At 47.7% G+C, this 57,671-nt stretch carries 40 protein-coding genes and 1 tRNA gene (2 of these 41 cut by a window edge); 19 read left to right on the top strand and 22 right to left on the bottom strand.

The features are described 5' to 3' along the window. The 4 genes from ACO08K_RS09885 to ACO08K_RS09870 form a co-directional block, all read right to left on the bottom strand. A protein-coding gene (locus tag ACO08K_RS09885) for a 3-hydroxyacyl-CoA dehydrogenase NAD-binding domain-containing protein (RefSeq protein WP_421796233.1) crosses the window boundary here: on the bottom strand, window positions 1–310 show its beginning. Its footprint begins 1,844 nt before the window's first position; the window shows 310 of its 2,154 coding nt (coding positions 1–310); its start codon is at window positions 308–310; the stop codon falls past the left edge of the window. Between the two features lie 74 nt (window positions 311–384). Continuing rightward, window positions 385–1,590, bottom strand: coding sequence for an acetyl-CoA C-acetyltransferase (locus ACO08K_RS09880; RefSeq protein ID WP_421796232.1), 1,206 nt, complete (start codon window positions 1,588–1,590; stop codon window positions 385–387). A 211-nt stretch (window positions 1,591–1,801) separates the two neighbouring features. Beyond that, window positions 1,802–3,295 (bottom strand): TolB family protein, encoded by a 1,494-nt coding sequence (locus tag ACO08K_RS09875; RefSeq protein ID WP_421796231.1) that lies wholly within the window; start codon window positions 3,293–3,295, stop codon window positions 1,802–1,804. 10 nt (window positions 3,296–3,305) lie between these two features. Beyond that, window positions 3,306–5,921 (bottom strand): glycoside hydrolase family 3 C-terminal domain-containing protein, encoded by a 2,616-nt coding sequence (locus ACO08K_RS09870; protein WP_421796230.1) that lies wholly within the window; start codon window positions 5,919–5,921, stop codon window positions 3,306–3,308. A gap of 312 nt (window positions 5,922–6,233) precedes the next feature. On the opposite strand from ACO08K_RS09870, the gene ACO08K_RS09865 reads away from it, so the two are divergent. The 6 genes from ACO08K_RS09865 to ACO08K_RS09840 all read left to right on the top strand — a co-directional run bounded on the left by ACO08K_RS09865 (window position 6,234) and on the right by ACO08K_RS09840 (window position 10,946). Beyond that, window positions 6,234–6,395 carry a hypothetical protein gene (locus ACO08K_RS09865; protein WP_421796229.1) on the top strand — a complete coding sequence of 54 codons (162 nt, stop codon included), beginning with the start codon at window positions 6,234–6,236 and terminating at the stop codon, window positions 6,393–6,395. Window positions 6,396–6,579: 184 nt separating this feature from the next. After that, window positions 6,580–8,043 (top strand): hypothetical protein, encoded by a 1,464-nt coding sequence (locus ACO08K_RS09860; protein ID WP_421796228.1) that lies wholly within the window; start codon window positions 6,580–6,582, stop codon window positions 8,041–8,043. Then, window positions 8,040–9,020: a succinylglutamate desuccinylase/aspartoacylase family protein gene (locus ACO08K_RS09855; RefSeq protein WP_421796227.1), complete on the top strand. Its 981-nt coding sequence runs from the start codon at window positions 8,040–8,042 to the stop codon at window positions 9,018–9,020. Before ACO08K_RS09860 ends, ACO08K_RS09855 begins: the two co-directional genes overlap by 4 nt. 10 nt (window positions 9,021–9,030) lie before the next feature. Then, window positions 9,031–9,447, top strand: coding sequence for a molybdenum cofactor biosynthesis protein MoaE (locus ACO08K_RS09850; protein ID WP_421796226.1), 417 nt, complete (start codon window positions 9,031–9,033; stop codon window positions 9,445–9,447). A 129-nt stretch (window positions 9,448–9,576) separates the two neighbouring features. Then, window positions 9,577–10,803, top strand: coding sequence for a TPM domain-containing protein (locus ACO08K_RS09845; protein ID WP_421796225.1), 1,227 nt, complete (start codon window positions 9,577–9,579; stop codon window positions 10,801–10,803). Between the two features lie 70 nt (window positions 10,804–10,873). Continuing rightward, window positions 10,874–10,946: transfer RNA gene (locus ACO08K_RS09840), tRNA-Thr, on the top strand. A gap of 60 nt (window positions 10,947–11,006) precedes the next feature. On the opposite strand, the gene ACO08K_RS09835 is transcribed toward ACO08K_RS09840, so the two are convergent. The 6 genes from ACO08K_RS09835 to ACO08K_RS09810 all read right to left on the bottom strand — a co-directional run bounded on the left by ACO08K_RS09835 (window position 11,007) and on the right by ACO08K_RS09810 (window position 30,368). Then, window positions 11,007–12,923: a PA14 domain-containing protein gene (locus ACO08K_RS09835; protein WP_421796224.1), complete on the bottom strand. Its 1,917-nt coding sequence runs from the start codon at window positions 12,921–12,923 to the stop codon at window positions 11,007–11,009. A gap of 210 nt (window positions 12,924–13,133) precedes the next feature. Then, complete coding sequence (locus ACO08K_RS09830) at window positions 13,134–20,306, bottom strand: ice-binding family protein (protein WP_421796223.1); 7,173 nt, start codon at window positions 20,304–20,306, stop codon at window positions 13,134–13,136. Between the two features lie 295 nt (window positions 20,307–20,601). Further along, window positions 20,602–21,402, bottom strand: coding sequence for a hypothetical protein (locus tag ACO08K_RS09825; protein WP_421796222.1), 801 nt, complete (start codon window positions 21,400–21,402; stop codon window positions 20,602–20,604). Between the two features lie 95 nt (window positions 21,403–21,497). Next, window positions 21,498–22,541: a PorV/PorQ family protein gene (locus ACO08K_RS09820; protein ID WP_421796221.1), complete on the bottom strand. Its 1,044-nt coding sequence runs from the start codon at window positions 22,539–22,541 to the stop codon at window positions 21,498–21,500. A 99-nt stretch (window positions 22,542–22,640) separates the two neighbouring features. Further along, entirely contained in the window at window positions 22,641–26,651 is a 4,011-nt protein-coding gene (locus ACO08K_RS09815; RefSeq protein ID WP_421796220.1) for a hypothetical protein, read from the bottom strand. 60 nt (window positions 26,652–26,711) lie between these two features. Then, entirely contained in the window at window positions 26,712–30,368 is a 3,657-nt protein-coding gene (locus ACO08K_RS09810; RefSeq protein WP_421796219.1) for a carboxypeptidase regulatory-like domain-containing protein, read from the bottom strand. Between the two features lie 631 nt (window positions 30,369–30,999). Here ACO08K_RS09810 and ACO08K_RS09805 point away from each other — a divergent pair. Both ACO08K_RS09805 and ACO08K_RS09800 read left to right on the top strand, forming a co-directional pair. After that, a complete protein-coding gene (locus ACO08K_RS09805; RefSeq protein ID WP_421796218.1) occupies window positions 31,000–31,350 on the top strand; it encodes a VanZ family protein in 351 nt (116 codons plus the stop codon). Window positions 31,351–31,490: 140 nt separating this feature from the next. Next, window positions 31,491–33,305, top strand: coding sequence for a tetratricopeptide repeat protein (locus tag ACO08K_RS09800; protein WP_421796217.1), 1,815 nt, complete (start codon window positions 31,491–31,493; stop codon window positions 33,303–33,305). A gap of 91 nt (window positions 33,306–33,396) precedes the next feature. Here the strand turns inward: ACO08K_RS09800 and rpmH are convergent, their stop codons facing one another. The 4 genes from rpmH to serS form a co-directional block, all read right to left on the bottom strand. Continuing rightward, a complete protein-coding gene (gene rpmH, locus ACO08K_RS09795; protein ID WP_320031200.1) occupies window positions 33,397–33,552 on the bottom strand; it encodes a 50S ribosomal protein L34 in 156 nt (51 codons plus the stop codon). A 134-nt stretch (window positions 33,553–33,686) separates the two neighbouring features. Then, entirely contained in the window at window positions 33,687–34,253 is a 567-nt protein-coding gene (gene frr, locus ACO08K_RS09790; protein ID WP_421796216.1) for a ribosome recycling factor, read from the bottom strand. Between the two features lie 117 nt (window positions 34,254–34,370). Then, on the bottom strand, window positions 34,371–35,066 hold the full coding sequence (locus tag ACO08K_RS09785; RefSeq protein ID WP_421796215.1) for a zinc metallopeptidase: 696 nt from the start codon (window positions 35,064–35,066) through the stop codon (window positions 34,371–34,373). 51 nt (window positions 35,067–35,117) lie between these two features. Further along, window positions 35,118–36,395, bottom strand: a complete 1,278-nt coding sequence (serS, locus tag ACO08K_RS09780) for a serine--tRNA ligase (RefSeq protein WP_421796214.1) — start codon at window positions 36,393–36,395, stop codon at window positions 35,118–35,120. A gap of 499 nt (window positions 36,396–36,894) precedes the next feature. Here serS and rho point away from each other — a divergent pair, with 499 nt between their 5' ends. The 3 genes from rho (at window position 36,895) to ACO08K_RS09765 (ending at window position 43,118) form a co-directional block, all read left to right on the top strand. Continuing rightward, a complete protein-coding gene (gene rho / locus ACO08K_RS09775; protein ID WP_421796213.1) occupies window positions 36,895–38,964 on the top strand; it encodes a transcription termination factor Rho in 2,070 nt (689 codons plus the stop codon). A gap of 194 nt (window positions 38,965–39,158) precedes the next feature. Next, complete coding sequence (locus tag ACO08K_RS09770) at window positions 39,159–40,223, top strand: DNA polymerase beta superfamily protein (protein ID WP_421796212.1); 1,065 nt, start codon at window positions 39,159–39,161, stop codon at window positions 40,221–40,223. 6 nt (window positions 40,224–40,229) lie between these two features. Then, window positions 40,230–43,118: a DEAD/DEAH box helicase family protein gene (locus tag ACO08K_RS09765; RefSeq protein ID WP_421796211.1), complete on the top strand. Its 2,889-nt coding sequence runs from the start codon at window positions 40,230–40,232 to the stop codon at window positions 43,116–43,118. Between the two features lie 15 nt (window positions 43,119–43,133). On the opposite strand, the gene ACO08K_RS09760 is transcribed toward ACO08K_RS09765, so the two are convergent. The 3 genes from ACO08K_RS09760 to greA form a co-directional block, all read right to left on the bottom strand. Continuing rightward, window positions 43,134–43,895 (bottom strand): hypothetical protein, encoded by a 762-nt coding sequence (locus ACO08K_RS09760; RefSeq protein WP_421796210.1) that lies wholly within the window; start codon window positions 43,893–43,895, stop codon window positions 43,134–43,136. A gap of 91 nt (window positions 43,896–43,986) precedes the next feature. Then, window positions 43,987–44,394 carry an HIT family protein gene (locus tag ACO08K_RS09755; RefSeq protein ID WP_421796209.1) on the bottom strand — a complete coding sequence of 136 codons (408 nt, stop codon included), beginning with the start codon at window positions 44,392–44,394 and terminating at the stop codon, window positions 43,987–43,989. A 111-nt stretch (window positions 44,395–44,505) separates the two neighbouring features. Beyond that, entirely contained in the window at window positions 44,506–44,976 is a 471-nt protein-coding gene (greA, locus tag ACO08K_RS09750; protein WP_421796208.1) for a transcription elongation factor GreA, read from the bottom strand. Window positions 44,977–45,513: 537 nt separating this feature from the next. On the opposite strand from greA, the gene ACO08K_RS09745 reads away from it, so the two are divergent. Beyond that, window positions 45,514–46,635, top strand: a complete 1,122-nt coding sequence (locus ACO08K_RS09745) for a hypothetical protein (RefSeq protein WP_421796207.1) — start codon at window positions 45,514–45,516, stop codon at window positions 46,633–46,635. 211 nt (window positions 46,636–46,846) lie between these two features. On the opposite strand, the gene murI is transcribed toward ACO08K_RS09745, so the two are convergent. The 4 genes from murI to ACO08K_RS09725 all read right to left on the bottom strand — a co-directional run bounded on the left by murI (window position 46,847) and on the right by ACO08K_RS09725 (window position 50,303). Next, the gene (gene murI / locus ACO08K_RS09740) at window positions 46,847–47,650 is read right to left on the bottom strand and encodes a glutamate racemase (protein ID WP_421796206.1); all 804 of its coding nucleotides are present in this window, start codon (window positions 47,648–47,650) and stop codon (window positions 46,847–46,849) included. Between the two features lie 137 nt (window positions 47,651–47,787). After that, window positions 47,788–48,282 carry an OmpH family outer membrane protein gene (locus ACO08K_RS09735; RefSeq protein WP_421796205.1) on the bottom strand — a complete coding sequence of 165 codons (495 nt, stop codon included), beginning with the start codon at window positions 48,280–48,282 and terminating at the stop codon, window positions 47,788–47,790. An 81-nt stretch (window positions 48,283–48,363) separates the two neighbouring features. Continuing rightward, window positions 48,364–48,894 carry an OmpH family outer membrane protein gene (locus ACO08K_RS09730; RefSeq protein ID WP_421796204.1) on the bottom strand — a complete coding sequence of 177 codons (531 nt, stop codon included), beginning with the start codon at window positions 48,892–48,894 and terminating at the stop codon, window positions 48,364–48,366. Window positions 48,895–49,040: 146 nt separating this feature from the next. After that, the gene (locus ACO08K_RS09725) at window positions 49,041–50,303 is read right to left on the bottom strand and encodes a mechanosensitive ion channel family protein (protein ID WP_421796203.1); all 1,263 of its coding nucleotides are present in this window, start codon (window positions 50,301–50,303) and stop codon (window positions 49,041–49,043) included. Between the two features lie 133 nt (window positions 50,304–50,436). On the opposite strand from ACO08K_RS09725, the gene ade reads away from it, so the two are divergent. The 7 genes from ade to ACO08K_RS09690 all read left to right on the top strand — a co-directional run bounded on the left by ade (window position 50,437) and on the right by ACO08K_RS09690 (window position 57,286). Next, complete coding sequence (ade, locus tag ACO08K_RS09720) at window positions 50,437–52,062, top strand: adenine deaminase (protein WP_421796202.1); 1,626 nt, start codon at window positions 50,437–50,439, stop codon at window positions 52,060–52,062. A gap of 40 nt (window positions 52,063–52,102) precedes the next feature. Continuing rightward, entirely contained in the window at window positions 52,103–52,771 is a 669-nt protein-coding gene (locus tag ACO08K_RS09715; protein WP_421796201.1) for a hypothetical protein, read from the top strand. 234 nt (window positions 52,772–53,005) lie between these two features. After that, the gene (locus tag ACO08K_RS09710) at window positions 53,006–53,437 is read left to right on the top strand and encodes an OmpA family protein (protein WP_421796200.1); all 432 of its coding nucleotides are present in this window, start codon (window positions 53,006–53,008) and stop codon (window positions 53,435–53,437) included. A gap of 143 nt (window positions 53,438–53,580) precedes the next feature. Next, entirely contained in the window at window positions 53,581–54,330 is a 750-nt protein-coding gene (locus ACO08K_RS09705) for a sulfite exporter TauE/SafE family protein (RefSeq protein WP_421796199.1), read from the top strand. 161 nt (window positions 54,331–54,491) lie between these two features. Further along, complete coding sequence (locus ACO08K_RS09700) at window positions 54,492–55,061, top strand: RNA polymerase sigma factor (RefSeq protein ID WP_421796198.1); 570 nt, start codon at window positions 54,492–54,494, stop codon at window positions 55,059–55,061. After that, window positions 55,051–55,887, top strand: a complete 837-nt coding sequence (locus tag ACO08K_RS09695; RefSeq protein WP_421796197.1) for a hypothetical protein — start codon at window positions 55,051–55,053, stop codon at window positions 55,885–55,887. Before ACO08K_RS09700 ends, ACO08K_RS09695 begins: the two co-directional genes overlap by 11 nt. 4 nt (window positions 55,888–55,891) lie before the next feature. Next, complete coding sequence (locus tag ACO08K_RS09690) at window positions 55,892–57,286, top strand: hypothetical protein (protein ID WP_421796196.1); 1,395 nt, start codon at window positions 55,892–55,894, stop codon at window positions 57,284–57,286. Between the two features lie 215 nt (window positions 57,287–57,501). Here ACO08K_RS09690 and ACO08K_RS09685 read toward each other — a convergent pair whose 3' ends face one another. Continuing rightward, on the bottom strand, window positions 57,502–57,671 hold the 3' end of the coding sequence (locus ACO08K_RS09685) for an alpha-ketoglutarate-dependent dioxygenase AlkB family protein (RefSeq protein WP_421796195.1). Its footprint extends 445 nt past the window's final position; only the last 170 of its 615 coding nucleotides appear in the window; its start codon lies beyond the right edge, outside the window; the stop codon is at window positions 57,502–57,504.

Below are 57,671 nucleotides of genomic sequence, written 5' to 3'. Positions count from 1 at the left end.
CTGCAACGACAGCAACTCCCGGACTTTCAAGGTCGCGCAGGAATTTTTTCATTTTTTCACAAAAAGCAAATACCTCGGCTGGATCATTGGTTTGGTACAAATAATCCAGGTCACCACCGGCCAGGAAGGTCTTTTTCCCAGAAGTCAAAATCACTCCCTTGAGTGCACCCCGTTTTTTATCCGCCTTCAATTGTTCCAAAACGGGAACAAAGGCCTCGAAGATCTCGTGGTTGATCACGTTGCGGGGCCGCCCTTTCATGTCGAGGGTGAGGGTGACAATGTTATCGGTATCCTTTTTGTAATAGATCATATCGTAAAATTTCGTAGAGGCAGCCCTATGTGGCTGCCTAGACAAGGGCAGCCACATAGGGCTGCCCCAACGAATTAAACCCGTTCAATAATCGTCGCCACGCCCATGCCACCGCCGACACAGAGCGTAACCAAACCAGTTTGTACATTCCGGCGCTCCATTTCATCCAATAAAGTGCCCAGCAAAATTGCACCGGTAGCGCCTAAGGGGTGGCCCATCGCAATCGCCCCACCATTGACATTCAAACGTTCATGGGGAATATCCAGTTCGCGTTGAAATTTCAGAACCACCGCTGCAAAAGCCTCGTTGCATTCCCAGAGATCAATGTCTTTGGCCTGCATTTTGGCGCGTTGCAGGGCCTGTTTGGCGGCAGGGGCCGGGCCGGTGAGCATCAAAGTGGGTTCCACACTGGCATTGCCGATGGAAAGGATGCGGGCGCGTGGTTTCAGCCCCAACGCCTCGCCTTTTTCTTGGCTGCCCATCAGCACTACTGCTGCTGCGTCTACAATACCGGAAGAATTACCTGCCGTATGTACATGGTTGATTTTTTCTATCAGAGGGTATTTGTGCAAGGCCATATCGTCAAATCCCAGGGCGCCTATGGCAGCAAAAGAAGGCCGAAGGCGTTGCAAAATATGCTCGTCGGTATCTGGCCGGGCATACTCATCGTGATCCAGAATGAGCAGACCACTGCGGTCGTAAATGGGAACCAGAGATTTGGAAAAATATCCGGCTTGCATGGCTGCGGCAGCGCGTTGATGGCTGCTCAAGGCAAAGGAATCTACGTCTTCCCGGGAAAAACCTTCCATGGTAGCGATCAGGTCGGCAGAGATGCCTTGAGGAATATAATCGGCACGATTGATCAGTTCAGGGTCGTACATCAAGGGGCCAGCGTCGCTGCCCATGGGCACCCGGCTCATACTTTCGAGTCCACCTGCTACCATCAGGTCACTCCAACCAATTTTGATTTTTGCGGCAGCCAAATTGATGGCTTCGAGGCCAGAGGCACAAAAACGATTGATGGTCAGCCCGCCAACATTCTGGTGCCAACCGGCATGAATGAGTGCTGCCTTGGCGATGTTGAAGCCTTGGTCATCGGTCGGAGTAACGCAGCCAATGATGGCATCATCTACTTCTTTTGTATCCAGTTGATTGCGCAGTCGGAGCTTTTCCAGGGCGGTGCCCAGCAAGTCCAGTGGTTTGACTTCGTATAATGATCCGTTGGTTTTTCCACGACCACGCGGGGTACGCAGGGCGTCGAAAATGAAGGCATCGGACATGAGATGGTATGGTTTTGGGATAAAGTTAGTGCTTTTGCCCAAAACCATACGATTTTCCAGGGAGAAGATACAGGCTGATATCGCAATATATCTAAGGTGCCCCTTAAGTGTCTTCGGTTTCTTAGGTGGTGAAAAAAGAAAATAGTCTTGCTCTGCAAGACGTTTTTTCAGCACCTAAGAAACCGAAGGCACTATAGAAACACCTTAGATTTTACTTCAACTGCGTGTTGCTCACAAAAGCAATCCGTTTGCTATCCGGCGACCAGGAAGGCACATTAATGGTGCCCTGCCCACCATACACGTAAGCAATATTCCGGGGAATACCACCACTGGCTGGCATCAAACGCAGGTAGATTTTTTGGTACCAGGGATGGTCAGTGGGGTTGATTTCCTTGGGGTAGGAGAGGTACACAATCCACTTCCCATCGGGCGAGATGTGTGGGAACCAGTCGTTGTACTCATCAAAAGTCACCTGTTCCTGTTGGCTGCCATCGGGCTTCATGCGCCAGAGTTTCATGGTTCCGGTGCGCACGGAGTTGAAATAAATCCACTTGCCATCGGGGGTGTATTCTGGGCTATCGTCCAGCGTGAGCGTGTTGGTCAGTTGGGTTTCTTTTTTGGTCGCAATGTCGATCGACCATATGTCGTACTGTTTGTTTCTTTGCCCCGTAAAGAGTAAACTTTTGCCATTGGGCGACCAACCGTGCAGGTACGAATGCCCCGATTCCGGCGAGGTGATGGCCACTGGATTGTCCGAACCTGTTACGGGCAAAGTGAAAAGGGTCGAAATTCTGTTCGTCCCCATGTGGTTACTGAGGGCGATGTTTTTGCCATTAAAGGACAGGACGTGGTCATTGTTGTTATTGGTTGCGGGACCAGTGTTGAGTTTGCTGATTTGCCCAGTAGCCAGGTCATAATTGTACATCAAACCTTCGGAATTGTAAATCAAAGTTTTGCCATCTTTGGTCCAGTTGGGTGCTTGCAGGGAGTTAGGGGCAGAGTGCAGGATTTTGCGCAAGCCGGTTTGTACCTCCATCACTTCGATGTGGCTGCCGAGGTAATCCCGGTATGGCCGAAAGTCTTTCGCAGCTGGAATGATGATGCGCACATTGCTAAAAACGGCTTTTTCAACCACCTTGTCTTCGTGTGAGCAAATAAAAAGCCCGGCGAATACTTCTTCTCCAAGCTCAATCTCCTTGCTGACCGATTTGTAATTTTCCCCAAAAACAGCTGCTGAAAAGATGAACTTGTTGCCAATGCGTTGAAATTCAATGTCCGTAGGATGAAAAACCGAGAGCTCCACCTGTTCCGTAATGGCCCCATCGCTAGAGCGGTATTGGAGAGAAGTGAGGTCGTCACCGTGGATACAGGCATCCGCGTAACGGGAATCAGTGCTGAGTTTGTCGCGGGCAATGATGCCAATTTTGCGGTGCGGATTGGTGCCTTTTCCGATGAACTGGACACTGGCCGTTATGATAAAATCGCCCTTGATTTTTTTCCACAAAAAGTGAAATTGATCCGCTTTGTCCCACATGTTGATGCCCGCGCTTTCCATGGTGTATTGCTGGGTTTCGGGATTGTAAGTCGCGTAGCCTTTCATGGAAGGATTACCCACATCTTCATGGTGGTCAAATACGCCCAGTTTGTCTTGAGCGATCAGCTTGAACGAAAAAATGCAGAGTGCGAAAAAGAATACTGCTTTCATGTTGTGTTGTTTATAGTACCTGTACGGTTTTTAAGAGCACATTACTCGTGGTACTTTGTTTTTGCTTTGGTTGTCCGCCGCCCAGGCTGATTTCCAGCTTGCCCTTGGGTTGATAACTTTGGCCTTTTTCATCGAGTAAGGCGCATTGTTCTGGGGAAAGGCTAAAGGAGACGGTTTGGCTTTCACCCGCCTTTAGGGAAATGCGTTTGAAGCCCTTCAATGCCCGGATGGGGGCTCTGCCCTTGGCATCAGGGTAGGCCAGATACAATTGAACAACCTCTTCACCATCTCTTTTGCCCGTGTTTTTGACCGTTGCACTAATTGTGATCGGTTGCCCAGACTTTATGGAGGTAGGCGCTTTGATGTTGCTGTATAAAAAGGTGCTAAAGCTCAAACCGTAACCAAATGGATACAAAGTTTCCCCTTTAAAATAGCGGTAAGTCCGATTGCTCATGTCGTAACTTTTAAAATCGGGCAAGTCGCTATCACTTTTGTAAAAGGTTACCGGCAAACGCCCGGCGGGGTTGTAATCGCCAAAAAGTACATCGGCAATGGCAGTACCTGCGCTTTGGCCCCCGTACCAGGCGTTGAGAATCACCGGGATGTTTTGTTGCTCGTAGGGCAGGGCAACGGCGCTTCCCGTCATCATTACAAAAACGACGGGTTTACCGCTGGTTTTAAGTTTTTTCAAAAATTCACTTTGCACGGCTGGCAACAAAATGGAGGTACGGTCGCCACCATTAAAACCAGGAAAATTTACCTGCATTTCTTCCCCTTCCAACTGGGGCGAAATGCCGCCGACATAAACGATCACATCGGCGTCTTTTACTTTGTTAACAATGGCATCGAGGTTCGATTTGGCAAAAAGCCCGGCGCGCAGGTGCACATTGGCCTTGCCTTCACCTTGCCAGTATTCCAGGGTGAGTTTGTACACTTCGTCTTTGCGGGTATCCAGGCGATAGGTACGGGCACCCCAGCGGTTGCGCACCCAGGCATTGAGCACTTCTTTGTCGTTGACCAAAAAACGGTAGCCATCATCGGCTTCTACTTCGAAGGTGATGTAGCCGTCTTTGTCTGCTTTAAATTGAGTGGTATAGCGGGCTGAAAAATTGTAGGCTCGGATGGTACCCTCCACCGCCTGACCTTCCTGCCACAAGTGGTCAACTTCAGCTTCCATTTTGGAGGTTTCGGGATTTCCTTGCAGCGTGACATTGTTGAAATACTCAGCCTTAAAACCCGCTTTGCCTTCCCAACTGTACTGCTTGCTCACATCGGTATACGTTAATAAGGTGTCGTTGGTGAAGTTGATGGCCTTTTCATAAATGACCTCTACGTCTTTACCCACCTTGTTTTTGATGCCCTGCAAGGCGGTCACGATCTCGGTAGGTATGCCATTGTAATTGCCCAATACTGCAATTCGGTTGTCGGCATTTGGACCCAATACGGCAATTTTTTTGATGTTTTTACTCAAAGGCAGGGTATTTCCTTCATTTTTTAGCAAAACCATCGATTGGCGCGCCATTTTCAGGGAATGGGCTTTGTGCTCGGGTGCCTCCATCACAGATTGAGGCGTTTGGGCGTATTTCACCATGGAGACGGGGTCAAACATCCCCAAACGATACCGAGTCATGAACAAGCGGGTCAGCGACACATCCAACTGACTTTCCTTGATCATGCCATTTTTTACCCCATCCAACAAGGACTTGTACACTGCCGTGCCACATTCCACATCGGTGCCGTGCAGAACGGCGTCCACTGCGGAGGTGGTAGCGTCCGGATGGGTTTTGTGGTACTTGAAAAAATCGTCGATTGCCCAACAATCGCTGGTCACATAGCCTTTGAATTTCCACTGGTTGCGCAAAATATCGGTCATCAGCACATCGCTCCCACAACAGGGTTGTCCATAAAAGGCATTGTAGGCGCACATCACGCCCTCGACATTGGCTTTGGTCACCAACTCTTTAAATGCGGGTAAATAAGTATCCCAGAGGTCGTAATCACTGGGGTTGAAATTGTCCGAATGCCGCGAAGGTTCGGGGCCACTGTGCACCGCAAAATGTTTGGCACAAGCCGCAGCCTTGAGGTATTTGGGGTCATTGCCCTGCAAACTTCGTACAAAAGCCCGGCCCATCATGGCGGTCAAAAACGGATCTTCGCCATAGGTTTCTTGCCCCCGCCCCCAGCGTGGATCCCGGAAAATGTTGATGTTTGGCGTCCAATAAGTCAATCCCAGGTAGCGCTCGTTGTTGCGGCCTAAGGCAGTCGCTTTGTTGAACACGGCACGGCCTTCCAGGGCTGAATAATGGGCCATTTGGGCCAGAGAACTGGTGTCCCAGGTGGCGGCCATACCAATGGCTTGGGGATACACGGTGACCCGGAAAGGGGTGCGGGCTACTCCATGCAGCACTTCATTCCACCAATCGTAAGCAGGAATCCCCAGGCGGGGTATGGCCGGTGCGGCATTGAGCATCTGGCCCACTTTTTCATCCAGGCTCAGGCGAGCAACCAGATCTTTTACCCTTTGCTCAAAAGGCAGGGCAGGATCCCACATGGGATAATCTTTGTAACTCTGGGCATGGCACAAGTTGAGTGCACATACCGCTATGAGTACGAATAGTTTTTGCATGTTTATAGTTTAAAAAAATAAAATGAAAATAAACAAAGATAATAAAATCAAAAACTTAGAACTGAACTTCTCAGCAATTTCTACTCATTTATCTCAAATCTGAGCGTGATTTTAAACAAGGGAAAGATGCTGGACGCTACAGCTTAATAATTTTTATATGCTCAACACTTGCAAAAATTAATTTTGGACTTTATCTTTTCAGGGACATTTGGAAGTGACTTAACATTGTTTCACCAAAATCTGTGCTCGCATCAAGTTGCAGGCAAAAAAACACCAACTGCTTTGCGCTTTTTGCTGTAAACACGCAGAGTCATGAAAAAGAAAGAACCAAAAAAGAAGACCGGCGGTCGTCAGTACGATGACACTGAATTTGTCAAGGACAAAAACAAGAAAAACATGGGCCCCTCCAAGGAAAAGCCCAAATACAATAACCCTAAAAAATGGCTATTGGACGCTGACGACGACGACAACTAAAAACTAAAAACTCAAGGGTCATTCAATTCATTTTTCATCCCTCCCATACATGACCTATGAATGAATGACCCTTGACTTCGCGATTCCGACGGATTCTTTCTGCGGGAAAAAGTAACCCACCTGTACGTACGCTTCTGGTTTTTTCTGCGTACTTTTCACCCCAGTTAACCATAATCCATTACCAATGATCCTTTCTGAAGTACTGCCACCTAAAGCAGCTAAGCTTGTTCACCCTGGTGAGTTTGAGGCACATCGGCATTGGTACCCCAAAGCACTGAATGCGACCATCCATCCCATGGTTCTTTTTTTCCTCAACCTCAGTCGGGAAAGAATGATCAATCGGTATTGCCACTTACATCCAGTAGTAAAAGCGGAAGCCCTGGCAGAACTCCTCAATTATAAATGCAAACATTTTCTTTGGGCTGGCGCCGATTTGCTCAATGTAACCTCCGCTAGTGCGCGCCGCCAAATGGTCATCATAGAAAACAATTCCTGCCCCTCCGGCCAAAAATCGATGCCACTTACTGACGACCATAAAGAACAGGGTGGCTACCGCATGCTCATTGAGCGCACCTTTAAACCCTTTTTGCAAAAAAAACGCACGGGTGTACAAGGGGCTCTAGCGGTTTTGTACGATAAAAACTACATGGAAGCTTCGGGATATGCAGCAGTGATCGCCGATGTGATGAAAGAAGATGTATTTTTTGTGCCCTTTTACAACGAAGATACCAACCCCCCAGTGCGCTACAATGCGGATGCCCAAATGGAGGTTTTGGACGAAAAGGGCGAATGGCACCTGATCCGCGCCGCTTTTCGCTACGTGACCCAGCGACCCTGGAATCGCCTGCATTTGCATACCAAAACCCGGATCTTTAATCCGATAGTGGCCTGTTTGGCAGGTGGGCGCAACAAGATGGTAGCTGCCAAAGCGTACGAGCAGTTCAACGCGGAATGGGAAGACAAGGGAATACGCATCAACATTCCCCAAACCATTTGGGACGTGAGCAAAGAGGCCATTCCCCAAAAAGTAGCGGAAATGGGTGGCCAGGCGGTAGTGAAAGTCCCTTATAGCAACGCTGGACAAGGCGTTTATACCATCGTGAATCAAGGAGAATTGGACGCATTTATGGCGGAGGATTTTCCTTATGATCGCTTCATTGTTCAAAGCCTGATAGGCAATTACAACTGGAGTTCAACAACTTCTTCCGGGAAATTGTACCACGTAGGGACCATCCCCACCGCCAATGGCAAAACGTATGTAGCAGACCTGCGCATGATGGTTAGCTCTACCGAAGAGGGCATTTTACCCCTTTGTGTATACGCCCGTCGGGCACGCAAACCCCTGGAAGATACCCTGGAAGATGGCTGTGAATCCTGGGACATGCTGGGGACCAACCTCTCCATCAAAAACCCTGATGGTACTTTTGATAGTGATACCAATCGATTGGTCTTGATGGATCGACGAGATTTTAATAAACTGGGAATCGGACTGGATGATCTGATTGAAGCCTACATTCAAACCGTGTTTTCCACGGTCGCCATCGATAAAATGGCACAAAACCTGGTCAATGCCCAGGGGCGTTTCCGAATGAAGTACTTTAAATCGATCAACAATGATCCATCTTTGATTGAAGAAATCGCGCTATGAACCCATTTGCCCATACCGATACGCATACTGAAGTTATCCGTCGCCTCGACTTAAGCAAAGTGCCCCAAGGCAGCATTCGTCGATTTTGGTTACACCTCATTTCTGACGGGATGGGGCTACCGGTGTACATCCCGGTCATTGTAGCGCGTGGGCGCAAAGATGGCCCGGTGCTCGGCATTACTGCGGCAATCCGGGGAAATGAAATCAATGGCATCCCCCTGATTCAGCGTTTTTTTCAGGAGGTTTCACTGGACAAGCTGGCTGGAACCGTGATTGGGGTACCTGTAATCAATATCCCTTCCTTGCTCATCAAGGAAAGGAACTTCATCGATGGTACCGACCTCAACCGGGTGATGCCAGGTCGGGCCGATGGCAGCAACAGCCAGGTCTATGCTTTTCGGCTGGTAGATCGCATCATTCGTTATTTTGATTACCTGCTGGATTTACATACAGCCAGTTTTGGCCGGGTCAATGCCCATTATATCCGGGCTGATCTGGATGATCCCATTTGCCGGGAAATGGCCATTTTACAAAATGCCCAGGTCATTGTGCACAACCTCCCTTCGGATGGCTCACTGCGCGGGGCCGCAGATTCACTGGGGATTTATGCCATTACGCTGGAAGTAGGCAGCCCGCATACTTTTCACAAAGGTTTCCTGCGTTCGGGTTTGACGGGAATTTACAACCTGCTTTGTCAACTACAGATGACCGAGGGCGCGATTGAACTGCCCGAATCCCGACCTTATATTTGTAAAAACTCCTACTGGATTTATTCAGATTCAGGGGGGATTTTAACGGTTTCCCCCAATGTGGGAGAATTGGTGTACGCTGGCGAAACCATTGCTACACTGCGCAACATTTTTGGCGATGTGATCAAAGAATACACGGCACCGGAGAATGGCATCGTCATTGGCAAAAGTGTAGACCCCATCAACCAAACGGGTGGACGAATTATTCATTTAGGGGTTTTAGAATAAATTAATGGCCATGCTCAACATCCAAATCAAAGAAATTCCCCTCTCCGCTCAGGAATGCATCGACCTTGCTGCCGACCCGGCATCGGGTGGGGCAACGGTGTTTATCGGTACTGTGCGTAATCAAACCAAAGGCCGCCCGGTGCTGCGCCTGGAGTTTGAAGCCTATGCGCCGATGGCCATTTCGGAGATGACCAAAATCGCTGCAGAGGTGGAACAACGCTGGCAGGCCCACCATGTGGTCATTCACCATCGGGTGGGGAGTTTGGCGATTGGTGAAATTGCCGTGGTCATTGCTGTTTCTACTCCACATCGCAAGGCTGCTTTTGAAGCTTGCCAATACGCGATTGATACATTAAAAGAAACCGTGCCGATCTGGAAAAAAGAAATTTTTGAGGATGGGGAGGTTTGGGTGGCGGCGCATCCTTGAAATTTGGAGCAACCAAAATCATCCATCGATCTAAAAATGCCATTGTGTCGAATAAGCATGCGGATTTGACTGAAAATCCCGATCTTGAAGCAGATTTATATCGCCCTTACGGAAAACCTTTGCCATTCCATGCGCTACTTACTTTTCACCTTTGCCCTTTTATTTTCTACTGGCTTCCTGACTGCACAGAAGTCTGGGAAGACCTACACTGTTGATCAAGTTCCTGACCCTAAGAACCGCAACAGCAGTGTCAGCGATCCCGACGACTACCTCAGTGCCTCCGACGAAGCGGTGCTGGATAAGTTGATCAATGCGATGGAAGACTCCACCACGGCGCAAGTCGCGGTTGTGGTACTGTATTCGATAGGGGAGGAGGTTCCCAAGGATTTTGCCACCAAACTCTTCAACAAATGGAGCATTGGCCAGGCCGAAAAAGACAATGGCTTGCTCATTCTTACGGTGATGGACCAGCGGCGTACCGAATTTGAAACGGGCCTGGGAACCGAGAGTATTCTCACTGATGCGGTTTGTTACCGGATAGGTACAGATGAAGTGGTACCCCATTTCAAAAACGGAGATTATGGCATTGGTTTGATTGCGGCGGTCAACAAATGCAAGTACTTCCTTGAAAACCCCAACAACATCGCCGAGATTGAAGACCAGACTTACCAGGGTTCAGACAACAAGGGTGGCTGGTTGCAAATCCTCTTTGGGCATTCTATTTTTAACGGGATTTTCAACCTGCTGGCCCTGGTTTTTGTCTACAATGGCCTCAACAGCAAGCAGGATGCTTATGATAAATACATGGCCCTGCGCAAATCGCGCATGTGGTTTTTCCTGATTCTGTTCCCGATCCCCTACGTTTTTATCTGGTGGTTTGTGGGCCGCAAAATGAAGGAATTGCGCTACGGCAAACGCTTCAGCAAAAAAACGGGTGCCGAACTGCGTTTGATTCCCGACAACGAAGAAGATGTTTACCTCGAAAAAGGCCAAATCACCGAAGAGGAAATTGGCGTAGCGGACTACGACGTTTGGGCCAACGACAACGATGCCGACGATATCCTCATCCTGCGCTACAGCAAAGGCAACAAGCAGTACCGCCGTTGCCCCAAGTGCAGTTTCATCACCTATTACAATTCTCATAGCCAAACCATCACGGCGGCAACTTACTCCTCCACCGGACTCAAAGAAGTCGTCAACGATTGTAAAAGTTGCCACTACCACGAGGTAAAACGGGTATCGATCCCCATGCTGACACGGAGCTCGTCTTCGGGCGGCGGCAGTAGCGGCGGCGGTGGTGGTGGTAGCTGGGGCGGTGGCTCTTCTGGCGGCGGTGGTGCTGGCGTAAGCTGGTAAAAAAAGCAGGGATTCGCTTGACAGACGATGCTCTTTTGTATTATATTTGCAACCCATTAGAAATTGTTTAGCCGCTCTAGCTCAGTTGGTAGAGCAACGCATTCGTAATGCGTAGGTCGAGGGTTCGAGTCCCTTGGGCGGCTCCCAACCAACATTCGCCATCCCAAATCCCCCTCAACCGCTGCTGCGATTCTAAACTCACCCTACTTACTCATCAGCGGCAGTCCAATAAATGGCTTTCTCTTCCCATCTCCTCCGCTATACCCCACAAACAAACTCTGTCCCTCAAAACCCTCAAAATACTCTACCCGGAAAGGATGTAGCCCTTTTTTCAAAGCAATATCGCCACCCCGGGCGCGCTCTTCATGCGAACCATCATTGTCGACCACCAATTGGTCATGAATATAAAGCTTGGAACCTTCATCAGAGCGGGTATAAAAATAATACAGATCATCAGCCGGAATGTCTACAAAACCCTCGTACACAATTGCGTAGTGATTAATCCGTGAACCAGCCAGCAGTTCCACATTAAAGTCTTGCACCGTACCCGTTCTCAGCGGGGTCAAGGTTTTAAAATTGGGTAAAGTCTGGAACTTGCCCTCGTAAAAGCGATAAGCCATACCCGGTTTTGCAGTTGGCATGGTAACTGGCTCCAGCAGGGTGACCTTGCGGTAAACCTGTTGCCAGGTATTGCTGGCCGCGCCGTTCTTGGTGTTGAAATAGCGGACCTTCAAGGTTGTCGTGTTGCTGATCGTGATGGGTGCCTGGTAAGTTTTGGAGTTAAGGCTAGGTTCGGTACCATCGAGGGTGTAGCGCATGCTCAGGCCAGTCTGGGGCTGCTTGAGTTCGATGGTTTTGGTCGTTAAAAAAATGCTGCGTTCCTCCACCGCAGGGCTTGGTGGGGTAAAATCCACAATGATCGGCAAAGTACCTTCCAAATGGTAAGGTGCCTCCATAAAAGGGGAAGGCAAGGACATTTGCCAGTCTAACTCCAGCGGTGCCGCTTTGTCAAAAGTAGCATTGCCAATGGTACTTACTTCAAAATTCAGCTGATGATTGCTTTGTGGCGCAATTTTCAGCTTGAACTTACCCTGATTGGAGCTGAGTTGGTGATGGTGGTACAAATGGCCTTCAAAATACAAGGTATCGAGGCCACTATTTTGGATGTTGACGAGCACTTGGGCACGGCGGGCATCTATTTTGAGCAGTTGGGGTTTGAAATTAACGGCGTCCAGCATGGCTTTGGCTTTGGCCAGGCCAGCATCGTCCACAATGTCGTCGTTGTGGATGCCGCTTAGGGCCAGGTTGACCAGTTCGGGCCCCTCATCAGTAAAAGTAACCCAGGTGACGTGATCAAATTCCTGAAAGCGGGGCCCGCGCAACTGACTTCCACCGCCCGTCGAAGCCAGGATGTAATAATTGCGGTTGTTGCGCTGGGTTTTGAGATACTGGTGGTTGTGCCCGGCCAATACCGTGTACGGGCGGGATTGTAGTGCCGCTTCAATTTCGTTAAAGCCATTAAAATCCTTGTAATTCCACACCGGGTGGTGCATGTACAACATCGTCCAGCGCACTTGCGGATTGTCGGCGATGGCTTTTTTGACGTAGTCAATCTGGCTGCGGCTGATGCTCAAACCATCGCCATCGTTAGAATCCATTGCAATGAACAGTACTCCTTTGTACACAAAATGGTACCAGGCTTTGCCATAACGTTCCAGCCACACCTTGCGCATCACTTCGTTAGAGATATCGTGGTTGCCTGGCAGGGCAAAGAAGCGCATTTTTAATTTCCCCAAAATATCGTCCCATTCCGCCCACTGGCGATCAATTTCCTTTTGGTCTTTGGAGTAACCCTCGATCAAGTCGCCTACACACATCACAAACTCCGGGTGCAACTTATTGAGTTTTTCTACTGCTTTTTCAAAAACCCCATTGCGGTGCCCGCCCGTGCGGTCGGTGACGATGGCAAACTGGAAATTTTCAGGATTGTTTTCGAAAGGGCGTTTGGTCCAGGGGTTGATGGCCGTCGAGTCAACAATAAAAATTGGTTTCTGGGAAAACCCAAATTCAAGGTTGAAAACGGTACAAATGAGGGCCAAAAAGAAAGGGAGACGTTGCATTTTGTTGTAGTTTATTGGAAATGCGCTTGCTTTCCTTGCAAAGAAACACCTTCAATATAAGCTGAACGTTAAGATTGAAGTAGTAAAAGGTTAAAAATAATGCCCATAGTCAAAACACAAAGGACTCGGCATCTGTCTAGAACCAATGAAAAGAGCCGTTTTCCAGGTTATTGGAAACGGCTCTTTTTATTCATCTTTTCTGCTCAAATCTTACTTCAAAAGCACCATCTTCCGCGTAGCTGTAAAATCGTCCACTTCCAGCGTGTAGTACAACACCCCTGTGGCATTTAAATCCGCAGCTTTGAGGATAACCTGGTTAAACCCTTTTGCGTAATCCGCCCGAATGCTCTTGAGCACGCGGCCAGTTACATCACTGATGGTCAAAGTAGCAGCACTTGCTTTTGGCAAATTGAAGCTGATCAGCGTTTCACCATTGAATGGGTTAGGTGTATTCTGCTTCAATTCAAAACCATTGGCCAGGGCTTCGGCTTTGCCAAACTGCAGGGCAACACCCAGTTGCTCGTTGTTTTGGCTGTAAGCTTCAGCAGAAACCACCCGGTTCAGGCTCAAAGTGTTGCTCAATTGAGCATCAGCTTTAGCACGCAATACCAAAGTGAACAAGGCACCTTGTTTAAAGTCTCCATTCCAGGAAGTAGTGATCACCCCTTCGTTTTGGAACACCCCAAAGTTTTCGGCTTTAGCCACACCATAAACGATGTCCAGCAGCTCAACTTTGCTCTTGTCCAGGCTTAGGGCGAACTGATAACCTTGTACACTCTTCAGGTCAGCGGCATTGAATTCAACGCTGTATTCCTGACCAGCTTTCAGCGCAGCCTCAGCAGCCTGAATGTTCAAGGTGCCATTGGTACGTACTTCAGCAGTAGCAGCAGCACTTACGCTTGCACTGGCGTTGACGTCACCCATTTTGATGGCCACAAAGTTGGCCGTTGCATTGGCAGGAATGTCGTTGATGCTCACTACTTCAGGGAAGCTAGCAGACCATGGGTTACTGGCTTGGGGGAAGTTGTAAGCGGCATCGATGAATCTCCAGGAAGTGTTGTTCGCAAAGTGGGTATCAATGTTCAGGATCAACTTGCGCAGGGCAATCAAATCCAGGGTCGAAATCGACTTGGAGTTGTTGACGTCGGCAGCGATCATTTTGTACGGGCTGTTCAAAGCCGTTACACCCAGGATGTGCTTTTGGATCAACACCAGGTCAAAAGTAGATACCCCGTTTAGGTGGTTTTTGTCCAATTGTGGAGCAATGGTAAAGTCACCACCTTTGATCAGGTTGATGAAGGAGTAAGCACCATTGGCAGCAGTCGTTGTATTCTGAGAAGTGGAACCACTCAAGGTAATGCTCGCTCCCTGGAGATTGGCATTGCCTTCGGTAGAGATGGTACCAGCAATGCTTACCGTACCCGTTGCGGAACCAGGACAAACGCTGCGGTTGTCTTGCACTTCCACATAAGTTACACAGAAGTCATCCTTTCCAGCTTCATCCCATGCGTGCAATTCAACGAGGATTACTTTGCCTTTGTCAGCACAAGTCAGGTTGATACCCGTTTGAGTAGAAACTACTGGGCTACCTACGCGGTTGATCGAGTACTTGGTAACCAGTTTCAAACCATCCTTGGTTTCTGGGCCTTGGCCGTTGCAATCGTAAATCTTAGAAGCAACGAAGTCAGAAGCCCATACTGCCATCATACCACCACCAGCACCATCAGGCATCAGTTCAGTGCTCAAGCCGTTGATACAGATTGGTGCTGGACCTTTGCAGTCTTCAACAGTGAATGGAATGCGGGTTGCCACACTCAGGTTACCACACTCATCACGTACCACTACGATTAGGTCGTGCTTGCCTTGTGGCAAGTTAGCAACGTTGATCTCGAACTGGCCGTTGCCCAAATCTTTGGTGCTCCAGCGTGGAGTAGCGTACAGGATCATCTTGCTGGCATCCAAAGTCTGACCAGGAGCAATCATCAGGTACTGCGTTTCCAGGGTCACTTTGTCAGAACAGTTGTCCTTACCAGTGATCACCATTTTCAGGTTGGCCAAACAATCGCCACCCTCGCGGATGCAGAATTTGCCTGGGTCAGCAGTTACAACTGGACGAGTGTCATCGTATACCTTGATGATTTGGGTATAAATGAAGCTATGGTAGAATTCACCTGCTACTGTGCAATATGGTGGAGTGAAGCGGATGTCATCAGCATTGGCATGGATCAAGTCCTTTGAAATGTAGAACTCTTCAACACCATCACGAACGCCACGCTCGCGGTCGCGAACCAAAACATAGATTGGAGCTTTTCCATAGTTGCCAAACACGTCACGAGGAATGATCGAGATGTTGGTTTGGAGCAGTGGGTCACCACAACGGTCGTCGTAAGTACACCAGTTGATTACTGAATAAGTACGGAAGATTTTGTAGCATTCATCGTCGGAAGCGTCGTAACGCTTGTCGCTTACGTTTACAGCCAAGATATCACAAGCCAATTCGTCGGTAATAACGGTATCAATGATTGGCGTTTTGCAATCAGTAGACACATCCTTAGGGAAGCAGATGTTGTACTCATGTACTGGTTTGATGGTGATGCGCTGAGTACAAGAGATCGCGATTGGGCCTTTAACTGTTTGTTTGGTCAAAGTCCAGGTCCGATCGATGTAGCCTGCGCCACATTTCAAGTTCTTTACCGTGGTGTAGGTCGTATCGAGCGATCCACAATCGTTGCCAGTAGTGATTGTTACATCCCCAAAGGCCGCAGCAGCTGCTTTTTTATCATCGATCAAAGCCAGGTTTTTGTCATCACAATCTATGGTGATGGCCCAGGGAGCGATACAAGTTGGCGCTACTTTATCCTCGATCAACAGGTCCATCCAGCAATAATTCGTATTTCCGTAGATGTCGCCTCCCCACAATTCAACAGTTACTCTTTCAGACAAATCACAACAGAAGAACTCCACATAATCCAACAGCGGCGTCATCAATTTTCCACCTTTGAGGATGAATGTTTCGCCAAAATCAGCAATGTCGCCATCGCCATTCAGGTCAAAACCATCAGCTTTGCTTACATCGCCATCCGCGGGCAGCGCATCCAATTTGCCGTTGCCGTTTGTGTCATAACCTTTGGCAATGAAGCTGGCGGCACAAGCGTCAGGAACATTGCGGCGCACTGCTATCCAGGCCAGTTTGCAGTTGTCCCAACTGCCTTCGTCGATGTCCTCAGCGCTCACTTGTGCGTAACCGTTGGTGTAGCCATTGGCGTTGCTTAGGCTTACATGCAAGTCATCGTCACACTTCATGACGGGTGCAATCTTGTCCTTCACTTCAAAAATGAAACAAGTGATAGAGGCATTGTAGCAAGCATCAAAAGCATCGATCACCATCAGGTGTTTGCCCACTGGAAGGCCAATCATCATGCCGTTCATTACAGCATATTCAACTTTATCCCAGCAGATATCGGTTATGTCGCAAGTACCTAGGCGGTAAGCATCATTGTCACCGCGCAGTTCGGCACTTTTTCGCGCATTGTCGCAGAATGGATCTTCCGGCCCTTCGTAAACGAGGATACCTTTTACATAACGATCTTTGGTGTACACACTCACACTGATGTTGCCTAAGGTACAGTTGTCTTTGATGGTTACCCCAAAGGCAGACTTGATGCCCGCAACAGTTACTGGAATGGCTGCAGTACAATCCATTGGGCCAGTAGAAATATCGTAAGGTGCACCATGAGCATATTCAACCGTAGGTGCCGTGAAATCTCCAATTTTGATCAGCACATGGAAAGTATCAACAATACCACCTGCACACCAATCAAACACATAAATCTCCCGATCAATTTTTACACCTTTGCCGCCACAGATGGGGAACTCGGTATCTTTGATTGAGATAGAATAGTTGCACTCAACCTGGTCGATGAACAAACAACGTGGGTTGGCAGAAGTATTGAAGTAGCTGCATATATAAGGTGTTACATCTTCCTTCTTGATCAAACTCTTATCCGGAGTACACGAGTTGTAAGTTACTACCCGATTGTATTTGCCTTCGCCGGGACCATTGAACACAAAATCATCAAGGTCTGGGCGAGTGAAGTGGATTTTTTGCACGTAGGAAGAACTCATGCCGTTGCAATCGGTGGCTACCCACTCGCGAGAGATGGTGGCATAAATGCCTCGGTCTCTAAGCTCTGGATCAGTACAGGCATAGAATACTACTTTGTCACTCCACTTCAGGGTAATGCGGCAGCCACAGTTGTAGCAATTGTCTTTGAAGTAGGCGTAACCTAGGTTTTTGATGTTGTCCGAAACCAAAGCTGGAGGGATCAAACCCAAATTGCAAGCATCACCAGTTCCAGCAACACCTTCAGCGTTGTTGATGGTTTGGCTGCTCGTAGCTGCAGGACGTGGGGAACTGGTAGCACCTACATTACCAATCGTCAGGCGATTGTTCAACACGTAGTTAACATCGTAACAATCCAAAGTAACATCTGCAGGAGCACAGATCAGCGCGGGTGCGGTTTTGTCTTCGGCAGTAATTTTACCCCAACAAGGTTCAAAGCTGAAACATTCGGCGTACTCCGCTTTTAAACGAACCACGTAAGTATAGGTACCCGCACAGTTGATGTAACTGTCGTTGTTGCCGTCGCTGATGAGTACTTCCAATGCCGATAGCAACACCTGGCCATTTTCACATTGTGCAAAGCCATCTAAAACGACATTTGGCGTAACCAGGAACCTACAATTGGCATCCAGACTCACATTGACCTGGCTTACGCAGGCCAAACAAGTCACGAGTACCCTTGGGCGAACAGTAATGGAGATGTAGAAGGGCTCACCAACACAAGCACCCACTACACTGGTAGGTACCACGCGGTAAATGATCGTTTGATTGACGTTGCTGGTATTGGACAAAAAATCAGTGATCACACTGCCCGTCCCAACTGGATTGATGGTTTCTCCACTAACATTTGGGTTATTGTAAGCCACATTTGAGCCGATTGAGGCTACGCTATACCAGGTAAAGGTACTGGCTTGCTGGCAGGCAATGATGTTTTGTAGATTGGTGTTTACCGAGGTACAGTTGTTGATCGTACGTGAACTGTCCTTCCCCACGGGTTTTGCCGCAATGGTAAAAGTTACACTTCGGCGCGTGGTATCCTCACAACCATTGGCATCTACCACTCGATCTAAAGTAATGGTGTAGGTGCCCGGATTGGCCCCCGTATAGGTTAATACGACTGTACTGTCTGCTTCGTTCAAAGTAACGAAGGTACCACCTACCGCTCTGGGAAGACAATCTGGGCCAAGGCTGGTGATGATATCACTGTAATAGAAATCGTAAGGTGCTGCAAGGCCGGAAGCGCTCAACACCACCTGGATCACCGAACCATCATCCTCGCAGGACAGGGCAGGACCTTGTAGTGCGATGGCACCAAGGGGTGGAGCTGTAACCAGAATACAAAGGGGTTCACTGATGTCATAACATTGCCCTTCTAGGCAGGCGGCAATGACTTCCGCAAGACTCAAGCCAGCAACATTGCCACAGCCACCGTTTAATCCGGCATAGGCTATGGTATAAACGCAGTACTCACCGGGAGCAGCAGTGCTCAAGTAATCCTCTAATTGCGACAAAGTACTAAATGAGGCGGTTACCAGGCCATTCGTGAAAACAAAATAAGTTAGGGTTCCCGTAGTTCCAATGGAATCAATGGCTACACTTCCCCCCGCGCAGATGGAGTCTACATCCGAAATGAGTGATCCGGCATCTACGTCATTTGCGGTGATTACCACACAATTGCTGGTGTCGCTACAAACAAATGCTCCGCCATCTCCATCATCAATGCTCGAAGAAACAATCACACGGTAGTACGTTGTAACACTGACTGTTCCGCCAGGATTAAAAGAAGGGGAATTGGAATTAGCTACGCTGTTCCAAGGGCCTGAGCAACCTATGGTATTAAACTGCCAAACATAGCTCAATAAACCGCTGCCGCTTGCTGCAGTAGTTGCTGTCAAGGTTGGAGAAGGAGCACCTACACAAAGGTTCTGGCTGGTACCAATCTCTCCGGCATCAACATTATTCACGCTGACGATAATGTGATTGGAAACCACATTGCCACAGCCATTGGAATTGGTGACAAAATAGTCGCCACTGGTTTTGACCGTAATGGATGACGTAGTTGCACCTGTACTCCAGGTTCCACCCACATTTCCGGAGAGCACCACACTATCACCTGCGCAAAGTAAATTTGGCCCACTTATGGTAATGATGGATGCAATAGGCTGGCTTTGGTCAATGCTTACCAGGATGTGATTGGAAACCGTGTCCCCACAAGCATTGACATTGGTCACAAAATAATCGCCAGCGGTAGTTACAATAATCGATGGCGTGATGGCACCCGTACTCCAGGTTCCGCCAACATTGCCGCTGAGTACTACATTACCTCCTTCACAAAATGACGTGGGGCCATTTGCGGAAATAAGCGAAGGTATGGGCAGTGGATTGACCGTTACAATGATGTGATTAGAGCTTACCGTATCACAAGGGGCTTCATTGGTGACAAAATAGTCGCCACTTGTTTTTACGATGATGCTAGGCGTGGTTGCACCCGTACTCCAGGTTCCACCCACGTTACCGGAAAGTGTTACACTATCACCTTCACAAAATGAGGTAGGCCCACTTGCCACAATAGTTGAGGCAATAGGTAAGGCTCCAGTTACGGTATTCGCCGATAAATTGATCGCACCAGAACGAGAAAGTCCCCGGCCGATCAGGGTTGCATTATTCAACAAATGAATGGCGCCATTCGCCAATATGGTGCCCTGGAAAAGAGAATTTTCACCTAAAGTTACCTGGCCATTTACCTGGAAATAGACATTGCACAAAGAGGCTGAATTCGTTAAAATGATTCGGGAACCAATTGAAGTAGCCAAAGCGCCATCTATTTTAAATATAAACAAGGAATTGGGATCGCCTTGTCCATCCAGAATTAGGTCGCCACTGATGGTTGAAGCGGCGCCAATGCAATAAACATTTGGAGGGAGAATTTGTCCTCCTCCCATGGTTGTTCCAATGACGCTGTCACAAGTTATCGGGCTGATGCTGCCGTAAGCAAGATCCACATCCATTGCTGCTTGTGCTGAAACGGCGTCTGCAACATGGCTGCTTCCGATGAGTACTGCCGCTCCCAAATTGAAAGCACCTACATTGGTACCGATGTCTCCCGTGATCGCGGATACTCCGCTGTTGTTGAATGCCCCGACGGCGGTAAACAGGGTAAAGCTGGAGGTTGAGCCTAGATTGGGAGCTTGACTGTACCCTAGAAGGGGTATTAAAAGCAAAACGATGGCTTTTAATCCATTGTGTAGTAGTGTTTTCAAGTTATGATCGATTACAGCGTGAGTAAATACCTCCAAAGGTGAGTACTCCGGCACAAAAAAAGTTACACAATTCCGGCGAGAAATTACATAATTCCGCTTTTTTCCAAATTATCCCAGCTGGCAGGCAATAAAAAGTACATTGAGTACAAATCAGGCAAAATCTGGGGCAGGCTTTTGGTGAATGACTAGGATGAAGTGAAATTGGACTTTTTGAACAAAAAAAGGAGCTCATTGCGGTGTTTCCACAATGAGCTCCCTTTTTTATAGGCAAATTGACCTGTTTGAACAAATCGGACTACTGCGGTTGAAAAACCTTCTGCTTAAACCCAAAAGAAAATACGCTTTGCTCCACAGGCAGCATCAATAAAAAGTCCTTCAAAGTATCTTGCCTGCGAAACAGCACTTTACCTCTCGCTTTCTCACCCGGAGCCAGAGTAGTTTTGCGCAGGGTATAATCCATCCAAAAGCCACGATCCCCGGTGGTGGGCCGATTGGGCTCGAAGTTGTCGATGTTTTGCTGAGCAATGGATTGATCCGCTGAAGCAGAGTTGATAACCAGGGGAACCGAAAGGAGAAAATTGGTATTGTCCTGATTGTTGTTGCGGTTCTCGTTGTTGTTGTTATTGTTATTCGAGTTGTTGTCCTTGGCGTCTTTGATTTCGGAAACGACCACCGCGGTTACTGCTGCTGCCGCTACAACTCCGGCGAATACCGCCGCATTTTTCGCATTGGCCTCTCGCACATTCTCCTGCACTTCCATCGAAAACAACTGCTTTTCCGGATCAAGGGCAAAATAGCGGGCGCCAGTGGCTGTGGTGATGTAAAACTGCTCGGGTGCAACCAATTGATCCCTTTGACTCAGGTTGGTTACATCCACATTGAAAACCAAAAATTCTTTTTCAGCGTGGTCAAAAGCCGCGCGGCCAAAGAGGCTATCCACACTTTTTTCCACAATGGCCTGCCCGTAATCCCAGCGGATTTTTTGATCGGCGGCTGGCTCCATACGGACAACGGCCTGCGGCACGGCGCAAGAGCTAAAGCTGATGGCCAAAACGAACAAGTAAAAAAGGCCGGAGAGGTAATTTTTCAAGTACATAAGGTCGGGTTTTTATACCTGAAAGTTACAGTAGTCCGGGCTAAACGTCAAATCTGCCTGCGTTAAACTGGTGTTAAAAGCTGGGCTTCAATACACTAAATCCCGATGCGTACCGAAATATTATGTGTTCCACTCCATACTTTAGAAGCACGGTAAGCGTAATCCACGCTGATTTTGGTGTTTTTTTCCACCTTACTCAGTGGGAAAGTCACTGAACCACCAGCACTCAAGCCAGTATAAATTTGCGCCTGAATCGGGTCATTTGAACCCAAATCAGTTTTGTAGCCTCCCCGCAAAACAAAACGTTCGTCGAAGGCATATTCTGCACCAGCACCCAGGTTATCTCTGGAAAAGGAATTGGAAGTAAAGTTGCCCAAAACTGTAAAGCGGTGTTTTTCCAAAAAGCGGAAATCGTAAGAAGCACCAATGTTCAAGAGCGAAGGCAATTCAAAACGAGCGCCGCGCTGATCCACGGTTACATCATAGGAACCTCCATTGGGGCTGGGCCGCTGGATCGATAGGGCTTCGCCGCGATAGGTCATTGGCGAGCCAACATTGCGGAGGCTGATGCCAAATTTAAAATTATCTTGCTCACCTGTCACGTATTGTACTCCGGCGTCGATGCCAAAGCCAAAAGCGGATACATTGGCCAGGGACTCGGATACAACCCGGAGCAATAAACCTACCGAAACCTTGTTTTCAAACTCGTGGGCGTAAGCAAAACCCAGGTTGAAAAAACTGGGTGAATAGGTTCCACCAGTGCCCTCAGGCTGATTGGCAGTCGTCACTTCAATGTCTCCAAAATCCACGGCCATCAAACTGAGGCCCATCACGCTGCTTTTACCAATCTTGGCGCTTACCGCTGCCGAACTCAGGTTGATGCCTGTTCCTTGCAGGTATTGGGTACTGCCAAAACCAAAATCCAGTTTGTTGATGCGCACCAGACCGGCCACATTGAGGTTCATTGACTCCACCCCGCGCACCAACGAGGTGCTCATGCTGTGCAATCCTGCCGTACGTGCCCAGGGGTCCATCAACAACTCGTAGGCACCCGCTTCGCCCTGGCGATCGGGGTTGCCTGCCTGGATAGCGCCTAAGCTTAACAATAGGAAGAGGAGGGAAAAGTATATTTTTTGCATAAAAAGCCTTTTTTTGGAGTGATGAGTTAGGAGTGATAAGTGATGAATTCGATTGTGCAAACCGCAATTCATCACTCATCACTTATCATTCATCGTTAATTAAAGTCCTGAAGGATCAAATTTCCGATTGACCCCGAACCACTTAATCGTTCGTTGCCCCAGTTCACCTGCGTCCACATGGATCAGGTACACCCCGCTAGATACTGGGATACCCTTGTTGTTCTTTAGGTCCCATTCCAAATCGGGCGTAATCTGTTTCTGCAAGATGGCCCGGTTGTTGCCTCGCGGCGTTTGGCCGATCTCATCGCGGCGGTATTGTCGGATGAATTTGCCATCCAGCGAGTAAATCGTAATGATACACTTGGCTGGCAAATTGGTGACCTTCACTGTAGTCGTAAACTGTGACACCTCATAATCAGAGAATCCGTAGTAGGGGTTGGGCGACACCTTGATCAGGGCCATGGCACTATCCACCCCACGGGTACTGAGCGTTTCGGCCTGTTTGCCATCCAAACGGAAACGGTAAACCGGATAACCACTTTCTTTTAGCCCACTTACACCCGTGCGACGGTCTACCTGGTAAGGATTGGTTACCCGCAGTTTTACCACCACATCATCCGGGATCAAGCCATCTTTGTAGGATTTGAAGGTGGCACCAGGACGAGGCAAAATCAGACCACTCCAGGTAATATCCTTCAATACCCGTCCTTTGTTGACCGGGCTGTTGTTTGGCCGCAATTGACGGCTCAAGACTTTACAGCTGTCGTAAACGGTCTTGGTGACATAAACAAAGTGTTGACCACCAGCAAAGTATGGCCCCAGGTTGCCATTGGCTGAATTACCCAGGGTAATCAAACTATTGGGGTTGAACATCATGTCGCGGCCAACATTGAGCAAAGGATCATTCGTGCCCCCATAAACGGAGTTTTCACCAAAGAAAACGTTGAGGCGTTGACCGGTTTCCACATCAATGGCGTAGCCAGGGAACCAGCCAAAGCCTATCCTGGACAGGGTAGGATCAGGGTTGGTTTCTACATCGGGCAAACCATCGTTGTTGCTATCTTCCTTCGTCACGTTGGCCGATCCACGCAAGTCGAAATGGCGGCGGATGGCCGTTTCTCCCGGAGCGGTTTGGGTCGCATATCCTTGTAGCGGATAAAAGCGGTTGGCCGATTCAACGACGATACAACGGCTCCATAAAGCCTTATTCGAAGTAAAGACAATATCGACGTTATTGACATCAGCCAGCTTGGCCTGGGTACGCAGGAAGGCAGCACCCGACAAGTCCGTCCAGGCGGGAGTGATGTACGGCGTATTTTGTTCATCCTTGTTGCGGAAATCAGCCAGGATGAAAGGTACAAAGTAACCGGGACCGATTTGGCTCAAGGCTTTTTTAGGATCCTGGATTTGGTCGGGTTCGGCGTCGCCAGTGGCCATAAAGTTGAAGACCTTGGTGTCAAAATCCGTTTGCCCGGCAACGTATTCATCCTTGATGCCGAATACCCAGGGGATTGCCCCGCTACGCAGGTATTCTTCTTCGTAGCCAATGCGGCCGTTTCGATCATCTTTATCGACTCCGGGATCGTTGACTTGACCCACTGAAATGGAGAAGCCAAACTCCTTGATGATTTGTTCGTTGAGGTCATCGATCGATTTTTCGGAACGAATTACCGGGCTGTTGGTATTGCTCAAATTGCGCAACTCCCAACGAACAGGTGGGTCAAAACGATCGTTGCTCATGTTGGCATCAACGATGCGCAACTCAAACTCGCCATCCTGTACATCCAGTGGGTTGAAAATTTTGACCCCAATTGGTCCCCGCCCCGCCCGATAGGTGATTTCCGGCTTTTGAGCGAAAGTACCCTGGATGATGGAGTTACGCGTTTCGGTATTCATGTCCAGGAAATTGTCCCCGGTACCTGCTCCGGCCAAACGAGTGATGACCGCACCATCGCCGTATTTGGCATTGAGGCTGCGATCAGTAATTGGCCGCGGAATGACGGTATAAAATGGATTGAAGCCATCGCCGATGTTTCTGCGACCTTCAAGATATGGCCGTCTTTGTCCCAAAACTGCTTTAGGGTCAAAGGGTCGGTAGTTATTGTACGCGTAGGCTATGGCTACGAAGTAGTATTTTTTATGATTGACCAAACGCCGGTCTCCCGAAGCAAACTGATCCTCCGAAATGCGGAAAGTATGTTGAATGCCATTGTTGGCACCTTCCACGCGCAATTCGGGGATGTAATAATCAGCACCAGTAGGATTGTCCACCGATCGCCAGTTGAACACTCGCCCTACTGCATTTTTCACGTCAACCTGATAAATCAAACGTGCTTTGTCAGGATTGTCGAGGTCGGCTACCGTTACACTGGAATTTGACAATTGGAAGAGTTTGTAACCTTCGAACTTGAACAAACTATCCGCTACACCAGCAGGAATTTGCAAACCGCGTTGGGCGTAGGCTTCTCTGGCGTTATTGGAGGTAATGGTGTCATTCGTGAAAACCGCGATGATTTCTTTGTCCATTTCGAGGAAGTCCACATCGGGAGCATCCGGGCCATCTGTCAATTCAAAACAGTTGTCAAACAAGGCCTGGGCTATATCGTCGGCTTCCAGCAATTTGGAAATGTCAGGACAAGGATATTGCTGATCAGCTACCCATACTGCACCGATGATCAACTCGTTCAGGGCACCTGGATCCAGGCGGAAAGGCCCGGAAGCCTGAATGGTACGCCGGTCACCAAATGGCAGGTCTGCAGAACACATGGTCCAACCGCGGGTATTGTTGGGCGTATCGGTAAAGGCATAACGGATGGCGGCACCATCCTGATAGGCATCGTCGCCAAAGGTAAAGGGAGTGCCATCTCGCCAGGAACCAGACAAATAATTGTAGTATTCCTGCGCATTCGCTGGGTCGGTGGTTCCTGGGATCGGGCTACCTACCTGTCGGTTGTTGTAGTAGGTGAAAGAGGACATCCCAATTTCTTCCCCGTTTTCGTCCAGCGGCCCACGGAAGTAATCGATACCTAAAAGTGGGATTTCATCACAATAGGTATTCACTGCCCCGTCGCAAGTACATCCAGTAGTTCCATCCAGTGCGTCTTCGTTGTAAATGAAAGCCAAACTGCGGCTGGTATCACACCCTACATAGTCGTCGGTAAAACAACCCAGGTCGGGGTCTACCCACATGGCAAAATAAGTTGAATCGATGCTTTCCACTGCGCGGTTGATCAATTTGTAACGTTGGAAAGTCATGTCGTTGATCTCGTCGTTGGTGGCATAGGAGAAAGCTTGTACCTGCACCTCCATCTGGATCGGATCACCCTGTGATTCAGCGTGAATGTTACCCGCATCGTTGTAAATCCAGAAGATCATTTCATCGGGAAACTGCGGTTTGTCCAAACAGCCCCGCACTTCTATCACTGGAAAGTCACCCAGCTCCGGGTTATAGTTGCCATCGCCATCCTGATCCCAAAAACCAGCCAAACCCTGGCGGGTAGAAGGCAGCGAAAAGCCATGGATTTCTTCAAAATAATCATTGCCTGAAGCGGGCCAACCCTTGATGTCTCGGGGAATTTTGTTCGGATCATAGGATTTTCCGGCCCGGACGGCTGCATTCCAGTTGCGCAAGTGCTCTCGAATACTTTCTCCTTTGACCACAAAAAACTTATCCCAACGGGAACAAGTTTCTTTATCTGTTTTACCTGTTGAATTCAGCGGACCAGGGAAAAAATCGAATTGGCGTTCGGCGCGTCCGTAAGTCTGGGCGGCCAGTTTGAGGTTACCCGCTGGGTCAACTCCACCCAACCATACCGCACCTGCAAAAATGGAAGACACTTCCGGCAAGCCGGGGGCTACTTTGGGCACTACATAACGCCCGTCAGTACTGTTCCACCATACGTCACCGCCAGTTGTGAGTCGGGCCCGAACGTTGTTAATGGCCTGGTCAATCTGGGCAACGGCATTGTTGCAATCCTCCAGGTAGCGCAGTTCCGGTTTATTCGGAGCAGGCCGTTTGGGATTGTTTTTCCCGGTATGATAGGCCAGCGCCGAAGTATGGAGCAAGGCTAACCCACCTAGAAGCAACAGCCAGGATTTCAAATATCGCATATATAATAAGTGTTTACTAGTCAAAATGTTGAGTTTGATTTTTACAAATGGGGCTATTTTTTAAAAATTGTAAATGGCACCAATGTAAATTCGCCGTGGCAAAGAATAAAGCGCAGGATTGATAAGGGCCCACTGATAAGAAGCCAAATAGGCTTCCACTTCACGTACGGAGTTCTGGATATTGCGCAATTTGTCCTGACCATTGGCCGAAGCGAGGAAGCCATCGTCTGTTGGAGAACCCGTTGCGGAATAGACATTGAGTACGTTTTGGCGATTCAGCAAGTTGGATACCCGGCAATAGATATTCAAACCAGCACCTTTGCTGAAGTTGATGGTTTTGTCAATACGGGCATTTATCGTGAAAGTCCAGGGTTTGCGTGCACCATTGATCGAACCAATGGTTTGGGTGCCCCCTAATTCCAAAGGCGTCCGGTCTGCGGTATATGGGCGGCCAGAAACGGAAACGGCCTGTACATTCAAACCAGCATCTTCCAAAAACTTGGGAATGGCCTGTCCTTTGAAAAAGCGATAGTCAAAATTGAGGTTGATGCGGTGGCGTTCGTCGTAATTGAGGGGGAACAAGGTCCGCAGGTTACCCCGGCTGGTCAAACCACGTTGCGAGTTGGCGTCAGAACCCGTACCATCCGCAAATTGCAGGGTGTAGTTGGCATTAAGGGTGGCATTGCCTGTACGGCGCAGTTCGTATTCGAAGCTAAAACCTTTGACAGTACCAAAATCCAGGTTGTCGTAGGTGGTGTATTGAGTGATGATAGGTACCGGGAAGAAGGTACGCAATTGAATCCAGTTACGGATTTCCTTGTAGTAAGCCGAAACTTTCAATTTGGACGTTTCAGTCAAACGTTGTTGAAAGCCCACCTCGTAATCGATGGTTTGTTCAGGTTTGAGGTTGGGGTTGTTTTTGGTCGCTCCCGGATTGTCGGTAAAGTAGAAATAATCCACGGCAGTAGCCAAGGTATTGGTCGCAGGCCGTTGCACCAGAATGTCGTAGTGGGCGAAGAAGTTGGCATCTTCCGAAATGGGGAAAGAGAACGCCAAACGCGGCATGATGTTGATCTGTACCTTATAGTCTTCGAACGAGGCATCCGGATTGAAGTCCCGGGACTTGATGTAGTTGGAAACCTTAGAGGCATTTTCATCCCTGTACTTGGGGAAAACCAAACCACCCGAGAAAATTTCAATTGGACTGTTCACTGGTGAACCATTGGGGCGGTACCACTGGTCGCCATCCCGATAAGCCTCTACATTGGTACCCGCATCATTGAGGTACACTTTATAATCGTCACCAATATTGCCAGGGCGGGTACCACCAAACTGATCGTGATAGTCACTTGCCCCCATGATTTCATACAAGGAGTAAGGGTCTTTCAAAACCTTGGTATTGGCGTCATAACGATCCACCCGCAAACCCAGGCGGAAGATGATGTCGCGGAAGGTAAATTTGTCCTGGATGTAAAAAGCTGAATAAATGGGGCGGTTGGGAGCCACCGGGAAGGTGCGCACGCCATCGGCATCCGTAGCGGTGAAAAAATCGTTGAAAGTCCCATCAAAAGGTTTGCCTAAATAGTCATAGCCATAATACCGAATGATGCCCTGATCATTCAATTCTTTGGCCGAAAACATGCTTAGGCTCAACTCGCTGGGGTCCATACCATCTACATTGACATACTCCGTCAGCGGGATGTTGTTTTTGGCGCGGATGGAACGGTAAAACTTGTTGTCCTCGTTTTGGGCAATCGACAATTGGCGCAGATTTAGTGTAACGGGTTGACCATTAACGGTATCGGTAATGGTGCCAATGTTTTCTGCGCCTTCCACGATCCCGAGAATGTGGTTGTTTGCTTGCTGACGGGCAATGTTCCACAGGGTTTGTGGGGCTACCACATAGCCCCGGTCGGTCCGTTGCTCGTAAATGAACCCGATTTGAATGTTGTGGCGACCCTGATCAGAGTTGCCAGGCACGAGGTCAAAGTTGGTACGTCCGTGGAAGGTATACAAATCACCATCGCTAAAGCTGGCCTGGTTGTACACCGAACCAACATTGCTGTGGAAACCCCAGGAGCCAGTGTACACGTCAGAAATCAAACCATTGGGGGCCACAAAATTGCCGAGTGCAAGTACGGAACCTGCATCCTGAACTCCCGGGATAAAGATCCGGCCAATCTGGGCATTGATGGTTTCATTCGGATTCAGGCCCATCACGTTGTTGTAATTGGCCAAAACTGGATTGGAAGTTCCCGGAGTGTAATTGCGCAATACCTGGCGGTAGTCCGTGTGTTGCAATACGTTGGTCTGGGTGACCCGATCGAATACAAAATTAAAGGTAGGCACCCACTCGATGTCGAACTTGCCTACATGGCCGTATTCGAAATAATTTTGGCCATGGCGTGCATCCGCTACGTCACCTTTGGTCTTTTCATACCCAAACTGCAAAGTATAGGACGCATTTTGGATTAAAGATTTATTGCTGCCACTGTTTTGCCCGGGTGTGTTTGCGGTTGCACCCAGTCGATGCCGAAAACGCATTACACCCCGGTAGGTTGTGGTATTGTTGAAAGGGTTATTGTGGCTATTGAGCAAACGCCAGCCCCCTGGTGTAAACTGGTCTTCTTCATCCGCATACGAACCACTGAAAGAAACATCAATGGCTTTGTTCAATCGAAAATCGAGTTTTCCGGTTATGTCCGCTCTCTTATACCGTTCATTCGGACGGGTTTGCAAGGCATTCACATCGTTGGACTTCAAAAAGTCGGCATTAACCAGTTGTGAGCCCTGGATATTGATGATGGGGTTGGCTTCCAGTTCCAGCAATTTCTCAGGTTTAACTTGAAATAGCGAAACGGCGGAAGGGTTATCGTCCAACTGGTCGGTATAACGCCCCGAAATACGGTAGCCCAGAACTGAATGGCCCTGTTTGTTTTTGAGGATTGGACCACTCAGGTTGATGCCAGCCAGCGTGTTGCTGAAGTTGTCCAAAAACTTGGAACTCTCTATCTCGGCACCACCCGTAAATTCGCTGGCCGGCCCCTTGGTCGTGATGGAGATGATCCCCCCCGTCACGTCGCCATATTGGGCTTCCATCCCCCCGGTGATCACCTGCAATTGTTCAATTTCCGTTTCTGGAATGAGGTTGCCACGCACCCGGATGCCGTCAATAATGTAATCCGTATTGGTAGGGCGAGAGCCCCTTACCGTAATCGCTCTACCTTCATCTGAAGACGCTAAACCCGCAGTAGTAGCAGCGATGGCATTGATATTGCGAATAGGCAGGTTACGAATTTGGTCACTGGTAATAACCCCACCGGAAGTGGTATTGTCCTGCTCGATGAGTGGGACGCGGTATTGGGTGATATTGACCACATCCAATACAATTCCACCCTGGGATTCCAGTTCAATTTCTACCTTATTGGCTTTACCGGCCAATACCTTAATATTGGTGACCCGGCTTTGTTTGTAGCCTAGATAGGAAACTTCTACATCATAAGTGCCAGGATCAATATCGGGAAAGTTAAAGTTCCCTTTGTCATCGGTATCTGCTCCGGTAAGTTGCACCCCATTCTTATATAGCGCAACGGAGCCAAAGATGATCGGTTCTTTGTTTTCTTTATCTAAAACTTTACCATTTAAGGAAGTTTGGGCGAAAGAAAACGCCAGGATACCGAAAAACAATAAACAACACAGGAGTAATCTTTGCATCATATGCCGGATGTTTTCTAAATCAATTTAGACTGGCGATAAAGTTAAGACTTTATTAAAAAGTACAGGTGTTAATCAACGACAAATCCGGATTTTCCATGCCTGCTTTTAGCGTTTATAGCAACAATTCTGCATTTTGTCGATAATTGCGGTTTTGAAGAAAAAAAAAATTCAACTTGCATGCAACTTTTATGATGCTTTATCGTCTTTAACAATACAATCATCCGGCTGACTTGCCTGAGAGTTTATCTACACCAAACGAATTAAACGTACCAAAGTATTCTAACTTGGGCGTTATTGGTTGAGGTAAACTTTAAAACCGACCAAATAATTTCCAAACGTTTACCACCGTAAACACTGCCTTTTAGTGTGTGTTCGAGTCAGCAAAAAAAAAGAATGGATTGTCAAGAGCAATCTCAACAACCCATTCTTGGACATTACAAACAAGAATTTAAGAAAGTTTTTTCATACTAATCCGTATTGGCATGCCACGCACACTTTGCGTGGCATCTTTTTTTGTTAATCAAATGTAAAAAAAGTTTCGGTTCCTGAAATTTTTCAGCCAAAAAAAAAAGGTTTTGTGATCTTCAACCCGTGGATAAGTTCTACTTTGAAGGGATAAAAATTGTGATAAATGCTTAAATATTTGCTACCTGCGCTTTTTTGGGCGCTGATTATCCTATTCCTTTCTGCTCATCCCCAAATGGGGATTTCTAAGCCCTCATGGTTCCTTCAACCCGATAAATTTGCCCATGCCGGAGCCTATGCCCTGTTAAGTTTCTTGTTACAATATGGGTTCAAACAAGCTTATGTTCCGGTCATTTTAGGTACAATTTATGGCATCAGTATTGAATTTTTGCAACAAGCCTTTTTTTATGGCAGGCAATTGGATGTGTTTGATATGTTGGCCAATTTGGTTGGGTGTTTGATCGGGGTCTGTGTTTTTCCCTTGGTTTCACATCTTTTGCCTTTTTTGCGCAAATAATTTGGTCGCTTTTCAACACATCGACATTCGCTACTGTTTTTAATCAATCAAACGTTTATCTTTAGTGCAGGTTTAATGTTTTTGTTCAAAAACTAAAACCAGCCCTTAGTGCTTTACTCAACCAATTTCAAGTGGTACCCATGAGAAGAATGTGCTTATTTGTAGCAGCACTGCTGCTGAGTGCAGTATGGTCCTTTGCCCAGGATGCCAAATTGGCGCAGCAATACCTGGCCGATGGAGAATTTGAAAAAGCGGTGATTCTTTTTGAAAAATTGTACGCCCAGGACAATGACAATGAGTATTATTTTGACCGCTACGTCGAATGTTTGATGGAATTGCAACGCTACGAAGAACTCGAACGTAGCTTGCTCAAACAGATTCGTAAACGCCCCAACGACAGCCGCTTGTACGTCAACTATGGGCGGATGTACGAACAACAGGGCAAAGAAGAAGAAGCCAAGAAACAATACCGCAAAGCCATTGACCAGTTGCCTAAAGATCGTTACGCGGTGAGCAAACTAGCCAATGCCTTTAGTTCGGCCAATAAATACGACCTGGCCGTCGAAACCTACGAGAAAGGGGCGACGATGCTCAACGACCGGCAGTTTTTTTCCTACAACCTGGCCGACCTGTACCGCCGCAAAGGAGATGTAGGTAAAATGATTGAGCAATACCTCAACAGTCTGGATGCTTTTCCAGAGCGGGTCGACAACATCAAGAGCATCTTTCAGCGCTACCTCTCCGCGGATGACATGAATGTGTTGCAGCAACAACTCTACGACCGCATTCAAAACGCCAGCAACGCAGGCTCAGTGCAATACATCGACATGTTGGCCTGGGCCTTTTTGCAGAAAAAGGATTACAAAAATGCGCTCCGTCAAGTGCGGGCGCTAGACAAACAGCAAAAAGGTGATGGCTTGCGGGTATATCAATTGGCCCAAATCGCAGCCAATGACAAAGACTACGACGTAGCCATTGAAGCTTACCAATATGTGATTGATAAAGGAGCGGGAACCCCGTTTTTTGTGGATTCCAAACAGGAATTCCTGCGTTGCCGCCGCAATAAACTGGTGGAAGGTTACAATTACAGCCGGGAAGAATTGCTGGAGCTGGAAAAACAATACGAAACTTTTATCAGTGACTATGGTAAGTCCAGAGGTACTGCCGCGCTGATCACTGAGTTAGCCGACCTGGAGGCCCTTTACCTGAATAACCTGGATAAATCCATCAGCCTTTTATCTGAGCTGATCACCCTGCCGGGTATTTCTGCTGGGATGTTGGGCCAGGCTAAACTCAACCTGGGGGATTATTACCTGATGAAAACGGAAGTTTGGGAATCCACCTTATTGTATTCCCAGGTAGACAAAGCATATAAAGATGACGTTTTGGGTCACGAAGCCCGTTTCCGCAATGCCCGTCTGGCCTATTACTCCGGTGATTTTGAATGGGCGCAGGCTCAGTTTGAAATCCTGAAAGCATCTACGGCCAAACTCATTGCCAATGACGCGCTGGACATGTCGGTCTTCATTGCGGACAACCTCAACCTGGATACCACGGCCAAAGCCTTACAGTTTTACGCCGAAGCGGACATGTTGATTTTCCAAAACCGCTTCACCGAAGCATTTGGAAAGCTGGATTCCCTGCTTAAAGAATATCCCAACCATTCTTTGGAGGATGATGTATGGTACCTTAAAGCCAAAGTATACACTAAAAAGCGGGATTACGTGCAGGCTGGCAAGATGTACGAATTGATTATCCAAAATTACCCTGATGAAATCCGGGCGGATAATGCGTTGTTTGCCTTGGCGGAATTGTATGAAAATGCGAATCAACTGAACAACAAAGACCGAGCGTCCATTTTGTACGAGCAACTGTTCATTGATTATTCTGGAAGCACCTTTGCGGTGGAAGCTAGAAAGCGGTATCGCTTGCTGAGAGGAGATAAAATACAATAAGAGAGGAGAGATGAAAGATGAGAGATGAGAGAGAATCACGCGTTAACGCTGGTCTCTCTTCTTTCATCTTTTATCTATCATCTTTCATCTCTTACTTCAGACGCTTTTCGTCAGAAACCGTCAGCTTGTGACGACCTTTGGCACGGCGTGCTGCCAATACCCTGCGGCCGTTCTTTGAGCTCATGCGAGCACGGAAGCCGTGCTTGTTGGCACGCTTGCGACGGGATGGTTGATAAGTCCTTTTCATTGTATATTGCTTTTATTGCGCACAGGCTCTTTTAAAAAGTGGGGCAAATGTAAGGGTATCTTCGGAAACCACCAAATCTTTGGTGTAAATAAATCCAGGTGGGCAACCACGCAGGGTTGCCCCTCCGAATCCCCTTATATCGTCATAATGTCCTTCTCCTTGTGCTTGACCATTTCATCTACATTGGCAATGAATTTTTTGGAGAGATTGTCTACATCATCTTCCAGTTTCTTACCGATGTCTTCTGAAAAGCCATTTTTTACCGCTTTTTTGATTTCTTCAATCGCATCGCGGCGGCCACCACGGATACCCACTTTGGATTCTTCACCCAGGTGTGCACAACGTTTGACCAAATCCCGGCGGCGCTCTTCGGTGAGTGGTGGAATAGACAAGCGTACCACGACCCCATCGTTCATGGGGGTTACGCCCAAATTGGCTTCAAAAATGGATTTTTCAATTTGGGCCAACATGGATTTCTCCCAGGGCTGGATCACAATGGTGCGTGAATCCGAAGTAGCTACGTTGGCTACTTGATTCATCGGGGTAGGTGAACCATAATAGTTGACCATCAAACCCGAGAGCATCGCCGGATTGGCTTTGCCCGTGGTGATTTTTGACAATTCGATTCTAAGGTGCTCCAGAGCTTTGTCCATTTGCTCCTCTGCATCCTCCATAATTAGGTCTATTTCCTCCTGCGTCATACGAGTATTTTTATTGCGCCTGCAAAAATCAGGAAAATTTGGGAAAAAGTAAAGCCAGAAAAAGAAATGAAAATTCATTCCTTTTCTGGCTTCTATAAACGTTGAAATGATATTTGATTAATTCCTGGACGCCCCTGCATACCGCAGCAACAAATAAACCACCATGACCAGCGCCGAAATTGCAGCTACTACATAAGTCATGGCCGCCCACCACAAGGCATCTTTGGCACCATTGTATTCTTCACCACGGGCCATCCCCGATTCATTCAGCCATACCAGCGCTCTGCGACTGGCATCGAACTCTACTGGCAGGGTAATGAAACTGAACAAAGCGGTGACCCCAAATACAATTGCGGTAATCAGCAAAAGTTGTGGCACAGTATTGATCAGCATGAACGACCCGATCAACAACCATTGCTGGGTCATTGCTGAAAAGTTGACAATGGGCACCAGGGTTGAACGTAACTTCAACATGCTGTAAGCCGTAGCGTGTTGTACCGCGTGCCCGCACTCGTGTGCCGCAACGGCAGCCGCAGCGATGCTATTGGTGGCATATACCGCCTCACTCAGGGCTACCGTTTTGGTGGCTGGATTGTAGTGGTCGGTCAACATACCTTGGGTAGGAATCACTTGTACATCGTTGATGCCGTAATGGCGCAACATTGCTTCAGCAATTTCTTTACCCGTGAGGCCAGAACGAATCCGAATCTGGCTGTAGTGATTGAATTTTGATTTTAAACGAGCGCTAACGATGAAGCCAATGACGGAAAAGACTCCACCAATCAGCATAAAGACCATATAATCTGCGTTCATCTTTGGTTTTTTATTGTTTAGACTTGTCAGTATTACTTCAAGTCACTTTGCTCAATTGAGTAAATCAAAGCCAGTGTACTTGCGCAATACTTCAGGTATAATAACACCTTCCTGGCTCTGGTTGTTCTCTAAAATCGAAGCAACAATGCGCGCCAGGGCCAGAGCACTACCATTGAGGGTGTGGACCAATTGGATGTCCTTACCGTCGCGGAAACGCATTTTCATACGGTTGGATTGGTAGGTTTCAAAATTTGACACCGAGCTCACTTCCAACCAACGTTTTTGAGCAGCGCTCCATACTTCAAAGTCAAAAGTAAGCGCAGAAGTGAAGCCCATGTCACCACCACAAAGACGGAGGATGCGGAAGGGCAAGCCCAGCTTGTTCAACAAAGCAGCAACGTGCTCCAACATTTGCATCAGGATCTCGTAGGATTTGTCGGGGTGCGCAATTTGCACAATTTCAATTTTGTCAAACTGGTGCACCCGGTTCAAGCCCCGCACATGCGCGCCATACGAACCCGCTTCCCGACGGAAACAAGGGGTGTAAGCCGTCATTTTGATGGGCAATTCGCTGACATCGAGAATTTGATCGCGGTAAATATTGGTGACGGGCACCTCCGCTGTAGGAATCAGGTAGAGGTTGTCCAACCCAACATAGTACATTTGAGACTCCTTGTCGGGCAACTGACCCGTACCCCGGGCGGTATCTTCGTTGACCATCAAAGGAGGGATGATTTCTTCATACCCGGCTGCCGCAGCTTCATCGAGGAAAAAATTGATCAGGGCGCGTTCCAGTTTGGCGCCTTTGCCCCGATACACTGGAAAACCTGCGCCAGTCAATTTTACCCCCAATTCCAGGTCAAACACCTTATACTTGGCCGCAATTTCCCAGTGGGGTAGGGCAGCGTCACCCAGGTCGGGCAATTGCTCGGGGCCTGGGCGGTAAATTTCGTTGTCCTCCGGGGTGATGCCCACAGGAACCGATTCATGAGGAATATTCGGAATGAGGTAAAGTTGTTCAGTGAGTTGCTCTTCCGTGGACTTTAACTCTTCTTCAATCGTGGCAATGCGCTCTTTCAAACTGGCTACCTGGCTACGGGATTGTTCGGCCTCCTCTTTTTTGCCTTGTTTCATCAAAGCACCGATTTCTGCAGAAAAGCGGTTGCGCTCCGCATTGGCTTCGTCCGATTCGGTCTTTAATCGTTTGCGGTCATCGTCGAGTTTGAGGATCGATTCAAGCGTTTGGAACAGATCATCCTTGGCGTTTCTTTTCTTCAATCCGGCCAAGACGCGCTCTTTATTGGCCCGGATAAAATTGACTTGTAACATAGTGGCGTGATGTATACAGTAAAGTTGAGGGGTTGAGGAGTTGAGAGGTTGAGGGGTCGAGATCTGCACTTCGGATTCGCGTAATAACTGATCTCAACTCCTTAACTTCTCAACTCTTCAACTTTTTTTACAAAGATAGTGCTTGGAATTAAAAATAAATGTATTTTTGTGGCATTACAGCACACCTCTTTCTTTCTATAGCACATAAGCAAGGTGGTATCCTACTTCGCAAAGAGCTGCACAATCCTCTTTTATTCCTCCTTAAACGTACAATAAATCATCGTATTTAAGGGTTTTGAGAGGAGAACAACTGTTGGTTTTGCTATAACAAGATTCGATTCGGTGTCTTACAGCGAGTACGCGTCAAAAATTAAATTTGATTCAGCTATCTCCACCCACATCTGCCACGATTGTTTTACTTTTCAAATAACATTCATTTACCAAGTCCCGAAGCAAGCTTAGGCTACCGCTTCAAGTTCAAAAAGAAGCCTTTACAATTATGTTCGATATTTTGCAATTGAACGACATGCTGGTGCCAGAACTGAGAGAGCTCGCCGAACGATTGGGCATCCAGGGCTACCGAAAACTCAACAAAAAAGAACTCGTCTACAAAATTCTGGATACCCAGGCCCTTGCTGAAGGTTCGGAGCGCCCTGCTTTCGAGCCTGGAGAAGATCTTGATATCCCCGCCAGCATCACCAGCCGGGAACAGTTTCAAAACGAATTGTACCGCCCAGACGACGATGAAGATGACTCTTTTGTGCCCACTACGGCCAAAAAAGAAGCCAATACTTCTGATCAACCCGAGAATGATCCGGTTGATGAAGACCCCAATGACCGAAACAAAAGAACCCGCCGCCGCGTGACCCGTGAAGAGCTTGAGCAACAACAAGCCCTTACTCGCCGCGACCGCAATATGCCACGTTTGGAACGTACCCGTGATCGCAACGAACGGACCGAACGCGAACGTGAGCAAGAACGTGAAGAAAGAACCCGTCCTGAACGCCCGGTCACACCCGCCCGTGAAGAAAGGCCTATTCGTGATGAACGCCCTTCCCGTGAAGAAAGGCCTAGTCGCGATGAACGTCCCGAGCGCGAGCGCGACCAAGAGCGTGAGGAAAGAGGCAGCCGGATGGAACGCCCTACTCGTGACGACCGCGGAGAACGTGACCGTCCTGAGCGCAATACCCGCTTTGAACGCAGCGATCGCCCCGATCGCAACGACCGCGACCGCTATGACCGTGGGGATAGAGATCGGGATCGTGACCGCGATAATAGAGGTGGCGACCGCGACCGGGAACGTGATGGACGCGACCGCGATGATCGCGACAGAGACCGTGATCGTGACCGCGATGGCGGCCGTTTCGAAGATGCTCCTGAGCGCCGCCAACCTGCGGCAGAAGAATACGAAGATTACGCAGCCGAAGAAGAACGTTTTGACATCGAACTCGATGGGATCATCGAAGGAGAGGGCATTCTGGAAATGATGCCTGATGGCTATGGCTTCCTGCGCTCTGCGGACTACAACTACCTGACTTCACCCGATGACATCTATGTATCGCCTTCCCAGATCAAGTTGTTCGGTTTGCGTACTGGGGATACCGTTTGTGGTGCCATTCGTCCACCTAAAGAAGGTGAAAAATATTTTGCCCTTTTAAAAGTGTCTAAAATCAATGGCCGCGACCCGGCGGAAATTCGCGATCGGGTGCCTTTCGATTACCTGACGCCACTGTTTCCTACCGAAAAAATGCGTTTGGTGAGTGCTCCAGGTTCCAAAAACATGGGCAACCGGATGATCGATCTCTTTACCCCCATCGGTAAAGGCCAGCGTGGTTTGATCGTGGCACAGCCAAAAACGGGTAAAACCTTCTTGTTGAAAGATTTGGCGAACGCCATCGCTAAAAACCACCCCGAGTGTTACATCATCGTTTTGTTGGTGGATGAACGCCCGGAGGAAGTTACTGACTTCAAACGTAGTGTAAACGCGGAAGTGGTTGCATCTACATTTGACGAACCCGCTGAAAACCACGTACGCGTAGCTGGCATTGTGCTTGAAAAAGCCAAACGCCTTGTAGAATGTGGTCACGATGTGGTGATCATGCTCGACTCCATCACCCGTTTGGCGCGTGCCTACAACACTGTAGCACCTGCTTCTGGTAAGGTACTTTCCGGTGGTGTGGAAGCCAACGCGCTACACAAACCTAAAAAATTCTTTGGTGCTGCCCGTAACATCGAAGGTGGTGGTTCACTCACCATCCTGGCAACAGCACTGATCGACACCGGTTCCAAAATGGACGGCGTGATCTTTGAAGAATTTAAAGGTACGGGTAACATGGAATTGCAGCTTGACCGTGGTTTGGCCAACAAGCGCCTCTTCCCGGCGATCGACCTTACCAAGTCGAGTACCCGCCGCGACGACCTGCTTTTGGACAAAGATACCCTCCAACGTATGTTTATCCTGCGCAACCACCTTTCGGATATGAAACCCGAAGAGGCCATGGAATTCCTGCGCAAACACATGAATATGACCAGTAGCAATGACGAGTTCCTGCTGTCGATGAATGGATAATTTCCTTTGGAACGATAAAAAGGGCTTTGTGGTTAGGAATAATCATGAAGCCCTTTTTTAGTTTAGAAGGTTGAGAAGTTGAGAAGTTTAGGCTACCGCAGCGACATGCACACTTTCACACGCACACATCACACTCAAACCCATTCTTGCGGTAGCCTCAACTTCTCAACTCCTCAACTCCTCAACTTTTCACCGTGAATCTTAACGAACTCCGCCAATCCAGACAACTTTTACTCGAAAGCATCAGCGGCAGCCAGGCTTATGGGCTAGCCTTGCCTAGTTCCGATACCGATTACAAGGGGGTATTTGTTTTGCCCAAAAAGCAATTTTATGGCCTGCATCAACTCGATCAGGTCAATAGCCCCGGCAATGATGAGGTTTTTTATGAATTGCGGCGCTTTGCCGAATTGTTGGCAAAAAACAATCCCAACATCCTGGAGATGCTGAATGCGCCAACCGATTGTATCGTGTACCGGCATCCATTGTTTGAGTTGTTCAAACCGAGCGATTTTTTGTCTAAACTCTGCCGGGATACCTTTGCGGGCTACGCAATTACCCAAATCAAAAAGGCCAGGGGGCTCAACAAAAAAATCCACAACCCGCAGGAGCCGGAGCGCAAAACACCCCTGCACTTTTGTTTTGTGGTTAAAAACCAGGGCTCAATCGCCTTGCTTAAATGGCTGGAAGCAAATAATTTGCAACAAGAACGCTGTGGCCTGGTCAACATTCCCAACATGCGGGACATGTACGCCCTGTTTTATGACCATAGTGGCGAATTATCCTTCAGTGGAGTCATTCAAAAAGAGAGCGCCAACGAAGTCGCCTTAAGCAGCGTACCCAAAGGAACCGAACCTTTGGCCATCATGTCCTTCAACAAAGATGGCTACTCGGCCTATTGCAAAAGTTACCGCGAATACTGGGAATGGGTCAAACTGCGCAACGAAGAACGTTACCAAAACACCTTGCAACACGGCAAAAACTACGATGCTAAAAACATGATGCATACCTTTCGTTTGCTGGACATGGCGGCGGAAATATTGCGGGATGGAGAGGTGATCGTGCGTCGACCCAACCGTGAGGAGTTGTTGGCCGTGCGCCGTGGGGAGTTTTTATACGAAGATTTGATTTTGCGGGCAGAGGAAAAAATTGCTTACATCAATGAGTTGTACGAGCGGTGTACTTTGCCGGAGTTGCCGGATTTGGGAAAGATTGAAGACTTGATTTTGGAGGTGAGGGAGCGGTTTTATGCACAAAATTAAATGCCAATGCCTGATCAACCTAACCTTGTTTTTCCCCCACATTTACATTTTGCCCATCCCTGGCGGAATTACCAGCAAAAAATTCTGGAGGAAACGGATTTGTTGCTCAATCAGGGGAAATTCCATCTGGTGGCTCCGCCGGGTTCGGGGAAAACGATCCTGGGCCTGGAATTGATGCGTAGGCTTGACCGCAAAACCTTAATCCTGGCGCCAACCCTGGTCATTCGAGAGCAATGGATAGAGCGCTTGATCCAGGATTTTGGTGCTGAAATGGGCGGTGATTGGATCAGTCGGGATTTGCATGATCCTGCTTTGCTCACCGTCTGCACCTATCAGGCTTTGCATCAGGCTTGGAAAACAAATCCCCAGATCATCAGCCAATTGCAGCAAGCAGAGATAGAGACTTTAATCGTGGATGAATGCCACCACCTGCAAAAAGAGTGGTGGAAACCCTTAATCAATCTCAAAAAAGAATTAAGCCCCTTGCTGATTGCCCTGACCGCTACTCCGCCCTATGACGTTAGTGGTTTTGAATGGGCGCGTTACCACGAATTGTGCGGGGACTTTGATGAGATCATTTACACTCCGGAACTGGTTGCTGCGGGCGACCTTTGCCCACATCAGGACTATTTGTACCTCTGTATGCCTCCCGATGTAGCTTCGCGGGAGTTGCAGGATTTTCATCGGGCAGTTGTTGATTTTACAGAAGGCCTGCAACACAATTATCGCTTCATCAACTTACTCAAGGAACACCCCTGGCTGAATCAACCGGACCTGTACACGGAAGCGATTTATGAAAACCCAGCTTATTTTTCGGCTTTGCTGATAGGTTTGGAAGGTTTGGGAAAAGTGGCACCCTTGAGTGCCCTGGGCATCATTGGAGCGGATGAAAGCCAAATTCCAAAACTCTCCTTGGATTGGCTGGAGGTCTTGCTGCAAAATGCTTTGTTCAAAGACCCTTATTTTGAAGCTTTTTTGGCGGAAGAACCGATTGAACGCATCATCAAAACCTTGCGTCGAATTAGAGCTATTGAGAAAGCTAAGGTGTACTTGAAAGAACCACCTCAACTGGCCAAACAACTGCGCAACAGCGTGAGCAAGCTCCATGCCATTGAAGAAATCGCCAAAATTGAAGCACAGAATCTGGGCAAAGAATTGCGCATGGTGGTCCTGTGCGATTACATTCGCAAGGAATTGTTGCCAACGGATGAGTTGGATGACCCCAATCAGGATCAGTTAGGTGTTGTGCCCATTTTTGAGTCTTTGCGCCGAGCCTTCCCCCTCGGCCTGGAAATAGGGGTATTGAGTGGTTCCTTGGTCATTGTTCCAAAAGCCAGTGAGCCACTTTTGGATCAAGTATTGTCAAAATGGAACATTCCAGTTGGCGACCTTCGACGCAATGCCTTAAAACATGACCCGCTTTACTTGCACATTGAGCCAGTCAGTGCCAAGGCCAAAACGGCCATCGTCAATGTCATTACGGCGCTTTTTGCACAGGGCGGGATACAGGCCTTGGTGGGCACCACTGCTTTGTTGGGAGAGGGTTGGGATGCCCCCGAAATCAATACCCTGGTACTGGCTACATTTGTGGGCTCACACGTGTTGTCGAATCAAATGCGGGGAAGGGCCATCCGGGTACACCGCCAAATCGTGGAAAAAACCGCCAACATTTGGCACCTGGCCTGTATTGACCCCCGCTCCCCGGCAGGTGGAAGTGATGTATTGATGCTGAAGCGGCGGATGTCCACTTTTTTTGGCCTCGGTCAGGGTGCTCAACCTGTTATCATTAGTGGAATGGATCGTTTTGCTTTGCCTACTCTGCCAATTGCTATACCCGAATTGGAGCAATTCAACTACAATACTGCAGTTTACGCCAAGGCACGCCCTCGTTTGCAGCAGGTTTGGCAAGAGGCAATAGGAAATGGATATGCGGTGCAGGAAAAGGTAAGGGTTCCACATCAGCGTAACACCACTTTTAATGGAAAAAAGAAAATTGCCCTGGAGCAAACCAGGCAGGTTTACCGACGCGATTTTAAACGATTTAACCTATTTGCGGCAATTTGGGTATTTGGGGCATTTCTGTTGGTTGCTTGGGGGCGATTTATAGGTTGGGATTGGGGCAATCTGCTATTCGGCATCACCATCGGCATTTTGCTGTTGAGCGCATTGGATTTTTCCCAATTGCGTCGCTTGCGTTGGGTACCTCAAATCACGCGATATTTTAAAGAACTGGACGTTTATCGACCCCGTTTAGGGTTGAGAATGGGGCTTTATGCATTGCTTGTTGGCGGGGTGACTTGGCACTGGGGGATTGTATTTGGCCTGGCGCTGATAACATTTATTCTGTCGGGTTGGTTGGTTTATTTATCCTTCTTCAATAGCACTTTTATACTCGGGGCCTGGTCGAACCTACGCCGGATCAAGGACCCGCAGCTATTTTGGAGCAGTGCTGCTGAAGCTTTGTTCGAAACACTAGGCCAGAGCCAGCTGTTGCAAGCCAATTCTGCAAATGCGGTACAGCTGGGCATTGAGGGCAAAATGAGTGATGAACTGGTGGTGGTGCCTAAAAATCTGGACACCCATAGTGCTCAACTTTACCTTAATGCACTGCAGGAATTGCTCAATCCCATTGAGAACCCACGGTATTTATTGGCTTTGAAGTACACTTTTGATCCCCAGATGCCATTGTTGTATTACTTTCCAGTGCCCACTTGTTTAGGCAAAAAGAAGAGGGATGCTGAACTATTTCAGGATATTTGGGCGGAAAAAATGGGGCCTACGAGGTTGGTTTTTACGCGTACGGTAGACGGCCGTTTGGAATTGCTAAAAGCCAGAGGGCAAAGTTTAGGTTTACCACCTGAGTCTTATGCTACGCGAGAAAGTAGTTGGGAGTGAAATTCAAAATTCAGGTTAATCTACTAAACTCCAAAGAGCATCGTTATTCGGATACTCTCCATGTAGTGCCTGTACCTCCCCCACAACTGGCAGAAAAGGCAGCAGCCGTTCTGGAACTCCTGGATATTCAAAAAAACCTGGATGGCCTCTCCAAGTTTCAACGCGCTGTGTGCCAGCAATCAATACCTGATGGAGTTGTATGTTTTTGCCAAAAACGGGAGGCCCACCGTCGTGCCCTTCTAACAGATTAAAAAACAGTTCAGTGGTGGAATAAGGCTGGTAATGCAAAAGAATAGGAGAAGCATTGCGGCTATCCCGATTGTTGAAACAGGCCAGCACAAGAGGGTAGCCAGGAAAATTGTCTACATAAAAGTTCAGCAATTCTGGCGCAATTGCCGGGCGTTTTTCCAAGGGTATTTGTAAAAGCGCAGCGTTTAGCGCGTCTTCCGTTTTTTCATTCAACAATACTACATGATAAACTCCCATCTCGACTACGTAGGTACTTTGGGCAAAAAGGCCACCTCTGGTGTTCCTGCTCATCCAAAGCTGATAAGTTTGCCGCAATAAGTCAGGGCAATCCGCAGTATCCAACAAATGTTCTGGTAACAGAGGCGCTGCTGCAGGAATATGCAAAAGCATACAATTGGCGCCTTCGGCCAAATTTTGCGGAGCATTCTGGTAAGCCATTACATGCCGATAGCCATATGTTGGATGGTCAATTTCCCAGGCTCCAACGTAGGTAGAGTTCAAAGCTGCTGCTGCTGAAGTGACACACATGGGAATGATTTTTTAGTGAAAAGTGAAAAACGAAAAGTAATTAAACCGATTGATTTTCACCGTTCACTTTATCTTTTTCACTTTTCACTTTTCACTTTTCACTTTTCACTATTTCCTCGGCTACAGCCGCTGCAATACTCGCCATCTCTTCAGGACTCACTTCCACGACTGCTTTGGTAAAAGTAATGTCTTGCAAAGTATTGAGAGGAATGAGGTGTATATGCGCATGAGGCACTTCCAGTCCGATGACCGCAATCCCGATGCGTTTGCAAGGAACCGTCGCCTCCAGGGCTTTGGCTACCTTTTTAGCAAACAAATGAAGTCCGATCAGGTAATCATCCTCCAAATCGAAAATGTAATCCACTTCTTTTTTGGGGATAACCAAGGCATGACCTTTGGCCATGGGGCGAATGTCCAGAAAGGAGAAATAATCCTCGGTTTCTGCCAATTTGTAGGAGGGGATTTCGCCGTTAATGATGCGGGTAAAGATGGAAGCCATGTGAAGTGATAAGTGAAAAGTGAATAGTGAAAAACGAATAGTGGAAAGTGAAACGAACGGTGAAATCCAAATGATGTATTTGCTTTTCACTTTTCGTTTTTCACTTTTTACTTAAATTGCAATATCCACAATTTCAAACTGCATATCGCCATTGGGCGTCCTTACCGTGGCGGTTTCGCCAATGACTTTGCCCAAGAGGCCTTGCCCCATTGGGGAACTGACGGATACTTTTTTGGCTTTGAGGTCGGCCTCCGATTCAGAAACCAACTGGTAAGTGATTTTCGCTTTGTTTTTGGTATTCATAATCGTCACCTTGGCCAAAACGGTCACTTTAGAGATATCTACTTCACTGGCGTCCAAAACGCGTGCAGTGGCCATTTGTTTTTCCAGGTCATTGATGCGCAGTTCCAGCAAGCCCTGGGCTTCTTTAGCAGCATCGTATTCGGCATTTTCAGAAAGGTCTCCTTTTTCACGCGCCTCGGCAATTGCGCGTGCCGCTTCAGCACGACCTCTGGTTTTCAGGTCCTCCAATTCTGCCGTCAATTTGTCAAAACCTTCCTTGGTTAAATAGTTGATTGCCATAATACATTAATTTTCCAATGATTAAACTCCTTCCCCAGTCGGGCGTTTGCGCCGACCGAATGCCAATGTTGATCCTTGTTGTTTTGAAAAAATCGCAACTTGGATTAAGGCTTTGTAGTGGGGCAAAATAAGTGTTCATTTTTCTTGAGCCAAAGGATCAGATAAGAAACTTGAAATGAATTGTTTACTTATCTGATCCTCTGGCAAAATGAATACTTATTTTTTTCGCCCCTTGGGTAGGTTTTGTGCTGTAACGCTTTTTAAGATTATCGGTTACAGTAGCTGTGATCAAAAACGCTGAGGTTTTTAGAAAAAAACAGGAACGCTTCCATCCGACTTGAATGAAAACGTTCCTGTTTTTTCCCTTCTGCAAATATATAGGAAAATTTTGGGAATGTGCAAGTGAAAAATTTTTTGTGCTTTAATTTTTTAAAACAAAAAAAAAGTAGTATAATTGTATTTGGCTTAAGCCATTTTCTGCCTTTACATAACTTGATACACGGCCTTTGGTTATCGTTTCACCAACCAAGGCTTCACATGAAATATACTCCACGCCAATTGAGTTATGCGCAATACCTCTTGCGCCGCATGGGTTTTCAAAACCCCAAAGACATTGAGCAATACCTCCAACAACTCATGCTGAGTAAAGGGCGGTACCATTTTAATCCAAAGTCCAAAAACCCTTTTAAAGCCTGGCAATTCTCTGCCAAAGCAGCTGTAGATGCACTGGTCGCTGAACTAGAGTTAAAAAAGACCCCCGCGAAAATCCCTTTACAGAAGGTCGTAACTCCTCATTTTACCGCTACCCAGTTGGCGCGTTATAGCTTTTGTCCGGCGGCTTTGTCCATCAGCAATACGTTTGAAACCATTGTAGAAGCAGGAGATGGATTAATCGAGATGGGCGAACAACTCCACGAATCTCTGCGTTTGAGCCGGCAAAAACAAAAAAGCGGGTCTACAACCGATCCTTTTTACCGTCGCGCCTGGCAAAATCCGGCGATTGCCAAAATTCTAGGGGCTGAAACCGTTTATACCGGGCATGGGGCGGATGCACCATTGTTCAGCAATGCAAAAACTGCTTTCGTGGGCAGCCCCGATTACATTTTTCGAGATCGGGAAGGGAGATACTTTGTAGTAGAAGAAAAATTCATCCACTACCGTGACCCCATGAACCCCTCTGTCATCAAACTCAACAAAGAAGAATGGGCGGGCACTTTGGCTACCCAAAACCAGAAACGGCAACAAGAATGGGAAAAAATCCCCTTTTATTTTTTCAAAAACCACCTCTTACAGGTATTGGCCTACCTGGTGAATATTTGTGATTATCCGCTAGAATATGGCTATCTGGTGTATTGGTTGTACGATTTTAAAGATGGTGAAGCTTATGTTCACAAAGCCGGGGTCAAAAAACTGAGTTTAGACCCTAAAAATCTTGCGCTGTACAATCGTTATCTGGATCGATTTCAGCAGTTTTTGCAGCAAGGGGCAGAACCTTTTCAGGTAGAAAGTGTCAATGTCAAAAAATGCGCAGCCTGCTCGCAAAGCCTTTATTGCATGCACAAAACGAAGCGGTTCGAAGAAGTGCGTTTCCCCTATCGCAAGGAAGATATCAAATTGTATCCAGCAGAATTCCCGGGTAATCTGCGACAGCAATTTTGAAGATTACACTACTGGATATTTTGCTCGGAGGACATGAATTGCCCTGGCTTTAGCCTGGGGTCATCGAAATACCCTAGGATTTGGGCTTTAGCCCTAGCTTGAAAATGAAGGCAGGGGCTAAAGCCCATCAAAAATGCAATCTCCATCCACGCGCTAAAGCACGTGGCAATTCATGTCCTCCGAGCAAAACATCGAGTAATACGATGCAAGCTCACCAAATCTGGTAATGCTCCAATTGGATGGCTTCCCCGTAAAACAAACGGGTGGTTTCTTCAAAGGATTGGGTATAATCGGAAACGTAGAAGCGGTGAGGATGGCGCTTTTGGGGATTGAGCAGTCCATTATCCCCCAGTTTTTGTGCTACTTCCTCGGCTACCACCAAAGTAGAATCGAGTACTTCAACCGGGTGGGTAAAGTAATCTTCGATGTCTTGCCGGATCAAAGGATAATGGGTACAAGCCAAAAGCAATGCTTCAATGTCGCTAAAACCGGGGTGGGCCAGGTAAGTATCCAGGATGGCCCTACTGGCCTGGTTGTGCACAAAACCCTCCTCAATCATGGGGGCGAGTAGGGGAGTGGCGAGGGATTCAACTTCCAGGCTGGGTCGGACCCGGTGCAATTGTTTGTGGTAAATGCCCGATTGGATGGTGGCTTTGGTGGCAATTACGCCGACCCGATCGAAGCCTTTTTTGGCTACTGCACCAACCAGTGGATCAACGACGTTGACAAAAAGCGCCTGTTCGCGGAAAAAATCGAGTAGTACGTCATACGCTGCTGAGGAGGCTGAATTACAGGCAACCACGATCATTTTACAACCTTGATCGAGCAGAAATTTACTGATGCGCAAACAATAGTAACGGATGGCGTCGGCGGATTTGTCGCCGTAAGGCAGGTGGGCGGTATCGCCAAAATAGATGATCTCTTCGTTCGGTAATTTTTTAACAATGGCGTTGGCCACGGTTAAACCTCCAATTCCTGAGTCAAAAACACCAATAGGTTGAGATGCGAGAGCCATAAAATGCAAAAAAGTTGAGGAGTTGAGGAGTTGAGAAGTTTAGGGCCTGCGAGCTTCGACCTATTACGGCCTCGCTCAGGAACAGCTCAGCGACCAAGCTCTAAACTCCTCAACTTCTCAACTTCTCAACTCTTTTTCTAGAGTCCCAGTTTTTTCTTTACCAAAGGCGCTACATCCATGGTTGCATCAAAGTACAACAGGATACCCTGGTCAAAAATGTAGGTATAACCACCTTCAGTAGCCACTGCTTTTACGGCAGCATTGAACTCGTCCAAAATAGGCTTCAACAGCGTATCTCTTTTGGTTTGGAGCAACTGGCTCATTTCTTGTTCGTAAGCAAGAATTTTCTGGCGTTCTTCCTCGAGTTTCTTCTCTTCTTCTTCTTGCTGCTTGGGTGGTACCAAACCATCTTGTACGCGCTTCTGGAAGTCTTGTACTTTAGTCTGGAAAGCAGTAACCATATCTTGGCCTTTCTTCTGCAATTGCTTTTGATAAGCCTCCATGTCAGAGTCAGCCTGCTTCACCTTAGGCAATTCTGCCATCATAGCTTGTGAATTGATGTAGCCAAATTTTTGAGCTTGGAGGGCTACAGTACAAAACACTGCGAAGATGAACATAAAGCCTGTCTTCATAAACTTGTTCATTGTTGTCCGTATTTGCGATTTTAAATTTTCGAATTGTCCGAAAATCGCGCAAAAATAACCTTTTTCGGATTATTTCAAGCGATTGATGATGTCATCGGTCTTGTCGTACTGCGGATTAGAAAAAATCATGCCCGCTGAACCACCTTTGTCGAAGATGAAATCATAGCCACGCTCTTTTGCGTAAGCTTCGATGGCCGCGTAAACACGATCCTGGATGGGCTGCACCAACTCTTTGCGGCGTTGGAACAGATCTCCATCGGGTGAAAAGCGCTTGCGTTGCATTTCGCGAACCTCCGATTCTTTCTTCACAATCTCGTCTTCACGCTGTCTGCGTGCTTCGTCACTCAAAAGGACTTGCTCTGCTTGAAAACGGTTGTATAGGCTCTTGATTTTATCGTATTCCTGAGCAATTTCTTGCCGCCAGCGGGCTGCCATCTTGTCCAATTCATCACCAGCAGCCTTGTATTCATTGACACTTTCAAGGATGCGGGATACATCAACACTGGCAATACGTTGGGCTTGTACCATCAGGGCAAAAGCTGGAACCAAGGCCAGAACCAATATTGCTTTCTTAATGAGGTTGAATGTTTGTTCCTTCATGGAAGTTCTATTTATGTTTTGTGACGAAAATTTGCAATAATGTAACGGGAAGTTTGGGGAAAAGAAAAGGGACAATGGGTGGTTTAACTAATGCTTAACCAATGCAGGCCCCTATAGCGCTAGACGTAACAGAATTTTAGGATTTTTTACCGTCCCTTTAACGTTTCCCAATTCCTGATCCATACGTCCGTTTGGGTAAAGGGAATTTCAATTTTGTGTTCCCGGAATACTCTGTCGATTTCAAAACGAATGTCGCTTTTTACATCTTCAATGCCCATGAACTCATTGGACCAAAAATAGACTTCAAAATCCAGGCTTGAGGTTCCGAACAAAACCATTCGGGCATTCACCTCAGGGGTAGGCAAGACTTTTGGGTGATTTTTGGCTACATCTACTAAAATTTGTTTGACCAACTGGGTGTCAGACCCATAAGCTACACCCACCGCAACGGTAAAGCGGGCTACATCATCGCCATGGCTCCAGTTGGTCACATTGTTGATCACCAATCGGGAATTGGGCACGATGACACTGCGGTTATCGCGGGTTTGGACCACGGAGGTACGGGGGCCAATGCGGCGCACTTTGCCCACCAGGCCATCAATTTCGACCCAATCGCCTACTTCCACCGAACGTTCAAACAACAACAAAATCCCCGAAAAGAAGTCATTGAAAGTTTGTTGCAAACCAATCCCCACGCCCACCAATAAGGCAACTGCACCACCGGCAATAACTGTGATGTTCACGCCTACAAAATGCAGGGCGATCATTCCGGCAATAAAATAGATGAGGTAATTGACGAGTTGGTTGAAAGCGAATTGAGACCCAATGTTGATGCTGCGGCGGCGGTAAAAATTGGCCAAAAACAAATGGATAATCAGCCAAATCAGGAGTTGCGCCGTCAAAATCACCAAAGATGCGATCAGCACATTGGAAATGCGGAGAGCATAGCTACCTTTTCCAACTTTACCCTCAAAAAAGGTAAAATCCGTTTGGAACAAACTCAGCATCGCCATCAATGTAACGACGTATACTGCATATTTGATGTAGCGATTGGAGGTGCTCAGCGTGCGTTGGAGGCCACTGGAACCGCCCCCCAGAATCGGGTTTTTTAAATTTCCCTGGGCCTGAAAAAAATTGCGCAAAATAACCCGGCCTAAAATCAGGTCCACAATAAAGGCAATTTGCCAAAGCATCAAGCCCTGGATCAGTGTAGAAATCCCAATCCAGCGTATTTTATCCTGATACAAAGTATAGTCTACCTTACAAGTCCACATCCAGGTCAGGACGATCAGGTACAAAAAAAGTGGTTGAAAGCGCCGCCTTACTTGCCGCCGCCGGACTTGTTCCACATTGAATCTGCGGAACAACTTGCGCAACAACCAGAACATGATCAGCCAGTCAAGTGCCAATAAGCCCAGTGTTTGTAATGAGGCAATTGTTAATTGTGCACCACTTATTTGAAAACTCCCTAACTCAAGGATTATTTTGGACCAAAAGTTTTCCATATTTACGCTATTAAAGTTCAAAGAACGATAAAAAAACATGATCATCCAAGGCCAGATTATTGATATTCACCAAAGAAGGATTTTTCCGGGGGAGCTGCAAATTTCCCAAGGTTTCATCAAGCAGATTCGCCCTTTACAAAGTGCGCCGCAGCGGTACATCTTACCTGGGCTGGTGGATGCCCATGTACACATCGAGAGTTCCATGCTCATTCCCTCGGAGTTTGCACGTCTGGCAGTGGTGCAGGGAACGGTGGCAACGGTATCGGATCCACACGAGATTGCGAATGTATTGGGTATTGCTGGAGTAGAGTACATGATTCAAAATGGGAAACAAACCCTGTTTAAGTTTTTCTTTGGAGCACCTTCCTGTGTCCCTGCTACCGCCTTTGAAACCGCTGGAGCGGTGATTGATGCAGAAGGAGTCAAAACCTTGTTGTCCAAACCTGAAGTCAAGTACCTGGCCGAAATGATGAATTACCCTGGGGTGCTTTTTGCTGATGAAGGGGTAATGGCCAAAATCAAGATCGCCCAACAGTTGGGCAAACCCATTGATGGCCATGCACCGGGGCTGCGGGGAACGGATGCACAACGCTATTTTGCGGAAGGCATCAGCACCGATCACGAATGTTTTAGTTACGATGAAGCTTTGGAAAAATTAAAATTGGGCGTAAAGGTGCTGATTCGGGAAGGTAGCGCAGCCAAAAATTTTGCTGCCTTGATCGATTTATTGCCCCAGTTTCCTGCGCAAATTATGTTTTGTTCCGACGACAAACACCCCGACGACCTGATTCAGGGCCACATCAATCAACTCGTGGCTCGTGCCTTGATGGGTGGTTGTGATTTGTACGATACCATCCGGGCAGCGACCATCAATCCGGTAGCGCATTACAAACTGGAAGTGGGGTTGTTGCGCGAGGGTGACCCAGCCGATCTGATCGTGGTGGAAGACCTGAGCACTTTTGAAGTGATAGAAACCTACATCAATGGACAAATGGTGGCTCGCCGGGGGCAAAGCCTGTTACAATCCGTAAAAGCAGCCGTGCCCAACCAGTTCAATACGTCCTTAAAAAAGCCCCAAGACTTTGCGGTTCCACTTGGCAAAGGTGGAAAGGTTCGGGTCATTGAAGCCATCAATGGTGAAATTGTTACGAGGAGTAGTTTGGCCGATCTGCCCAGCATAGCAGGTCTGGTGTTGAGCGATGTCAATCAGGATATTTTGAAAATCACCGTAGTCAACCGCTACGCGGAGGCCATTCCTGCGGTGGCTTTCATCAAAAATTTTGGGCTAAAAGAAGGCGCCATTGCTTCCTGTGTGGGGCACGATTCCCACAACATCATTGCCGTAGGGGTGGATGATGCTTCGATTTGTAAAGCGGTGAATGCCATCATTCGTTCGAAAGGAGGCATTTCAGCCGTCAATCATCAGGAAGAAAAGGTGCTGGCGCTACCCGTAGCAGGAATCATGACCAATGCCGACGGCTATCAAACCGCTAAATTGTACAGTGAGATTGACCATTTTGTCAAAGAAAATTTAGGTTCCACCTTGCATGCGCCCTTTATGACCTTGTCTTTTATGGCTTTGCTGGTGATTCCCGACCTCAAACTCAGCGATTTGGGTTTGTTCAGCGGAAAAGATTTTGCTTTTGTGGAACTATTCACATAATCAATATCTTTGTGCCGAAAATTTTTTAATCCAAGGTTTCATGCAAGTTTTTGCCAAAATCATCTCAGTTATCTTTCACCCTCTATTGGTGTTGACCTACATGTTGGTGTTGTTTTTGCTGATCAATCCCTACATTTTTGGCGTACACAGCATTGCCGAGCCTTTTGGAATGCAGTTGGTTTTGCGGGTGTTTTTGTCTTCTTTTTTCATCCCTATGGTTGCCGTTTTGATGTTGCGTTTTACGGGTTTGGTGCAATCCCTGGAAATGCCCGACCGGCAAGAACGTATCATTCCCTACATTGTCACTGGAATTTTTTACCTCTGGTTGTTCCGCAATTTAGTGGACAATACCACCATTCCCCGCTTGTTTACCAGCTTTGCCCTGGGCACTACCATTGCCCTTTTCCTTGCGTTTTTCATCAATCTTTTTTCCAAAATCAGTGCGCATGCAGTAGGGATGGGTGGGATTATTGGGATGCTTATCCTGCTGATGAGTTATTTTCCTGATTACAATGCAGTTGCCGTCCCGTTTCAAGGGGGGGGAGTATTGGAAATCAGTACCACTGCGCTATTGCTGTTTTTTTTGGTCTTGGCGGGCTTGGTAGGTACTTCGCGCCTGAGTTTAAAAGCCCACGAACCGATGGACTTGTACGGCGGCTATTTTATTGGCTTTATTGGACAAATGATTGCCCTACGATTTATTATGTAAGTGAAAAGTGAAAAGTGAAAAGTGAAAAGTGAAAAGTGAAAAGTGAAAAGTGAAAAGTGAAAAGTGAAAAGTGAAAAGTGAAAAGTGAAAAGTGAAAAGTGAAAAACAATATGCTTGCTGATTTGTGAAATGATGATATGGACGGTGGAAGACAAAAGCTGAACCTGCTTTTCACTTTTCATTTTTCACTTTTCACTTATTTCCCGTATTTTAGTCAGCGAAAACCCGCTGACCATGAAAGGATTATTCTACGCATTCATCTTCCTGAGTTCTACTACCTGGGCCTGGGGCCAACAACACCTCATCGGAGATGGAAAAGCCCCTTATCATATCTTCAGTATTTATTTTGGAGGGGGCTCCCATTACATTGATCAAGCGCAAATCGATGCTTTGAATAAGTTTCTTGACGAAATTCCGGATGTAGACAGTCACGACGTGAGTATTCATGGCCATACGGACAACATTGGTGGGGCCGAATACAATCAATGGCTTTCCCAAATGCGCTCGGACAATACCCTGAAAATATTATTGGACAAAGGACTGCGGAATGAAATGATCTCCATTCAGGACTTTGGCCAGTTTAACCCCTTATTTGACAATTCGACCTGGGAAGGTAGACGTAAGAACCGCAGGGTGGATGTGATTGTGTGGCCGCCAATACAGTAAGAGTTGAGAAAGTTGAGGGAGGTTGAGAAGGTTTAGGCTACCGCGAGCGATTTTGACTATGTCGATGTCTAAGTCGCTGCGGCAGCCTCAACTCCTAAACTTCTCAACTCCTAAACTCAACTACAATCCCTACCTTTGCCCCCATGGAATTTTCAATTCAATCCCTTAGCCCGATTCAATGGGGCATTCTGCTCCTGGCCGCCTTATTCATCGGGATGGCCAAAGGAGGAATTTCCAATCTGGGTATGTCCGTTGTGCCACTAACTGCCTGGTATTTTGGGGGTAAGTTTTCTACCGGTTTGATCTTACCCATGCTCATCGTAGCCGATTTCACTGCTGTGTTGTATTACCGCAAAAATGCGGAATGGAAATATTATTGGAAGTTATTGCCCTGGACCGTCCTTGGCGTTGTTTTTGGCACCTGGCTGGGGCAGGTGGTGGACGATTGGTTGTTCAAACGCATCATGGGGGTGATTTTTGCAGGGAGCGTTGCTTTTATGTTGTACCGGGATTATCGCGGCATTACCACCATTCCTCATCAGTGGTGGTTTGCGGCTTGTATGGGGATTTTGGCTGGAGTGACCACCATGTTCGGCAATTTGGCTGGAGCAGCTACGACGGTATTTTTTCTGGCCATGCAATTGCCCAAACAAAGCTACCTGGGCACCGCAGCCTGGTTCTTTTTTTCGATCAATTTGGTCAAAACGCCCTTTCAGATTTTCTTTTGGGGTACCATATCCTGGGATACGATTCAGATCAATCTGTTGTTGGTTCCAGTACTGCTTTTTGGAGTGGCGGCGGGTATTTGGCTGGTGCAGCGGTTTTCGGATCGCTTTTTTCGGCGGATGACGATCGGCTTGTGCATTGTGGCGATGGTACTTTTGTTTTTATAAGGTGAGTTTTGAATTAATTGATTTTTAACCGCAGAGTTTCGCAGAGTGCACGCAGAGTTTCTCGGAGTTTCTTTTCGTTTTTATAAAAAATCTTACCCATTTCAAACTTTTCCCAACCTACCCGCATCCTTAGGACATAACACAACTGAAAAGCCGATCCTTTGGAGCAACAAACGGAAATACTACTGCGCAAAGCCAGAGAGGGCGACCAACACTCGCTGAACATGCTCTTTCGGGTTTGGTATCGCCGGGCCTACCAGATGGCCATGCGCTATGTGTCGGACGAACACATGGCCCGCGAAGCCGTGCAACACACCTTTATGTCGGTGTATCAGCACCTGGATCAGTTGCAACAAACTGAAAAATTCGTCAGCTGGTTGTACCGCACCGTGATCAATTGTTGCCACATGGAGGGGCGCAAAAAACAGCGTTCACGCCTGACCAGCTTTGATGTGCCCGAAGCCCGGCAACCCCGCGCCCAAATGCCCGACCACGACCTGCAATTGGCTGAGCGCAACCGCCTCCTGATGCAAGCTGTGGAACAACTGCCCGAAGAGCAACGCACCATCGTCATCCTTAAAGAACTGGATGGTCTGAAATTTAGAGAAATAGCTGACTTGTTGCAGATTTCCGAAAACACTGCCAAGTCACGCCTTTATGTAGGACTCAAAAACCTCAAACAAATTCTGACGCAACAGCGCCTGATCAAAGAGATGTACTATGAAGAATGAAGATGAAATCATCAAACTAATGGACCTCCTGTATGGCGAAGGGGCTGCGGACGCAGCAGCAGACAAAGCTTGGTTGCAGGAACATCCCGAGTTGGCGCAAGAACTGGAGGACTTGCAGGAAGTGCGTGGCGCTTTGCAAAGTATACCCATTCCCGATGCGCCCATGATGCCCTGGCTGATGCCGACACCGGTAGCCCCGGCGCCGGTTGTCCGCAAATTGAGCTGGCCTTATTGGGCGGCAGCCTCTATTGCGCTGGTGGTATTTGGGTTTTTATTGGCCAAAATTCAGGTGCGTTTTGATGAAGGAGAAATGACCCTTGCTTTTGGCAAAACTCCCCGGCCAGCCCAAATCCAGGTCGACCAGCCCCAAACCAATGCCCTGACTGCGGCGGATACCCAGGCCATCCAGGAATTGGTGCGGGCCGAATTGGCTTCCCATTACACCCAATTGGAACAAACCATTGCCTCTGCCCAGGTCAACCTGCGCAAGGACAACGATACCCAACGCCTACAACTAGTCAACCAGCTGCAAAGTGAGTTGAGTGCACTCAACAAACAACAGCAAGAGGAATTGACCGCTTTGGTGGCAGCCACCCAAGCCGATAACCTGGGCAAAATGGTCACCGCCATGAACGATGCGCACAGCCAGCAACAGGAAAAAATCAAGTGGGTGTTGCAGCAAGGCTTCATCGATTGGAACATCAAACGCGAACAAGACCTGGATCGCATCAAGGACGAATTCAACAAAGTTTATGCTCAGGTGCATTACCAAAAGCTGGAGCAAGACAAGTTTAACCGTGTAATCATTCAACAAACCAACAATTAAAGCCATGAAAACATACCTTTTATTGGGTTTTTTATTGGGCCTTAGCCTGAGCACTTTTGCCCAAAACCGAGCTTATGCTCCTGCTATTGCACGAACTTATGGAGGGGATCTTTATGCCTCGAATTTGAATGATCCTGAAGACAAGGACATCAGCATCATGACCGGTATATTGTCTAAACTGGTTCAGCAGGAGTTCAACAACGGCGATACTGCCATCAACATCGAGCGGATTAGAGGAAGTTACATCCCGGGCAGTGGCATTCTATTCACTGTTACCCAACGTATGCCTTTTTACAGTCGGCCGATGCTGTTGGGGGTCAATGGCCGAGCCTTTGCTCCGAGTCGTTATGGATTGACAACGGCTGGGGGACAAGCGACCGATGTGGTAGTGCTTGAAACGCCAAGGGCAACTGGCACGACCAGAGCTAAGCCCAGAACAACTGAAAAACCGCTGTCTACCGCTGGACAAGATCCCCTTTCGGGTGTTCAGGTTCCTAGCCCTATTGCCATATCTGGTGATTCAGTCGCCTTGCTTTATGGACAACAGGGTCAGTTGCAGTCCTTTTATGGCGACGCCGTTACACTTTATACAAGCCCTAGAGGGGGGAATACTGCCAAAGTACAAGACAGTGTTTTTGCGGCCAAAATCCCCCGGATGAAAAAGGTCTTGGAAAAGTTTTTGGCAGAATACACTATTCTCTTAAGCAAATTGAAGTCGGAAGAAAAAATCTGGGTAACCTGGACGATCAAAGAAGACTACTGGGGCATTGACCAGGGTAAAATGGCTTGTGAACTGAGCAGCCGGATTCTAAAACAGGACATGCTTGATTTGCGGGCGGGCAAGTTGGATCAGGCTAAGTTTGCCGAGAAGGTGCAATATTCAGTAACACGTTGTGCCGAGCGGGTGACCAACCCGGAACTGGAAGTTTTTACGGCAATTTTGCAACGGCTTTATTCAGCTGAAGTTTCACAAAATTTGATTCAATACGGTGGCCTTACTTCTGATGTTGTCGGTGGATTCGGGTATGTTTTTAAACTGAATTTGATGTCCCGTAACTTCACCGAAGTTCGATTGGATCAGGCTTCCGGTGTTTACCGGGTTAATCCTCAGAACAAGGAAACCTCCAAAGAAGAAATTGAAAACAAGATAAAGGCTTTTAAAGCCGAATTTCCGAGCCAATTGCTGGAATATGGCCGGGTCATCAAAGGGCTGAAAGCTGGTGAAATCCTGAAGGTTGACGTTGCTATCGGTAACAGTGGTGGGGTATTGTGGGATTCTACGGCAGGAGTTGCTAAACAAATTTCGTATACGGTGCCCCAAACGCTGATCCGCGATTATGATACGGGTAAATTGAAATTGGAGGACGCGGTGAAGTTGATCCAAGTGGAGGAGAAGTAGCACGCTGGGCAAGAACCCAAAGCGACACAATTTTTAGCACAAAGAAAAAAAAGAGGACACGAAGGACACAAAGTTAGATTTTGACATTGGTCTTTTTCAGGGCAAGAATCGTGTAGGATTTTTCTTAAAGTAGAGCCCGTCAACATCTAACTCTGTGTTCTCCGTGCCCTCTTTTTTCATCTTTGTGGTACAAAAACGTCGCTTTTGAAAAAAAATCACCGCGTTTCCTCTATCGTCCGAAACGTCAAATTCACCCGTGGACTCCCCACTGTTTTAGTCGGCGGCAAACGGTGCAACCAGTAAGTCTGCGTCGTCCCCTTCATCACCAACAAACTCCCGTGCTCCAGCAGAATCCCGACCGTTTCTTTACTCGACTTGTGTTTAA

Source organism: Haliscomenobacter sp., assembly GCF_965225875.1.
Classification (GTDB): Bacteria; Bacteroidota; Bacteroidia; order Chitinophagales; family Saprospiraceae; genus Haliscomenobacter.
Note: the sequence above shows the minus strand (reverse complement) of the source record. Positions and strands in the feature narration are given on the sequence as shown.

Coding starts and splice junctions, on each gene's coding strand:
- ACO08K_RS09880 (WP_421796232.1), bottom strand. CDS start 1,590: ATGTCCGATGCCTTCATTTTCGACGCCCTGCGTACCCCGCGTGGTCGT.
- ACO08K_RS09875 (WP_421796231.1), bottom strand. CDS start 3,295: ATGAAAGCAGTATTCTTTTTCGCACTCTGCATTTTTTCGTTCAAGCTG.
- ACO08K_RS09870 (WP_421796230.1), bottom strand. CDS start 5,921: ATGCAAAAACTATTCGTACTCATAGCGGTATGTGCACTCAACTTGTGC.
- ACO08K_RS09865 (WP_421796229.1), top strand. CDS start 6,234: ATGAAAAAGAAAGAACCAAAAAAGAAGACCGGCGGTCGTCAGTACGAT.
- ACO08K_RS09860 (WP_421796228.1), top strand. CDS start 6,580: ATGATCCTTTCTGAAGTACTGCCACCTAAAGCAGCTAAGCTTGTTCAC.
- ACO08K_RS09855 (WP_421796227.1), top strand. CDS start 8,040: ATGAACCCATTTGCCCATACCGATACGCATACTGAAGTTATCCGTCGC.
- ACO08K_RS09850 (WP_421796226.1), top strand. CDS start 9,031: ATGCTCAACATCCAAATCAAAGAAATTCCCCTCTCCGCTCAGGAATGC.
- ACO08K_RS09845 (WP_421796225.1), top strand. CDS start 9,577: ATGCGCTACTTACTTTTCACCTTTGCCCTTTTATTTTCTACTGGCTTC.
- ACO08K_RS09835 (WP_421796224.1), bottom strand. CDS start 12,923: ATGCAACGTCTCCCTTTCTTTTTGGCCCTCATTTGTACCGTTTTCAAC.
- ACO08K_RS09825 (WP_421796222.1), bottom strand. CDS start 21,402: ATGTACTTGAAAAATTACCTCTCCGGCCTTTTTTACTTGTTCGTTTTG.
- ACO08K_RS09820 (WP_421796221.1), bottom strand. CDS start 22,541: ATGCAAAAAATATACTTTTCCCTCCTCTTCCTATTGTTAAGCTTAGGC.
- ACO08K_RS09815 (WP_421796220.1), bottom strand. CDS start 26,651: ATGCGATATTTGAAATCCTGGCTGTTGCTTCTAGGTGGGTTAGCCTTG.
- ACO08K_RS09810 (WP_421796219.1), bottom strand. CDS start 30,368: ATGATGCAAAGATTACTCCTGTGTTGTTTATTGTTTTTCGGTATCCTG.
- ACO08K_RS09805 (WP_421796218.1), top strand. CDS start 31,000: ATGCTTAAATATTTGCTACCTGCGCTTTTTTGGGCGCTGATTATCCTA.
- ACO08K_RS09800 (WP_421796217.1), top strand. CDS start 31,491: ATGAGAAGAATGTGCTTATTTGTAGCAGCACTGCTGCTGAGTGCAGTA.
- rpmH (WP_320031200.1), bottom strand. CDS start 33,552: ATGAAAAGGACTTATCAACCATCCCGTCGCAAGCGTGCCAACAAGCAC.
- frr (WP_421796216.1), bottom strand. CDS start 34,253: ATGACGCAGGAGGAAATAGACCTAATTATGGAGGATGCAGAGGAGCAA.
- ACO08K_RS09785 (WP_421796215.1), bottom strand. CDS start 35,066: ATGAACGCAGATTATATGGTCTTTATGCTGATTGGTGGAGTCTTTTCC.
- serS (WP_421796214.1), bottom strand. CDS start 36,395: ATGTTACAAGTCAATTTTATCCGGGCCAATAAAGAGCGCGTCTTGGCC.
- rho (WP_421796213.1), top strand. CDS start 36,895: ATGTTCGATATTTTGCAATTGAACGACATGCTGGTGCCAGAACTGAGA.
- ACO08K_RS09765 (WP_421796211.1), top strand. CDS start 40,230: ATGCCTGATCAACCTAACCTTGTTTTTCCCCCACATTTACATTTTGCC.
- ACO08K_RS09760 (WP_421796210.1), bottom strand. CDS start 43,895: ATGTGTGTCACTTCAGCAGCAGCAGCTTTGAACTCTACCTACGTTGGA.
- ACO08K_RS09755 (WP_421796209.1), bottom strand. CDS start 44,394: ATGGCTTCCATCTTTACCCGCATCATTAACGGCGAAATCCCCTCCTAC.
- greA (WP_421796208.1), bottom strand. CDS start 44,976: ATGGCAATCAACTATTTAACCAAGGAAGGTTTTGACAAATTGACGGCA.
- ACO08K_RS09745 (WP_421796207.1), top strand. CDS start 45,514: ATGAAATATACTCCACGCCAATTGAGTTATGCGCAATACCTCTTGCGC.
- murI (WP_421796206.1), bottom strand. CDS start 47,650: ATGGCTCTCGCATCTCAACCTATTGGTGTTTTTGACTCAGGAATTGGA.
- ACO08K_RS09735 (WP_421796205.1), bottom strand. CDS start 48,282: ATGAAGACAGGCTTTATGTTCATCTTCGCAGTGTTTTGTACTGTAGCC.
- ACO08K_RS09730 (WP_421796204.1), bottom strand. CDS start 48,894: ATGAAGGAACAAACATTCAACCTCATTAAGAAAGCAATATTGGTTCTG.
- ade (WP_421796202.1), top strand. CDS start 50,437: ATGATCATCCAAGGCCAGATTATTGATATTCACCAAAGAAGGATTTTT.
- ACO08K_RS09715 (WP_421796201.1), top strand. CDS start 52,103: ATGCAAGTTTTTGCCAAAATCATCTCAGTTATCTTTCACCCTCTATTG.
- ACO08K_RS09710 (WP_421796200.1), top strand. CDS start 53,006: ATGAAAGGATTATTCTACGCATTCATCTTCCTGAGTTCTACTACCTGG.
- ACO08K_RS09705 (WP_421796199.1), top strand. CDS start 53,581: ATGGAATTTTCAATTCAATCCCTTAGCCCGATTCAATGGGGCATTCTG.
- ACO08K_RS09695 (WP_421796197.1), top strand. CDS start 55,051: ATGAAGAATGAAGATGAAATCATCAAACTAATGGACCTCCTGTATGGC.
- ACO08K_RS09690 (WP_421796196.1), top strand. CDS start 55,892: ATGAAAACATACCTTTTATTGGGTTTTTTATTGGGCCTTAGCCTGAGC.